The organism is Variovorax sp. PBL-H6 (assembly GCF_901827155.1).
Taxonomy (GTDB): Bacteria; Pseudomonadota; Gammaproteobacteria; order Burkholderiales; family Burkholderiaceae_C; genus Variovorax.
Genome location: NZ_LR594660.1, coordinates 273282 through 327227, shown reverse-complemented (window position 1 = coordinate 327227; position 53946 = coordinate 273282). Strand labels below are relative to the sequence as shown.

General features: G+C 62.8%; 64 protein-coding genes (2 of these 64 running past the window's edge). 23 read left to right on the top strand and 41 right to left on the bottom strand.

All coding sequences use genetic code 11. The annotated features are described in order from the left end of the window. From G3W89_RS29975 to G3W89_RS29970, 3 genes are all read left to right on the top strand, one after another. A protein-coding gene (locus G3W89_RS29975; protein ID WP_068674058.1) for a replication-associated recombination protein A crosses the window boundary here: on the top strand, window positions 1–64 show its 3' end. The gene continues 1256 nt to the left of window position 1, outside the view; 64 of the gene's 1320 nt are visible here — the last part of the coding sequence; the start codon falls outside the window, past its left edge; the stop codon is at window positions 62–64. Window positions 65–415: 351 nt separating this feature from the next. Beyond that, complete coding sequence (locus G3W89_RS33540) at window positions 416–547, top strand: hypothetical protein (RefSeq protein ID WP_269475015.1); 132 nt, start codon at window positions 416–418, stop codon at window positions 545–547. A gap of 63 nt (window positions 548–610) precedes the next feature. Continuing rightward, window positions 611–1096: a hypothetical protein gene (locus tag G3W89_RS29970; protein WP_068674055.1), complete on the top strand. Its 486-nt coding sequence runs from the start codon at window positions 611–613 to the stop codon at window positions 1094–1096. A gap of 1188 nt (window positions 1097–2284) precedes the next feature. On the opposite strand, the gene G3W89_RS29965 is transcribed toward G3W89_RS29970, so the two are convergent. Beyond that, on the bottom strand, window positions 2285–3043 hold the full coding sequence (locus G3W89_RS29965) for a Crp/Fnr family transcriptional regulator (protein WP_068674523.1): 759 nt from the start codon (window positions 3041–3043) through the stop codon (window positions 2285–2287). Window positions 3044–4412: 1369 nt separating this feature from the next. Between G3W89_RS29965 and G3W89_RS29960 the strand changes: the two genes are divergently transcribed. Together G3W89_RS29960 and G3W89_RS29955 are read left to right on the top strand one after the other, a co-directional pair. Beyond that, window positions 4413–5006, top strand: a complete 594-nt coding sequence (locus G3W89_RS29960) for a hypothetical protein (RefSeq protein ID WP_162577720.1) — start codon at window positions 4413–4415, stop codon at window positions 5004–5006. 109 nt (window positions 5007–5115) lie between these two features. Further along, on the top strand, window positions 5116–5523 hold the full coding sequence (locus G3W89_RS29955) for a hypothetical protein (RefSeq protein ID WP_068674047.1): 408 nt from the start codon (window positions 5116–5118) through the stop codon (window positions 5521–5523). A gap of 97 nt (window positions 5524–5620) precedes the next feature. On the opposite strand, the gene G3W89_RS33440 is transcribed toward G3W89_RS29955, so the two are convergent. Together G3W89_RS33440 and G3W89_RS29945 are read right to left on the bottom strand one after the other, a co-directional pair. Next, window positions 5621–5836 carry a hypothetical protein gene (locus tag G3W89_RS33440; protein ID WP_162570918.1) on the bottom strand — a complete coding sequence of 72 codons (216 nt, stop codon included), beginning with the start codon at window positions 5834–5836 and terminating at the stop codon, window positions 5621–5623. 88 nt (window positions 5837–5924) lie between these two features. Beyond that, window positions 5925–6599, bottom strand: a complete 675-nt coding sequence (locus G3W89_RS29945) for a YkgJ family cysteine cluster protein (RefSeq protein WP_162487216.1) — start codon at window positions 6597–6599, stop codon at window positions 5925–5927. An 86-nt stretch (window positions 6600–6685) separates the two neighbouring features. Here G3W89_RS29945 and G3W89_RS29940 point away from each other — a divergent pair, with 86 nt between their 5' ends. Continuing rightward, window positions 6686–7240, top strand: a complete 555-nt coding sequence (locus tag G3W89_RS29940; protein ID WP_068674044.1) for a hypothetical protein — start codon at window positions 6686–6688, stop codon at window positions 7238–7240. 39 nt (window positions 7241–7279) lie between these two features. Here G3W89_RS29940 and G3W89_RS29935 read toward each other — a convergent pair whose 3' ends face one another. Continuing rightward, window positions 7280–8083 (bottom strand): TatD family hydrolase, encoded by an 804-nt coding sequence (locus G3W89_RS29935; protein ID WP_068674041.1) that lies wholly within the window; start codon window positions 8081–8083, stop codon window positions 7280–7282. Between the two features lie 210 nt (window positions 8084–8293). On the opposite strand from G3W89_RS29935, the gene G3W89_RS29930 reads away from it, so the two are divergent. Continuing rightward, window positions 8294–8932, top strand: coding sequence for a hypothetical protein (locus G3W89_RS29930; RefSeq protein WP_162570919.1), 639 nt, complete (start codon window positions 8294–8296; stop codon window positions 8930–8932). A gap of 75 nt (window positions 8933–9007) precedes the next feature. Here the strand turns inward: G3W89_RS29930 and G3W89_RS29925 are convergent, their stop codons facing one another. From G3W89_RS29925 to G3W89_RS29900, 6 genes are all read right to left on the bottom strand, one after another. Continuing rightward, entirely contained in the window at window positions 9008–9442 is a 435-nt protein-coding gene (locus tag G3W89_RS29925; RefSeq protein WP_162577719.1) for a hypothetical protein, read from the bottom strand. Between the two features lie 762 nt (window positions 9443–10204). Then, window positions 10205–10531, bottom strand: a complete 327-nt coding sequence (locus G3W89_RS29920; RefSeq protein WP_146039562.1) for a hypothetical protein — start codon at window positions 10529–10531, stop codon at window positions 10205–10207. An 86-nt stretch (window positions 10532–10617) separates the two neighbouring features. After that, the gene (locus G3W89_RS29915) at window positions 10618–11418 is read right to left on the bottom strand and encodes a hypothetical protein (protein ID WP_162570920.1); all 801 of its coding nucleotides are present in this window, start codon (window positions 11416–11418) and stop codon (window positions 10618–10620) included. 145 nt (window positions 11419–11563) lie between these two features. After that, window positions 11564–13666 carry a hypothetical protein gene (locus tag G3W89_RS29910; protein ID WP_162570921.1) on the bottom strand — a complete coding sequence of 701 codons (2103 nt, stop codon included), beginning with the start codon at window positions 13664–13666 and terminating at the stop codon, window positions 11564–11566. Window positions 13667–13854: 188 nt separating this feature from the next. Then, window positions 13855–14760, bottom strand: a complete 906-nt coding sequence (locus G3W89_RS29905; protein ID WP_146039564.1) for a hypothetical protein — start codon at window positions 14758–14760, stop codon at window positions 13855–13857. Between the two features lie 1424 nt (window positions 14761–16184). Continuing rightward, on the bottom strand, window positions 16185–16385 hold the full coding sequence (locus tag G3W89_RS29900) for a hypothetical protein (RefSeq protein ID WP_162570922.1): 201 nt from the start codon (window positions 16383–16385) through the stop codon (window positions 16185–16187). Window positions 16386–16586: 201 nt separating this feature from the next. On the opposite strand from G3W89_RS29900, the gene G3W89_RS29895 reads away from it, so the two are divergent. Both G3W89_RS29895 and G3W89_RS29890 read left to right on the top strand, forming a co-directional pair. Beyond that, window positions 16587–16976 (top strand): hypothetical protein, encoded by a 390-nt coding sequence (locus G3W89_RS29895; protein ID WP_197893622.1) that lies wholly within the window; start codon window positions 16587–16589, stop codon window positions 16974–16976. Window positions 16977–17151: 175 nt separating this feature from the next. Further along, a complete protein-coding gene (locus G3W89_RS29890; RefSeq protein ID WP_162570923.1) occupies window positions 17152–17646 on the top strand; it encodes a hypothetical protein in 495 nt (164 codons plus the stop codon). Between the two features lie 110 nt (window positions 17647–17756). Here G3W89_RS29890 and G3W89_RS29885 read toward each other — a convergent pair whose 3' ends face one another. From G3W89_RS29885 to G3W89_RS29870, 4 genes are all read right to left on the bottom strand, one after another. Further along, window positions 17757–18410, bottom strand: coding sequence for a hypothetical protein (locus G3W89_RS29885; RefSeq protein WP_068674016.1), 654 nt, complete (start codon window positions 18408–18410; stop codon window positions 17757–17759). A 120-nt stretch (window positions 18411–18530) separates the two neighbouring features. Next, the gene (locus tag G3W89_RS29880; protein ID WP_068674014.1) at window positions 18531–18839 is read right to left on the bottom strand and encodes a hypothetical protein; all 309 of its coding nucleotides are present in this window, start codon (window positions 18837–18839) and stop codon (window positions 18531–18533) included. Between the two features lie 94 nt (window positions 18840–18933). Beyond that, complete coding sequence (locus G3W89_RS29875; protein WP_068674012.1) at window positions 18934–19365, bottom strand: hypothetical protein; 432 nt, start codon at window positions 19363–19365, stop codon at window positions 18934–18936. Further along, window positions 19362–19853, bottom strand: coding sequence for a hypothetical protein (locus tag G3W89_RS29870; protein ID WP_162577718.1), 492 nt, complete (start codon window positions 19851–19853; stop codon window positions 19362–19364). The genes G3W89_RS29875 and G3W89_RS29870 overlap by 4 nt, the downstream gene beginning before the upstream one ends. A gap of 267 nt (window positions 19854–20120) precedes the next feature. Here G3W89_RS29870 and G3W89_RS29865 point away from each other — a divergent pair, with 267 nt between their 5' ends. The 3 genes from G3W89_RS29865 to G3W89_RS29855 all read left to right on the top strand — a co-directional run bounded on the left by G3W89_RS29865 (window position 20121) and on the right by G3W89_RS29855 (window position 21505). Then, a complete protein-coding gene (locus tag G3W89_RS29865; RefSeq protein ID WP_162487217.1) occupies window positions 20121–20510 on the top strand; it encodes a GIY-YIG nuclease family protein in 390 nt (129 codons plus the stop codon). 262 nt (window positions 20511–20772) lie between these two features. Then, window positions 20773–21132 carry a hypothetical protein gene (locus tag G3W89_RS29860; protein WP_068674006.1) on the top strand — a complete coding sequence of 120 codons (360 nt, stop codon included), beginning with the start codon at window positions 20773–20775 and terminating at the stop codon, window positions 21130–21132. Window positions 21133–21145: 13 nt separating this feature from the next. Next, entirely contained in the window at window positions 21146–21505 is a 360-nt protein-coding gene (locus G3W89_RS29855) for a helix-turn-helix domain-containing protein (protein WP_162487218.1), read from the top strand. A gap of 309 nt (window positions 21506–21814) precedes the next feature. On the opposite strand, the gene G3W89_RS29850 is transcribed toward G3W89_RS29855, so the two are convergent. The 5 genes from G3W89_RS29850 to G3W89_RS29830 are packed head-to-tail and all read right to left on the bottom strand — an operon-like array spanning window position 21815 to window position 24586. After that, window positions 21815–22546 carry a hypothetical protein gene (locus tag G3W89_RS29850; RefSeq protein WP_162570926.1) on the bottom strand — a complete coding sequence of 244 codons (732 nt, stop codon included), beginning with the start codon at window positions 22544–22546 and terminating at the stop codon, window positions 21815–21817. Then, window positions 22543–22947 carry a hypothetical protein gene (locus G3W89_RS29845; protein WP_162570927.1) on the bottom strand — a complete coding sequence of 135 codons (405 nt, stop codon included), beginning with the start codon at window positions 22945–22947 and terminating at the stop codon, window positions 22543–22545. The genes G3W89_RS29850 and G3W89_RS29845 overlap by 4 nt, the downstream gene beginning before the upstream one ends. A gap of 15 nt (window positions 22948–22962) precedes the next feature. Then, entirely contained in the window at window positions 22963–23217 is a 255-nt protein-coding gene (locus G3W89_RS29840) for a hypothetical protein (RefSeq protein WP_162570928.1), read from the bottom strand. Between the two features lie 58 nt (window positions 23218–23275). Beyond that, window positions 23276–23776, bottom strand: a complete 501-nt coding sequence (locus G3W89_RS29835) for a hypothetical protein (protein ID WP_068673996.1) — start codon at window positions 23774–23776, stop codon at window positions 23276–23278. A gap of 3 nt (window positions 23777–23779) precedes the next feature. Then, window positions 23780–24586 (bottom strand): hypothetical protein, encoded by an 807-nt coding sequence (locus G3W89_RS29830; RefSeq protein WP_162570929.1) that lies wholly within the window; start codon window positions 24584–24586, stop codon window positions 23780–23782. Window positions 24587–24763: 177 nt separating this feature from the next. Between G3W89_RS29830 and G3W89_RS29825 the strand changes: the two genes are divergently transcribed. Together G3W89_RS29825 and G3W89_RS29820 are read left to right on the top strand one after the other, a co-directional pair. Next, a complete protein-coding gene (locus tag G3W89_RS29825; RefSeq protein WP_068673992.1) occupies window positions 24764–25030 on the top strand; it encodes a hypothetical protein in 267 nt (88 codons plus the stop codon). Window positions 25031–25115: 85 nt separating this feature from the next. Next, the gene (locus G3W89_RS29820) at window positions 25116–25703 is read left to right on the top strand and encodes a hypothetical protein (RefSeq protein ID WP_162570930.1); all 588 of its coding nucleotides are present in this window, start codon (window positions 25116–25118) and stop codon (window positions 25701–25703) included. Between the two features lie 143 nt (window positions 25704–25846). Here G3W89_RS29820 and G3W89_RS29815 read toward each other — a convergent pair whose 3' ends face one another. From G3W89_RS29815 to G3W89_RS29795, 5 genes are all read right to left on the bottom strand, one after another. Beyond that, entirely contained in the window at window positions 25847–26437 is a 591-nt protein-coding gene (locus G3W89_RS29815) for a hypothetical protein (protein ID WP_162570931.1), read from the bottom strand. Between the two features lie 44 nt (window positions 26438–26481). Then, the gene (locus G3W89_RS29810) at window positions 26482–27666 is read right to left on the bottom strand and encodes a hypothetical protein (RefSeq protein WP_162577717.1); all 1185 of its coding nucleotides are present in this window, start codon (window positions 27664–27666) and stop codon (window positions 26482–26484) included. An 80-nt stretch (window positions 27667–27746) separates the two neighbouring features. Next, window positions 27747–28091: a hypothetical protein gene (locus G3W89_RS29805; RefSeq protein WP_068673983.1), complete on the bottom strand. Its 345-nt coding sequence runs from the start codon at window positions 28089–28091 to the stop codon at window positions 27747–27749. Window positions 28092–28144: 53 nt separating this feature from the next. Then, window positions 28145–28645, bottom strand: a complete 501-nt coding sequence (locus G3W89_RS29800) for a hypothetical protein (protein ID WP_068673981.1) — start codon at window positions 28643–28645, stop codon at window positions 28145–28147. Window positions 28646–28677: 32 nt separating this feature from the next. Further along, the gene (locus G3W89_RS29795) at window positions 28678–29706 is read right to left on the bottom strand and encodes a hypothetical protein (RefSeq protein WP_162577716.1); all 1029 of its coding nucleotides are present in this window, start codon (window positions 29704–29706) and stop codon (window positions 28678–28680) included. A gap of 144 nt (window positions 29707–29850) precedes the next feature. On the opposite strand from G3W89_RS29795, the gene G3W89_RS29790 reads away from it, so the two are divergent. Then, on the top strand, window positions 29851–30135 hold the full coding sequence (locus G3W89_RS29790; RefSeq protein ID WP_068673977.1) for a DUF1653 domain-containing protein: 285 nt from the start codon (window positions 29851–29853) through the stop codon (window positions 30133–30135). 144 nt (window positions 30136–30279) lie between these two features. Here the strand turns inward: G3W89_RS29790 and G3W89_RS29785 are convergent, their stop codons facing one another. Then, window positions 30280–31209 carry a hypothetical protein gene (locus tag G3W89_RS29785; protein WP_162570934.1) on the bottom strand — a complete coding sequence of 310 codons (930 nt, stop codon included), beginning with the start codon at window positions 31207–31209 and terminating at the stop codon, window positions 30280–30282. A gap of 138 nt (window positions 31210–31347) precedes the next feature. On the opposite strand from G3W89_RS29785, the gene G3W89_RS29780 reads away from it, so the two are divergent. The 3 genes from G3W89_RS29780 to G3W89_RS29765 all read left to right on the top strand — a co-directional run bounded on the left by G3W89_RS29780 (window position 31348) and on the right by G3W89_RS29765 (window position 34303). Further along, window positions 31348–31782: a hypothetical protein gene (locus tag G3W89_RS29780; RefSeq protein ID WP_162570935.1), complete on the top strand. Its 435-nt coding sequence runs from the start codon at window positions 31348–31350 to the stop codon at window positions 31780–31782. Next, a complete protein-coding gene (locus G3W89_RS29775) occupies window positions 31782–32372 on the top strand; it encodes a helix-turn-helix domain-containing protein (RefSeq protein ID WP_102905960.1) in 591 nt (196 codons plus the stop codon). Before G3W89_RS29780 ends, G3W89_RS29775 begins: the two co-directional genes overlap by 1 nt. Before the next feature lie 1085 nt (window positions 32373–33457). After that, entirely contained in the window at window positions 33458–34303 is an 846-nt protein-coding gene (locus G3W89_RS29765; RefSeq protein ID WP_068673971.1) for an AAA family ATPase, read from the top strand. Between the two features lie 98 nt (window positions 34304–34401). Here the strand turns inward: G3W89_RS29765 and G3W89_RS29760 are convergent, their stop codons facing one another. From G3W89_RS29760 to G3W89_RS29690, 15 genes are all read right to left on the bottom strand, one after another. Next, window positions 34402–35040 carry a DUF262 domain-containing protein gene (locus G3W89_RS29760; protein ID WP_083944139.1) on the bottom strand — a complete coding sequence of 213 codons (639 nt, stop codon included), beginning with the start codon at window positions 35038–35040 and terminating at the stop codon, window positions 34402–34404. Between the two features lie 127 nt (window positions 35041–35167). Further along, window positions 35168–35494, bottom strand: coding sequence for a GNAT family N-acetyltransferase (locus tag G3W89_RS29755; protein ID WP_068673969.1), 327 nt, complete (start codon window positions 35492–35494; stop codon window positions 35168–35170). 531 nt (window positions 35495–36025) lie between these two features. Continuing rightward, complete coding sequence (locus tag G3W89_RS33060) at window positions 36026–37183, bottom strand: Wadjet anti-phage system protein JetD domain-containing protein (RefSeq protein ID WP_232076898.1); 1158 nt, start codon at window positions 37181–37183, stop codon at window positions 36026–36028. Next, complete coding sequence (locus G3W89_RS29745) at window positions 37180–40866, bottom strand: SbcC/MukB-like Walker B domain-containing protein (RefSeq protein WP_162570936.1); 3687 nt, start codon at window positions 40864–40866, stop codon at window positions 37180–37182. Before G3W89_RS29745 ends, G3W89_RS33060 begins: the two co-directional genes overlap by 4 nt. Continuing rightward, a complete protein-coding gene (locus G3W89_RS29740; RefSeq protein ID WP_162570937.1) occupies window positions 40863–41537 on the bottom strand; it encodes a DUF4194 domain-containing protein in 675 nt (224 codons plus the stop codon). The genes G3W89_RS29745 and G3W89_RS29740 overlap by 4 nt, the downstream gene beginning before the upstream one ends. Then, window positions 41534–42820: a Wadjet anti-phage system protein JetA family protein gene (locus G3W89_RS29735; RefSeq protein ID WP_232076897.1), complete on the bottom strand. Its 1287-nt coding sequence runs from the start codon at window positions 42818–42820 to the stop codon at window positions 41534–41536. Before G3W89_RS29735 ends, G3W89_RS29740 begins: the two co-directional genes overlap by 4 nt. A gap of 415 nt (window positions 42821–43235) precedes the next feature. Next, on the bottom strand, window positions 43236–43616 hold the full coding sequence (locus tag G3W89_RS29730; RefSeq protein ID WP_162570939.1) for a hypothetical protein: 381 nt from the start codon (window positions 43614–43616) through the stop codon (window positions 43236–43238). Between the two features lie 521 nt (window positions 43617–44137). Beyond that, complete coding sequence (locus tag G3W89_RS29725) at window positions 44138–44392, bottom strand: hypothetical protein (RefSeq protein ID WP_162570940.1); 255 nt, start codon at window positions 44390–44392, stop codon at window positions 44138–44140. A 127-nt stretch (window positions 44393–44519) separates the two neighbouring features. After that, a complete protein-coding gene (locus G3W89_RS29720; protein WP_162570941.1) occupies window positions 44520–44858 on the bottom strand; it encodes a hypothetical protein in 339 nt (112 codons plus the stop codon). Between the two features lie 77 nt (window positions 44859–44935). Then, complete coding sequence (locus tag G3W89_RS29715) at window positions 44936–45328, bottom strand: ASCH domain-containing protein (protein ID WP_162570942.1); 393 nt, start codon at window positions 45326–45328, stop codon at window positions 44936–44938. Further along, on the bottom strand, window positions 45325–45951 hold the full coding sequence (locus tag G3W89_RS29710) for a hypothetical protein (protein ID WP_162570943.1): 627 nt from the start codon (window positions 45949–45951) through the stop codon (window positions 45325–45327). The genes G3W89_RS29715 and G3W89_RS29710 overlap by 4 nt, the downstream gene beginning before the upstream one ends. 41 nt (window positions 45952–45992) lie before the next feature. Next, complete coding sequence (locus G3W89_RS29705) at window positions 45993–47552, bottom strand: substrate-binding and vWA domain-containing protein (protein WP_162570944.1); 1560 nt, start codon at window positions 47550–47552, stop codon at window positions 45993–45995. Window positions 47553–47678: 126 nt separating this feature from the next. Beyond that, on the bottom strand, window positions 47679–47819 hold the full coding sequence (locus tag G3W89_RS29700) for a hypothetical protein (RefSeq protein ID WP_162570945.1): 141 nt from the start codon (window positions 47817–47819) through the stop codon (window positions 47679–47681). A 163-nt stretch (window positions 47820–47982) separates the two neighbouring features. Then, window positions 47983–49143: a toxic anion resistance protein gene (locus G3W89_RS29695; RefSeq protein WP_162577714.1), complete on the bottom strand. Its 1161-nt coding sequence runs from the start codon at window positions 49141–49143 to the stop codon at window positions 47983–47985. 92 nt (window positions 49144–49235) lie between these two features. Next, a complete protein-coding gene (locus G3W89_RS29690) occupies window positions 49236–50360 on the bottom strand; it encodes a hypothetical protein (RefSeq protein ID WP_162570947.1) in 1125 nt (374 codons plus the stop codon). Between the two features lie 260 nt (window positions 50361–50620). On the opposite strand from G3W89_RS29690, the gene G3W89_RS29685 reads away from it, so the two are divergent. The 3 genes from G3W89_RS29685 to G3W89_RS29675 all read left to right on the top strand — a co-directional run bounded on the left by G3W89_RS29685 (window position 50621) and on the right by G3W89_RS29675 (window position 51763). Next, window positions 50621–50824: a hypothetical protein gene (locus tag G3W89_RS29685; protein ID WP_162570948.1), complete on the top strand. Its 204-nt coding sequence runs from the start codon at window positions 50621–50623 to the stop codon at window positions 50822–50824. Then, window positions 50821–51264 carry a hypothetical protein gene (locus G3W89_RS29680; RefSeq protein ID WP_162570949.1) on the top strand — a complete coding sequence of 148 codons (444 nt, stop codon included), beginning with the start codon at window positions 50821–50823 and terminating at the stop codon, window positions 51262–51264. The genes G3W89_RS29685 and G3W89_RS29680 overlap by 4 nt, the downstream gene beginning before the upstream one ends. Window positions 51265–51334: 70 nt before the next feature. Beyond that, window positions 51335–51763 carry an A1S_2505 family phage non-structural protein gene (locus G3W89_RS29675; RefSeq protein ID WP_197893621.1) on the top strand — a complete coding sequence of 143 codons (429 nt, stop codon included), beginning with the start codon at window positions 51335–51337 and terminating at the stop codon, window positions 51761–51763. An 87-nt stretch (window positions 51764–51850) separates the two neighbouring features. Here the strand turns inward: G3W89_RS29675 and G3W89_RS29670 are convergent, their stop codons facing one another. Further along, complete coding sequence (locus tag G3W89_RS29670) at window positions 51851–52126, bottom strand: hypothetical protein (RefSeq protein ID WP_162570950.1); 276 nt, start codon at window positions 52124–52126, stop codon at window positions 51851–51853. Between the two features lie 180 nt (window positions 52127–52306). Here G3W89_RS29670 and G3W89_RS29665 point away from each other — a divergent pair, with 180 nt between their 5' ends. Then, window positions 52307–52912 carry an OB-fold-containig protein gene (locus G3W89_RS29665; RefSeq protein WP_269475014.1) on the top strand — a complete coding sequence of 202 codons (606 nt, stop codon included), beginning with the start codon at window positions 52307–52309 and terminating at the stop codon, window positions 52910–52912. Window positions 52913–52959: 47 nt separating this feature from the next. Beyond that, window positions 52960–53946, top strand: the 5' portion of a protein-coding gene (locus G3W89_RS29660; RefSeq protein WP_162570952.1) for a flotillin family protein. It continues 756 nt past the right edge of the window; 987 of the gene's 1743 nt are visible here — the first part of the coding sequence; its start codon is at window positions 52960–52962; its stop codon lies beyond the right edge, outside the window.

Genomic DNA, 53946 nt, shown 5'->3' with positions numbered 1-53946 from the left:
GAAGCTCCAGCACCTCCGCGGGCTCGATGCCGCTGTCCGAACCACACCTCGCGACCCGAAATAGAAACATGATGCTGATATTTCTATCACTATCCTGATAGCCTCACTGCATGAGCAATCCGGTTCCAACCGACCTGAATCGCGAGATTTCCCATCGGCTCCTGGCAGCGATGACGGCGCATCCTTGTCTGAAGACCCAGTTAGCGCTGTTGGAGCACTCAGGCGTCCCCCAGGCGACCATCAGCAAGATTTCGCGAGGCAAGCTCAAGGTCCCCGTCGGCACCTTGCTGACCCTTGCCGAATCGCTCGGCGTTCCTATGCCAGCCCTACAGCCCTTGGACGCTGGGTCGGTAAGCGCGGGGGCGACATCCTCGGTGGAGCAGTCAAGCCTCAGGACCTCGAACGACTTTCGCCCGTGCACAGGGCCTTCATCGACACGGCGCTCCACGTCGCCCTTCGTGGCGGCGTTTCCGAGGTGGAATGCCTGGACCACATGCGCGAATGGGCCGGGCGGCTCGAGCAGGCAGCAACGCACTACGAGGGGTAGGCCGCCTACAGCTTGAACGCTCGAAGTTCCCGTACGATGCCCCGTTCCAAAGGAGTTTCCGAGATGGAGAACGAAGACGACGACCCGGTGGGCGCAGGCATCGATGACCCCGCGTGCCTTGAGGGGCTCACCGAAATGGCGGTGGATTCAGGCTTGGCCCGCGCTGGTGACAAGCTCGACAAGAACTTCCTCGAGTTTGCGATGGACGTGGCAGGCCTTTGCGCAGCCATTGGGGACGCCTACGCGGACGACAAGTCAGGCCTGAGTGCGGGCGACCGCATCCGCGAGCAGTTGTGCTGCGGCGTGCCACGCAGTGCGTACCCGTCCTTCCGCACAGACGGTTCACAGGCGCGCGGACCTGTCTCGCGCTTTACCGAGTTCGCAACACAGCGCGGGCTCATCCGGCCTGGCGACAAGCTCGACCAGAACGTGGTCGACTTCGCGACCCGCGTGGTGGACGCTGCCGCCTCCCTAGGCGACCCGTTTGGCGACAGCGAGGCTGGCGGCAATGCTGGCGAGCACATCCGGGCGGAGTTGTACGAGGGCTAGGTACCCCCCCCTCGGAGCTCGCGCCGTCTTAGCCCGCTTCGAAGAAGAAGGGGCCACGGCAAGCCCGCTGCCCAACTCCAGCCGACGGGGGCAGCCCCTCATTGATGATTTCGGAGGACGCGTGGCCAGGGCTCCGAGGCAGCCTGGTCCAAGGCTCAGTGGTGCTCCGGCGAATAGCTCGGACTTCTTACGTTCGGAGGCACCGACCAACTTCCATGGGGCCTGTCGGCAGCTCCGTGTTTCCAGCCGCCTGCTCTGCGAAGAGCCTTGTGCAAGGCAGCGGTCTCGCCTTCTGCGAACAGCACGAGCACCGTAAACGGTGCGCTGCGACCGTAGCACTGCAGGGGCATGGCTGGTTGCGCAGCTTTATAGATGCCGTCATCGCCTCGAGCCTGGAGGTTGAGCGCCCGGCAGAGGTCGATTGGTGCACCGGTCCGAACCCAGGCCGCCGGGAACCCGGGCCTGACCGTGCGCCACTCCGCCTGGCGACCGAACGCTCTCGGGGGGCTTGGCACCGCGGTGAGAAAGCTCGGCGAGAGGTGGGTGAGAGCGTATGGCCAGCGGCCTTCCTTCAGCGCATAGAGCACCGACGCGCGGGTGAGATGGTTCGCTTGGCTCATCAGCCCGGCGGCCTCAGCGTTGACGCCGTTCGCAGGCTCGGCGGCCTGGGCGATGAGTGCGGCGCCCAGCAAGACCGTGGCTGCGAGCGAGCGGAGGCGGGGGTGCGGCGACATTGGGGCAGCCAAGCGGGTTTGGATGCTCCGTGTAGCGAGAGCGCAGCTCCCCCTGGGCAGAACTGCAGGAGGTGCCGCGGTATGGCAGGAGCCAGGCGGGCGCCCCGGGGCTTCCGAGCGGCTTTCAGACTAGAGCGCGCGTTTGCCAGTCCAGAGTCGTCTCGTGGTCGAGGAGGCCTCGCCGCTGTACGAAGGAACGGTGCAAACGCGCTGGCTTTGGACAGGGGAGTGCTTCCGCCGTCGAAAAGCTGACGGAGCTCCCGCAGCGCGCCGACACAGGCGAGCTACGGTTCGTCGCAATGCGCCTGCTGCGGCCGTTGAACGACGTTGCGGCCGGCGGGACAACTGCGCAGCGGCACGAGGCTCTCAGGACCCTGCGTGAGAACTCAGCCGGCGTGCGGGGTCACTGAAATTTGCCTTCTGGCATGCCGCAGGACGCCGCGGCGAACGCCGCCTATCTCTTTTTCCGCGCGATGGCGAACGTCTCTTCGTCGAAAAGGTCGGGGAAGAAGGTCGTCACGGTGGGCTCCACCTTCGGAAGCGATTCCTGAATGGGCAGCGTTCGAAAGTCGGTCGCAGCGAAGTCCGGCGGCACGTGGACACCCTCGGCGTCCTTGGTGACAAGGCCCCGCCCCTCCAGGTCCCGGATGGTCTTGTTCACCTGCTCGCGGGACAGTCCGGAGTACGAAGCAATCACCGACTGCGTAATGCGTTTGTCGTAGCCGCCTGATGCCGTTGGCGCGAGCTGCGTCAGCTCGTGAAGGATGCGACTTACCAACTTCTCCGACGACTGAGATGCGATGCGGCGCAGTTGCGCACGCAGAACGACCAACCGCTTGCGGGCAAGCTCGAACAGACCCAGCGATATCTCCGGGTACTTCAGACACAGCTCCTTCATGGCCACTATCGGGACCACGTATGCCGTTGTCGGCAAGGCAGCTACCAACGAGGCGTCTGCATGGTACGAGGGCTCCATGAGCGTTGGGCCCATGAAAAAGTCGTCCTGACGAACGAACTCCGTGGTCACCCCCTCCTCGCCGCCCGACGGCACCACCACCCTGGCCAGCCCCGAGGCAATGCAATAGATGTAGCTGGTCTTCTCATCGAAGGCAACGATGACTTCGTTGCGCTTGAACGTACGAAGCTCAGACTTCTTCACGAGAGCGGCCCGTTCGCTCTGCGGAATGCCTGCGATGAGCGGGTGGAGATACATCAACGCCTTTCGGTGGGGAAAATCGAACGCAACGGACCTTAAATCGTTCACTAGCCGTGAATGCTCGAGGGGACTTCTCCTTGTCTGAATCGGCAAAAGCAATGCCCTGGTTCCGCACTGAGGCGAAAACACATGGCGGGCCAGGGGCGGGCCACAGTCTACCAACGATGATTTTCCGCTGCATGACAGGGATTTCCCGTCAGCGAACCTCCACAAGACTTGGCGCAGGCCCTGCGCCTTCTCTCAGCCTATGGTCGGCTTGATGAGCCAACCACCGCCGGACGCGCGCTCATCGGTGAGCCTCGCGTGACGGGGAGGCCCTTCGCACCGCTTTCATTCGGCGCGCGCCAGGCAGTCCCGCATTTTCTCATCAGAAGCAAGGCGGAGGCAGGCTGCCACCGACTGCTTCGTGACGGAACCACGGTTCTGCGGCAGATTTTTGGGCCGCGAAGCGACCGTTCGCGGCGGCTGAACACGCTGAGATGGAGCTACTGGCGGGAGGCCGACCGGCTGCGACGAAGCAGCGGGGGTCGCGGCCGCCGTCGGCGCAACGGGGGCGCTTCGGTCCAGAAGACCCAAACTGAGGACGAGGTAGCCGATGTAGCCGAGCACACCCAGCGCGCCTAGGACAAGCCCGGGGAGCCCCTTGCCACGGCCGCCGCTGGCGGCGGAAGGGGCTGGCGGAGGCGGTGCCGCTGGAGGAAGTGCCGAGGCACGCGCTGCTTTCACCTCGCGCTTCGTTTTGAGAAGCGTCCGCATCGACAGCCAGTACAGCACGGCGACCGCGAGGACATCCAGCACCATGTACGCAGGGTGCCCCATCACAACGCCGACACCCGCCGCCAAGACCGCCGCGACGGTAGTCCACCAGACGCTTCGGGTCGTGCTCGCTACCACGAAGACTGCGACGGCTGGGACGAGCGCGATGAGAAGGACTAGAGCAGACATAGGCAGTTGGTCCGAAAAAGTCCAAAGTCGGCCATTCTGCCCACATCCTGGCCTTCGTGCGCTCCGCTTCAAAGCGCCTGCGGCGCAAATTCGGAAGTGCGTCACACCGCAGATAGCCGCCTTCACGCTTCTCGGCCACACGACACGCCCCTCGTGCCATGAGACGTGGTCATGCGCGACCAAGGCAGAGGGGCGCTCCCTCATCCCGCGTCCGTCCTCTCGCGTAGTCACGCGCCGAACGCGATTTCGGATTACGCCTCGCTCGCTATACCGCTCAGGACAACTACTTTTTAGGAGGGCAGCCGTGCCTATCGTTCGTGAGTTCATCTATAAGGAATGGGATGAGGTTGGAATCATGGGTCTCGAGCCGACCTGGTTTGAGAACGCCAATCCGGCCAGCGGCCTGGCGTGCGCGCACGACATGCTGGAGCACTTCGCGACCCAGACCTCCCCGGTCGAAGGGGAGTGCGAGGCACTCGGCTCCGTTCTGCTGCTGCGCCTGGAGAACGGCTGGGCCATGCGGCACTCTTACGGCCGAGACAACGCTGCGGACCTGGCGCTGAACATCGAGGGGATGCTGCGCGATTGCGTCAACGACGACCTCGAGCTTCCGAAGCTCATCCCCAGCAGAAAGCTGGACTTCTACACCGAGGACTCCATCGTCCGCGGCGTGGCGACCGCCTTTGGCAACTTGGATGAAATCCTTGCCGACACTTCGCTCAGCGAGGAGGAGGTTGCCGAGTACAAGTCACCGACGGTGCAGGCCGCATTCGTCGCCTGGATTCGTCGCGGCTATCGCCGCGCCATGAAACGCTTCTCTGAGTGCGACGGCTACACCGTCGGCATGGTCCTCTTCGAGAAAATCGCGAAGGCTGCTGACAGCCTCATCCGTTCAGAAAGTCTCTGGGAAGGCGCCCGGGTGCGGATTTCCGCTCATCTGCGTCGCTGCGAGGCTGTCATCAAGGTCTTCGACCCCGACACGCGCCGCTGGGTCGACGCAGAACTCTACTGCTAAAAACTGCTTCTTTCGAGCCGCTGGCCTCACAGGTCGGCGGCTTTCCCATTTTAAAGCCCGCCATCGTGCGGCCTGGCTATACACACGTAGAACCCAACCAAAGGACAACATGACAGTTACGAACGTGCAGGAAGTACAAGCCAAGTTCCTGGCCGATGTGGCCAAGAACGGTATCGTCCACACGCTGCAATGGATTGGCACCTGGTACGACCAGGTTGCGGAAGCCGCGGCAGCCGACGAGTTGAAGAACGCGCTTGGCGAATTTGCCGACGATGCAGAAGCTCGCGAGTTGGCGCTGCTCGACCGCCTCCTGCCAGAAGCAGAAGGCATCTCGAACTACAACTCATCCGCCGGACACAACCTGCTCCGCGAAGCGAACATCGCGGCCCGTGCCCGGCTGGTGAACCGACACATGTTCGGCAACACCGGGCCCTCGGGCCGCCGGATGCGATGGGACCAGGTGCGTGAGCGCCTGCAAGCGGAGAAATTCGCCGCTCAAGCGCAGGCAGGCAAGTGATGCCAGAGCAGTCGCAAACTTCGACCCAGCCGCTTTTCGAATATTCGAAGACCTACCCGCCGCGCAACCGAAACCTGCCGGCCCCGGGGCCAGCGGACTACCCGCGCCTTCCTCCGAACAGCGCCTTGAGGACCCCCCAAAGGCTGAAAGTCGTTCGCGAGTAGATTCGGTTGTAGGCGGCCTTCTTTGGGTTGATGAGCCAGCCCCATCCTCGGGGAGCCTTCAGGCCCAGGCTGTGCCGCACGAAGCGTTTGGGCGACGTACGCGCGCCAATCATCTTGCGTACCGAGGGCTTTCGCATCCCAAACTTCACTGGCGGCTCCTTAAGTCATATCTGGGCGAGGTGGCCGTCCGCTCGGTCAGCCGTGCTCATTGCGTATCGACCGAGGCCTTGCGTAGGACTACGAAGCAGGAAAGAAGTCCCGGAGGTCTGCAATCGTCTCGCCGCCGCTTGCTTGCGCGTACACCAACTGAAACTCGCGCGTGTCCACCAAGGGAACTGGAACGGTCACTCCTGGAATCAGGACGCAGAGCCTATCGGATTCATCCAACGAGAGGTGCATCCGGCAGGCAAAAGGGCGGTTGGCGTAGATGCTGCAGCGGTTGTTCCTGAGGAACGTACACGGACGGTGATAGCCATACTCTGTCGACATCTCCTTGCTGGCAGATACGCGCTTCGGCTTGCGACCAATCGCCTCCCCAATGAGGGAGGCCTCTGTTTCGGACACCGACACCGGGATGTGGCAACAATGCGCGCAGCTACCGGCGGCGCAAGCGGTGATTGGCATCAAGGCCTGCCCGAACTTTGTTGCCAAGTCGCGCAGCTTCGTCATGCGAGCTTTTCGCGAAAGGGACGGCCGCAGCACCTCATTCAGCACGCGCTGAATCTCGGCCTCGAAAGCCTTCAGGCGGGCGCGCATCTCAGCCACCTTGCCCTCGGCAACGGCCTGTGCATGCGGCAGGATTCGAATGATGTGTTCGGGAACATCGGCTGCGACGTGCTCGACCATCTCGCGACTGTCGGACGTGAGCATCGCGCGGACTTCGGCAAAGTCGTCGTCGGAGAACTGGGGCACGTGAGGCATTCCGTATTATCCCTCGTTGGACGACGGCCGCATCGCGATGGCTACACGGCGTAGGTCATCAACACGAAGGAATGCCAATGGCACATGGAATTGCAGTATCCCTGGGCACCCCGCCGCTTAACCGCTTTCGCGAAGGTTCACAGCTGTTCCGGCTGCACCCGTCGCTGGGAGAATACGAAGACATCAAGAATATCGTAACCGTCGCGGTGACGGGAGCAGCTGTCGACCACGGCCATCCCGAAACGACCGTCTTCTTCACCGACGAGCAAGGCGATGCTGGCCACTACCTCGGCCTCGGCTTTGCAGAAGCGCTACCGCGCGAACACCGCATTGTGGGCAAGCACGACGTCTACGCCGCCCTGCGCAACCTGCGCTACCTCCCCGTCGGCGCTGACCGCCTCCCAGAGCTGCGCACAAAGGGGCACGAGCTTGCGCTCGCCTTTGCGACCAGCAGCAGCTACCTCGACCCCGAGGACTACGCTGCCAACAACTGGGGCATGTTTGCCGCCAAGTACCTCGTCGAGAACGAGGGCTTGGAGGACCTTCCGCCGGTTGCGAACAAGGTCGACTGGGCTGCAATCGACACCCGTGAGGCGCAAGAGCGCCAAGCGCGTGACGTCCTTTACATCTGAGTAAAAAACTCATTTCTTGACCCCGGCAGCAAGCTGGGGTCATCTCATTTCTGGACGAGTCGTCTTGAGGGAGAACAGGCGCCCCGAGTTCTCGGTGCAGCGTCGCGCCACCTCCTCGAGGGGCAGGCCCTTGAGCAACGCGACCTCGTGCGCCACCCACCGGAGGTTGGCGGGCTCGTTGTACGTGCGTCGGCGTTTGAGGTTCTTCGGGCTGAGGTAGGGCGCATCCGTTTCCAGGTGAAGGCGCTCCAGCGGGATGCCCTTCACCGCCTCGCGCAGGGCGCCACCACGGTTAAGGTCAGTCACCCAGCCTGTGATGCCGATGTCGAGCCCCATGGCGAGAAAGGCCAGCGCTTCGTCATATGTCCCCGTGAAGCAGTGCACGACCCCGCGCACGGCACCCACGCCTGGCTCGGTGACCAGGGCGTGGAACTCCTCGAACGCGTCCCTGCAGTGCAAGAAGAGCGGCTTCTTGAACGCAGCCGCGGCGCGCAGCTGCGCTGAGAAGGCCTTGCGCTGGTTCTCCCGGGAGGAGAAGTTCCGGTTGTAGTCAAGGCCACACTCTCCTATGGCGACGACCTCTGGGCTTTCCCACAAGAGTGCAAAACGCTCGAGGTCCGAAGGGCTCCAGTTGTCTGCAGAATGAGGGTGCACGCCGGCGGTTGCAAACACGAAGCCGCGCTCCGCACGTGCGAGGTGCAGCGCTTGCACGCTGGACTTATGGGAAGTGCCTGTAGCCATCACTGAGACCAAGCCCGCCTCCCTGGCCCGAGCGAGGATGTCCGAGGTGTGGCCGGCGAGCTGGCTGGTGTGGAAGTTGACTCCGATGTCGATGAGGTCCATGGTGTCGATTTCTGAGCGGATGTGAGCTGTGTAGCGTCGTGGATTTGCTTCCGGATAGCCGGCTGATGCTTATGGGGTGTTAACTAAAACGGATGTAGCCCATAGTACCTAAAGCTGACCTTGATAAGATTCATTCTCTCGTCCCCCTCGCTGAGGGGAACCCAAAGCCCGCGCAGCTCGTGCCGCGACGCGCACCGCGCGACCCAACACATGTCCGCAACACCTGCAACCCTCGTCATCGACAAGGCCTTTTCGGCCTATCTCGCATACAGCACCGCTCCGACGGAGGCGGCGCTGTTGGAACTGCTGGCCGAGCTGAAGATGCTCGACGAGACCCTGGCTCTCACCGCGAATCGCAATACCTTTCTGGCGTTCCCAGAGTATCAAGCCCTAAACGCGCTTCTGGACCACGCCAGGTATGTCGGGGATGCGCGCAACGTCATCAGACTGCGCTCGCTGCTCGGCACGCCGCTTGAGTCAGAGATTGGCCAAGCTTGCCTGGTATCGAGGACCGATTGCCACGCGGCGCTGCTGAATGTCGGGGCGGCGCACCGGATATGCGCGAAGCGGGCGGTGTTTAAGGCATTTCGTCAGTGGGGGCCCGTCCTGGACATCCATCCCGCGGTCCTGAACTGCATGGTGAAGGCCTTTGAGCTCCTACGTGCCACGGGGCTGAAGGGGGAGGGCACTGCCTTTCAGGTCTTCGAGGAAACCTACGACTACCAGGCCGAACACGATTTGCCGCACCTTGTACCTGGTGTCGTCGCCTGCAAGGAGTCGGAAGAGCAGAAGCTGCTCGGGCTGATGACGAACCTTTATCTGGCGGAGACGTCGCTCGCAGGCGCCTGACGCGGCCTAAAGCGTTTCTCATTTCATGCAATGTTTCTCGTTCTGGACAAACCGAACGAGAGCCGAAAGACGGGCTTAAGCGCCTTCGAAATCAACCAGTAGACGGGCGGCAAGGGCGCGCAGAACTCCGATATCTTGCGCCGCTTCCATTGCGGCTGTCGAACCATCCGCCGGAATGTCCATCCATTGCGCAGCGCGAATCAATGCGGCACGCTCCGATGTGGCCAGGGTCACCCGGCTGAGCTGGACGCGGTCCACCGCGTCCTCGACGATGGCACGCGCGTAGTCGCGCATCCAGCCCTTGGAGACAGCCAAAGCGTCGACCAGGCCATCAACAGCGGCAGATACGCTCCCCTGCACCGGCCTGTTTGGCGGCGTCTGGCGGCCGGCAGCGAGGTCGCCCAGGTCGAGAATCGCGCGGCCAACCGACACCAGGTAGTCGGCCTTGTTTTCACCCACTGCGCGAGCGAAGCACACGAGGATGTCCAGGTCACTGACGGCCGGCGTCACAGCCGGTGCAGAACGCAGTTCGACCCCGGAGGCCCTGCCTCCGGCGCCGGTGTTCTCTCCTTGCGCCGTCATCGCTGGTTGGCCAGGCCAAGGGCTGGCGCGTCCGTGGTTTGGGGGTTTCCGGACCGCGCCGCGACGCGCTCGGCCTTGCGTTCAGCGAAGGGTCTGCGCGTGCGACTTGGCAGCGGTGGCCAGGCAAGGACCCGCATTTCGACTCCGGCGAACTTGTTGCCAGGGGAGGACTCGAAAATGTCGGGCTGCGATTGGTGGTTCATGAGGGCGGTTCCTGAGGTGATTGGGGCTTGGGCTAGCCCCCGCTATGCAGTTCCGCACAGGCTCGCCGCTGCAGGGAGGCCGCTTCCACGACTTCCTCGTGCCGGGAGGCCTCCTTCATGAGCAGGTAGTCCCGTACGTATAGCTGCCGATGCGACGCAATCACCGAATCGCGTATCTGGCGCGCCCAGCTGCTCCGCTGCACGAGGTCGAGGGCGTCAGTGCAGTACTTCGATTCCGCCAAGGGCGAACAGGCCGAAAGCGCTTCCCCGAAAACGGCTCCTACCCCGACGGACAAGAGCACTCCCACCGGGAGGAAAACCAGGGCCGACGGCGGCGCTTCGTAGCCGTTCCAAGGAATTGCCAGCAGCCCAGCCGCAAACACGAGCCCCAGTGCGTGGCTCGCGAACATAAGTAGCGAGAATAGCTTCTCCCGACTAGCTGCCACCTTGTCCGAGGGCAGTTGGTGTACTGCCATAAGCAGTCGTGTCAGTTCGCACGGCATTCGCGGTCCTCTCGTTTGGTTTTGTTCGCTGCAACCGCGGCCGCTGCAATGGTTCCCGCAACGTCCGCCCACACTTCACGGGTGCGGTCGCTGATGTCGTTCCAGGTCAACGGTTTCCCGAAGGGCGGGGAGACTTCCTGCATGCGCTCGAACGCCAGCCTACCGAAGCAGGCCAGCTCGCCTTGCCTGCCCGTTGAAGCTCGAATCGGCGCGAGTGCATGCCTCGGTTGCACAGCCGCATCCGGGCGGCCCTCCGCGGCTTTCTCTCGCAGGCGGCGCTCATGGAACGGGTCGGTGCCCTGCAGCTGCATAGACGCCAACTTCTCGGGCGACCAGGTTGCGACGGTCGCTTGAGCGCGAGCGACCTGCTCGGCAAGCGAGGAGGGCCGGGCTCCCATCAGCTTTCCTCCTGGCGCAGCTGAAGTTGCTCCCAGACTAGGTCGACGAGGGCATCGTTTAGCTTGTACCGGCCGGTGCCCCGCCACTCCAGGCCGCGCTGCCCGGTCGCGAACTCTCCCATGACCTGCTCGCCAAGGTAGAGCTTTGCGGGGTCCCCGTCACCCGTATGCAAGCGCAGCGTCACAACGCCGTAGTCGTTTGGCTCGTTGTAGTAGACGCCATCGCTGTTGCCCTCCACCTCGAACAGGTCGAGCACAGCACGGATGGTGGGCCTGTCGAATTCTCGAGCTGCGACAGCATCTCCACTGGGCTCTCCAACAGCGGTCGATTCCGCTTCCTCGCCCTCGTGTTGGCCACGCGAAGGCGGGGTTCTGTTCCTAAAGGCGTCAACTGCCGCGTCGAGCTCGTCGCTTGCGATGCAAGTACCAGCGCCGGCGGCCGGTTGCAGGCCTTCAAACTTGAACGCAGGGCCAGCGGCCGTCTCTTCGACCCTCACCCGCTTGCGCAGCTGGACGTAGCGCAGCGCATTATCCTGAAGGCCTCGGGACGGGTACGGTGCGGCTCGCGCCAAGTCACCGCAAACGTCGCACTGCATCCGTTGCCAGCCTAGAGCATCGAGGGCATCCCAGTCGACAGGCTCCTCCTGCGGCGCCTTCGTCTTCGCGGCCAGGGCCTTGAAAAGGGCGTCCGCGAAGGCGAGGGTGTCCGACCAGGGTTCGGTGGACCCTGAAGTCGTCTTTCGCCGTAGCGCGATGACTTCTTCGGGCGTGAGGATGGGATAGGCAGGGGATTGGCTCATAGGCGCCTGGGGAGAGGAGAAAGGCGGGAGCTGTCCCGCGGGCTTCGGCGTTCATTATAGAGCCTTTTAGATGCACTATCAACACCGTCACTGCACATCTAAAGCACAAAAAGCGCCCAAGGGCGCCTTTTTGGAATGTCGCTGTTTAGGCGGCGACGGCGGCCTCCGAACGCTTCCGCGGCCTTCCCACATGCGGGCGGTTCACGAAGTGTCGCTGGATGTGCAGCCCGTCGGCGGCGCCGAACACCTTGACCTTCTCGCTGTCGAAATCGGCAACAGCCGCTGCCGGGACGTAGAGCTTCGGGGTGTTGCCAGTGTGGGTTGTCACCATGTGGGGCCCGCACGCATTCAGCCTGGCCAATCGACGGCTGGGCATCAGAGGATGCGGGACCAGCTCGAATCGCGCCCCTGGCACGAAGCCGTAGTCTGCGAGCCATGCGCCCTGAACCTGAATGCGGCTTTCACCTGGCGGGAGGTCGTACAGCGACGTGTTCTTGCCAGAAGGTGCGTGGAGGGGCACCGTCAGACCGCCTATGGAAGCCGTGGGGGCCTTGGAGCCTTGGACGGCGGCGCCCTCGTGCCTGGAAACAAAGCGCTGAATTCTCAGGGAACCGAGCGGGATGCGTTGTGCCTTCTTGCACTGCCGGCCCAACTCGCTGTCAGGGGTGGTGAGCAAGATTCCGTCGCGCGTCACAATCGCCCGGACAACTTCCGTACTCGCCACGTCGAACAGCGTGGTGCCCACGAATTGACGGGGCATGTCGGACCTTGTTTGGTCGTAGGGGCGCAGCGTCTTCGACGACGTCTCATTCCCGCGCCGAATCATCGTGACGTTGGTGTATCGCGTGAAGGCCAGCGGGTCATTGAGCTCGATGCCTGCGAGCTTCCAGATGAGGCCGGCGAGGATGGCTAGGCGGTTGCCTGTGGCATCCGTTACCTTGCAGTCCTTCCACGCAAGAACAACAGCGTCAGCGGTCGGATACGGCGCGCTGACGAGGTCAACGACGTCATCATCTACGCGAGGGTTGCGCTCGAGCCGGGTAGGCTCGAGACCTCGGGCGAGCTTACGCGCGTCTTCTTCGGTCGTGAGGATGACGTAGCCTGGGCCTTGAACCAGCGCGTGCTTCGCCGGCGTGACTTCAGGGCTCAGTCCAACGTGGTTGACCACAAAGCCTCCTTCCGAGGTGACGGAAAACATGCCGCCGCGGTTGCCGGCCCAGATGAGTGCTCTGCCTTCAAAGGTAGCGATATTGAGGCCTTGGCGGGGTTCGAGCCCGGCCGCACGGAGCGTCCGCATTGGCACTCGCAGGGACGTGCACCCCTGCGAATCGGCCCGCAGGACCACTGCCTCGGGCTTGGCAAGCCTTGGCCAGCTGGCGAGGGCCGGGTACATCAGGCGCACACCGCCGACCGCAACGCTGCCCCGCGACCAACCGTGAGGCGGTTCCTCGCTATCCTCAGCTGGCGTAAACGGTCCAGCGTCGGCAGCCGCCTTCGTTGCCACTGGCACGTTGTCTGCGGCCTCGCGCGCCTCTAGCCCGAAGTCGGAGAGCGGCCGTGACATGCCTACCAAGGCAACGGCACCGTCCATTGCAATCATCCGCACGGCGTCGCCCTCGACGGACGCGGCCCCGATGGGTCCAATTCGGAAGTAGGGATAGGCCTTGCCGCCCGCGGAAGGCCGGTAGGTCAACCGACCGTTGGCGCGCTGCTCCTCCACGCGTTCGATGAGGAGGCCGTCGGCATGGCGGGTGATGCGCGTCGGCGACTGGGGTCCGAACCCGGCGACTTCCCACAGCTTGCCGGAGACCGTCAGGTGCTTGCGCTCTCCGTGCGTCTTGAGCAGGATGTGCCAGGCAAGCCCGCGGCGAGAAGGCACAGGTGCCTTGCTCGTCGCCAGTTCCTGCTTGTTCGGTAGGGGGAGGGTCGGAACGGACTTGAAGTCGGCGACGCCCCGCCGGCTTGGCATCAACAGGAGGTACCCCTTACCAATCAGCAGCAGCGACTGCTCTTGCAGTCCGGCAGGCAGGCGAGAACTGGTCAGACGCACACCAAGCCTGGGCGAGACGGCTACGGAATCGCCGCAAAGAGCCTCCGGGCCGCCGGCCGTGACAAGCGCGATGTCCTGGAACGAGGTGACAAACACCTCGCGCACGTGGGCCATGCTGGCGGCTGCCAGCGCCGCGTTGGGAATGAGCAATTGTCTGTAGCCGGCAGGCTGCACGACCTTGGGCACGTGCTGCAGCAAGGGCGCGGTGAGCTCGGGGCAGGTCGGAGAGGCGGGATAGGGGACAGCGCGCACAGGCTTGCTTTCTGGATTGACCGTTGGAAAGCAGGATTGTAGGGTCTTTTAGATGCATTAGCAATACCGCCACTGTTGCCTAAAACGAAAGCGGCGCCTTATAGCACCGCCTTGCTGACCGTCACGTCGCGGTACTAACTCGCGAAGTGCTGCTGGATATGCAGTCCGTCACGGGTACCAATGACCTTGACGGCAGGGCTTCGGAAGTGCGAGACCGTCTCCAGTGGCAAATCGAGCGCCGCGTGCGAGGCGTTGAGAGGAGTCTCCCCGACAAGAAACGCGCCCTCCTTATCCAGGACGGCGAGGACTCGAGAGCGGACAACCGGGTCCTGCTCGAGCGAGTAGCGCTGGCCCGGGTGGAAGCCGTAGTTGGTCAGCCACGCACCCGTGACGATGAGGTTGGGCATCTCCCGGTCAAGGGGCACCACCGTTGTGTTCGCGGGCGAAACCCGCAGCGCCTCTTCCGCGGTCGCCGGAGTGTCATAGTCGCGGCGGTCGTCGGCGATAAGGGCAAAGTCGCGCAGCGACCTGGCCACGCCAACCAATGCGATTGCGCCGTCCATGGCGACAACCCGTACCGTGTCACCTTCGATGGTCGACAAGACCGCCCGGCCGAAGCGTTTGCCGCCGTAGGCACGCTTGCCCCGAGCCATCTTCGAACGCAGCTGGCTATTGGCTTCCTCTGCGGCGACCTGCTCGATGAGGACGCCGTCCATGTAGCGGGTCACCCGCAGCGGCGAGTCAAGCTCGAAGCCTGCGACGCTCCACACATTGCCGGTGACGTCCAGGCACCGCTGTGCGCGACCATAGGCCGCCGTGGTGAGCTCGCGCCACAGCAGGCCCTTGCGCGCGGGCAGGGGCGCGTCGACGTGGGCCACGGTCTCCTCTTTGAGCAAGCCCTCGTTTTTCTCGAACTCCGGCAGGTGCTGGTAGCGGGCGGCTTCCGAGCCAGAAACGACGGCAACGAAGCCTGGGCCTGCTAGCAGGATGGAGTCTCGGTGAAGCACGGAAGGCAGGCGCGACATCGTCAACTGCAGCACGGCGCCGCGCTCCGAGCTTCCGGCAAGCGCACGGCGCTGGCCACCGTGGCGGGAGCTCGCGGTCACAAGGGCGCCGTCCCCGAAGGTGGAGACGAAAACAGCGGCGCGGCCTGAAAGGCCAGCAGCGGCAAGCATGCGGGCAGGGATGACGAGGAAGCGCCGCCCAGCGTTCGGCGCACCGTATTGAAAGGCATCGCATCGGGCGACGGGGTCGGCCAGCTTTGGCCAAGCAGCGAGAGAGGGGTACATGGTTGACAGGAACGAGGGTCAAAATCGAAAAAACGACATCTGCTCGTCCCGGCATTGGGCGCAAAACTAGAGCGCCGCCCGGAACCAAGAAACCACGTATTGAGAGACACGCTTCGGTAGAGGCAGAAAGGAAAAGAGACCGCGCTGCGCCGACTATCGTGAGCCTTAAAAGGTCTCACGTCGCTGGTACAGGCGGTCGTCGGTTTTGCGCAAGGGTCATCGTCGTAAGCTAGACGGCCGCCCTAAGGCAACCGTCGCACTGCGTATAGGCACCCCGGAAAATGATGGGTTAACCCTTAGCATATAGAGGGGCACGTCCATACGCGCGCAGTTCCATTGCCGGGCGGCCGCCCGCCGGCCGCCGCGGAGAACACCAAACGAGAGCCGCCTGGTGCGCAGTGCCGTGACTTGAGTGCCGAGCGGTTCCCGCCCGCGTCCCGCCCTGTAAATGCCCCAGGCGAGAAAGACCGCCCCAAGTGGGCGGGTTCGCGGGCGGGCAAATTGCTTTCCAAAGGTCCGGGAGCTCTGCACGTTCGTACCCGTGCCACGCCCGCCCCAACGACCAGCTACTCGCCAAGGCCGGTGAGCCAACGAGTAATGGGAGCCGCTGGCGAAGCGCAGGGCGCACGCGCTTTCCCTGCCTTGCGCCATTGGCCTGAACGGGTGGGTCCTACATAATCGCCCGTACGCCTCAGCCAGGGGCAGGAGTGGCCCATGACCTCCATTTTCCCGACGGCTTCCGAGTCTAACGGCCACCTGCCGCCGCCATTGCTGCACATTGCCCAGCCCCGTCCAAGGTGCGCGGCGCGGATGCCATGACGACCCGTTTCCAGTCAACTCTCCTTTCCAATTGGGGAGCTCGCGCTTCGGCACTAAAGGTGGAGCACCGGTCTCTGGCCGAGACTCCAGCGACGACATATGTGGCTTGGCATCGTCGCGGTAGCTGCCGCCACCATTGCTGGCAGCTCATTGGTTGCTCAGGTCTCGAAGGACCCAATGGTCTTGCTCGGTCTAGGATGGCTCAGCCTCCTTGGAGCCTTGTGCACTGCCGTGAGCTCCTTCCTGAACTACGGCAAGACAGCTGAAGCGCACCGCTTGGCCGCGGACAGCTAAGAGAGCATCCGGCGCAGCGTCGAAGTTATCGCTGCGGGACCCAAAGTCCAAAAATCCGCGCTTCAGCAGGAGAGCTGATGGAACTGGAAAGGCGCTTCCAGGCTGCCGACAAAATTGCGCCACTCCGGGTTCGAGGGGTGGTCGGCGGCGGCGGGGATGACGACGACGATGACGACGATGACGACGGCGATGATGATGACGACATCGACGAGGTCGATGACAACGACTTCGAACGAGTTCTTGCACGCCGAAATCGTGGACAAAGGGAAGTACGCACGCCGCTACGCTAGCAGCGACCCCAATGCTAGGCAATGGTGGCGCCAGCGGCATTGCACGCCCCCGGTGGCTCACTGAATCTGGTCTTCCCGTTGTTCCCTCCGCGGGGCGGCAAGCAATGGTTTTCAAAGTAACCAAGCGCCTTTGGTCGTTCGCTACAGGTCACAGGAAACAACCTAGGACGACCTGTGCCTTTCGACAAAGAAACCTGCCCCTACTGCGCCGACCCTCACTGCGAAGCTGATTTCACAGACGTAGGGGTGGGATACGTTCAGACAGGTCCGTACCACTGCTACGCCTGCGGCGCAACTGAAGTTGGCGGCTTCGACACCTCGACACCGTCGGCCGACGAGCTGCGAATCGGCTGGTACGCGCCCAATAGCCCGAACCTGCCCGACACAATCTCCAGCCTGAACGGTCAGTTTGTAGACGCGGAGACAGCGCTGGCGATTTACCGCCGCGGCGTCGTGGACCGCGTTCCTTTCAAGCTCTCCGTCGAGCCTGCCGAGTTTGCGCGGCTGATGGGCTTCCGTATTCAGCATTCCCGCGGCCATCCATTACTAAACGACAGCCAGTGAACAACGCTTCGCGGGTCTCAGGCAAGCCATTGCTAACTGGTGGCAACGGGTCGCCTGCCCCTGCAGCAAAACCGTGCTGCTCCATGAAGATAACGCCTGCAGCATGCGCGAATGCACGGCTTGCGGTTCCATCCAGACCTACGGACGGCCGTGAGCCGTCCTCAAAAGGACATCCATGAAAATTGCAATTCCCCGCCTTTACGTAGGCTACGGACCGGTGGGCCACCCAAAGGCTCGAACCTTCGACTTCGGCTTCGACAAGGAAGACTTGGGAAGCGCGCTCTACCGCTACCTGACCCACAACGCCGGCCAAGGCCTCGTGCCTACCGTCTTCTTTGACGAGTGGCTGGGCCTGGAAAAGCAGGGCTACTACATTCTCGAGGTCGTGAACGGAGAAATTCCCGACGCTGTGCTCGAAGGCTTGGAAGCGCCTGCGTGGTTTGCCCCTCGTCCCTTGGGTGAGCCCGGGCGAAAGCTACGGGAGTTCGAAAAGCTGCTTCCAAGCTACGTCCGCCCTGCTGACGTAGAGACATGGGTCGAAGGCGACCCCGCTTGCGACCACGACTTCGGGCTGGAGAGCTACGAGACCGTGGAGCGAGGAGACCAGTTCTTTGACCGAATGAGCTGCACCCGCTGTGGCGCTGTCCACGCGATGCCCCAGGTCGACTGATTCACAACCGACCCGCCAGGTTCTCCTGCGCGGGTCGTTTTCTTGCGATTCTCGGGCCCTTGCAGGCCGGCAGCAGCGCGTCCGACGTTGCGCCGAGCGCCATTGGTGCACTACTGGTCTAGCTGGTACACCTGACTGCCGAGGTGGTACCGGATGGTCGTGTCGCACATGTTGGCCAGGCGGTGGGCCTCCTCTGGCACGTCCAGCTCGTCGTTGTGCCTGGTGTACTGCGCTCGAGCAACCTCCAGTGCCCGCTCCAGCTCTCGACGCAGCCAGGGTCGAAGTTGGCTTTCAGGGGGCAGCCCGTCGATGTACTCCGTCCCGAAAGCTGCAGGCGCTCGCTTGAGACTCGCGCGCAGGGCCAACGCCGCCTGGTCAAGGGCGCGCTGGCCAATCTGCACGTGGAGCAGTTCATGGTCATACACCGCGCGGAATCGGCATCCCTTCACGTCCAGCTCGCGCGCGATGTAGACCACCGCGGTATCAGCCACCAATCGGGCATTGATGTTTGTGGTCGGGCAGCCGTCGCGGTTAGGGCCAGCCTCAAACTTGACGCGGAATCCGAACTGGACATCTGTAAGGCCGTCGGCCGGGCCAGGGCGCTGAGCCTGCGCCACCCGGGTCAGCTCGTCGCGGGCGACCGTGTTGTTGAGCTCAGGCGCGACCTGGGCGGAGGTTACCTCATAGGTCCCGATAACTTCGGGGCAGGCGGCGAGAGCAGCAAGTGGGGAGAGCAGCGCCAGCGCGATAACGCACCGGCCCATGCGTAGTCGGAGAGAATTCACGGCAACGTGGCAGCAGTAGGTCTGCGCACGTGTAGGTCCGGCGTTTAGCCGGCGTCTAGCTGTGAAAGCGAAGAGGCCACCTTTAGGTGGCCTCGGAATTCATGCAGCGCAAAGGTTTACCTTGGGAAGCTCAGGAGCTTCTCCCGGACGGGTGGTCTCGAAGTAGGTGCCGCCCATCAAGCCGGCGATGTCGTCCGACAGGTCCGCGTATGCGGGCTCAATACAAACCAGCTCGAGCTTGGGGTTCAGGAGGCCAATTTCGCGCCAGAGGTCCTGGTACGGGGCAGCCAGGTCGCGCGGTGCCTGGTTGGGCCGCATGCCGTGGGGAATCGCATAGACGCGGCATTGAGCTCGGCCTGGTGCGACGTAGATGGTCTCGGTATGGGTTTGGGGGGAAGCGGTCGTCATTGCGAATCTCGGTGGTTGTCCTGGCTGGTGTAGCAAGCAGGAGTGGGGTATGCACCAAAGATAAAGCCGCTGACACAGGGTCAGCGGCTGGAAATCAGGTTGATGCCCCTGGCGGCTTCCAGGCGGCGACTTCCTTGGGGGCAAGGTTGGCTTGAATGGGAACGAACAGAACCTCGACTTGGTCCTTGCACTGCGCCTCGTACGCGACGCCTTGCACGAGCTCACCTTCGGCTTCACCTTCCGCAATCAGCACCACTTCGGCGCCAACCCGGTAGTCCCCCTCGTCATCGCGCAGGATGGCGGCAAGTTCGGCTCGGTCGTCCGTGAGAGGGTGTATCGCGACGACCCGATGCTTGGGCATCTGCGCGTCTTGCACAATCTGCGCATACAACGACCAGCCCCCCGACACCTGGTAAGGGGCGCCCCGGTCCTTCGTGTTGACCAACAGATGCAGGAAGCCCTGCGCCGTCAGTTCCACATAGACGCTCGACACGAGCGAAATGTCACCGAGAACTTGTACTTTCATGCGCCGAGCACCTCGGCCATCTTGTCAAAGAGGCTGGGGGACTCGACGTGCAGCTGAGTGCCACCGGCGATGTCGTATTCCCGAAGGTTTGCGACCAGGCCATCAATGGCGGCCTTGCGACCGCGCAGGCGTTCACCGTCGTAGGCCCTCAGGCAGCTGACGATTTCATCTTCCGTCGAACCGACCTCCACGAGGCGGTCCCTGACCTTTTCCTTCGTCAAGGACGCCATCTTGTATTCGCCGCAGTTGGTACTGCCGGCAACAAGCTTTTCGCGCATCTCTTCCGTCAGCGTGCAACCCGCGCCCATCAGCAAGACGCCGAGGACCTGGTAGCCGATGGAGCGGTTGTAGCGCTCGCGTTCTTCGTCCCGCTCGCCGAGGCGACCGTCCAGCTTTGCGAACAATTCCGGAATGGCTGCCTCGAGCCGGGCGCGCGTGAGCGGTGTGTTCGCTTCGTCGTTCTCCAGGTCAATCTTGGCGAGTTCCAAGAGGTCGCACTCCCAGTCGAGCGCGTCGTCCGAGCCGATGATGGCGTAGCTCCAGCATCCCATGTCTTTTCCTTTGTGTGATGAATAGGTCCTGAGACCTGTAGCGACCGAGCGGCGCCGCGGCTAAACGGACCGCCTACACGGGCGATGCCTCAGCTTCCTCACCTGGTCTCAATCGCCGCCCTCGAGCGCGCCTTCGACGCCAATGACGCGCCCCGTACCGCAGAACTCGTTCTTTCGGCCCTACGGCAGGGAAAGGGCGATGTGATGCGCTCGTTCACCGCGCACCCGTTCGAGGACGACTGGCGCGACTTCGCGACGAAAGCGGTGCGGGACTACCTCCAAGCGGCGCAAGGGCACGTCTACGTCGTCGGGAATCCCCTTCAGCGGGACTTCCTGAAGGTGGGGAAGACGGGGCGCACGCCCGAGAAGCGCCTGGCCGAACTGAACAACGAAGCCGTGGTCGGCGCATTCATGTTGGTTGCCAGCTGGGAGGTGCTCGACCGCCACTATGTCGAGAAGGCGGCTCACCGCGCCCTGTCCTGCTTCGCCCGGGTCAAAGAGTTCTTCCAGGGCCACTACGAGCCAGTTTGCGCTGCGGTAGCGAAGGCTGTAGAGGAAGACCGAGCCGTTTTGGCCCGGGCAGGCTTCCGCTAATACAGCTCGACCGTCTCGAGCGTGAAATCGCTCGGGTAGCGCTCCCCGAGGAACTGGAAGATGGATTCCGCCTTGGTGTTCGAATCCGGTCTGACCAGCGCAACTCGTCGGGATGCTCGTCCGGGGGCGTGAAACCGAGCCTTGTGAAGCAGCAGCCCTCCGGCGTCCGGGGGAGCGCGGCTAGGAGCGCAGCCGGCACAAAAAAGCAGGTCAGGATTGCTTTGGCGGGCAGACTTGCATTCCATGTGGAAAAGCCCATAATTTGAACGTGCTGCCCATCTACCACCCGGACGCCCGGCTCGAGTTGCTCGACGTCCTCAAGGCGCCCGGCCGGGCGGTGAAACAATGTACTGGGATGATGATTGCTCGCCACCATGCCATGGACCTCGGCCTCGAGCCCCTGGCCCCCAGCGAATACCTGACCTCCGGTGCCGGGGGCTACGCTACGCTGTACGGGGTGGAGTATTCATACAACCTGTTCGGCCGAGTCGAGTGCGTCTATCAGGTCGAGGCTGGCGTAGTGACCCTTCTTGCCATCGACGCCTGGCAGGCTACCGCACGAGTCGGTCTTCCAAAGTCCGCGCCGGATGCGCGTGCACGCGCGTGGGGGCGGTCAACCTGAAGGAGAGAAGACCATGGGACGAATGAACGTAAACGATGCCGCTGCCCAAGCGCGCGAGTCTGAGGAGTTTGAAGCAAGCCTGCTTCAAGACCCAGAAGTCCGGTTCGGGTTCGACAACTACGAAATGCTGAAGCAAATTGGGGCATTCCTCCGGGAGATGCGAAAGGAAGGTGCGCTGTCGCAGGAGGGGCTAGAGGCAGCCAGCGGGATTGGCCAGGCCGAAATCAGCCGCCTAGAGACAGGAGAGATGGAGCGCGGTCCTTCATTGCTGACGCTCGTCCGATTGGCACACGCAGCCGGAAAGCGATTGGTCCTTGGCCTGGAAGACCTGGAAGGCCAAACCAGCGAGCCGCGTCGGGTGATATCTCTTTGAGCGTGCCACGTGTCCCTAGAAACATGGTCTGACGTGTGCGGCCTCGTCAGCGGCATCCTGCTCGTGGTGACGGCTTGGCGCAACGACGGGCTCTATGGATTCGTCGACAACCTTCGAAAGGTTGTCTCAGACGCGAAGGCCAAGTCACGCCCCGAGGACCCGATGGCGCCCGTTGTAATAGCTGTACTCGAAGCCGAACTGTCACGATGGTCCTGGGTAGACCGCTGGAGCTTGCGCGGCGGGGCTGTCTTCCTGGTCGCCGCTTTCCTGTTGAAGCTCTTGGCGCCAGCGAAATAGCAGGTTGAGCTGCTAGCTCGCCACGAACTCGGCGACCGTTTCGAGAACGGCTTTCGCCTTACTGATGTCGAACTCGTTTTCCGTGCGCACACCGGACTCCATGTCCAGCCAGTAAGCTACGCTCAGTTCATCGACTGCTCGCGCCACGGTCGCGACGTTGCCTGGCGAAATGCCCCCCGCGAAACCGAGAAACGCGCTCCCAAGCCCCTTCGGAATGGTCCAGGCATCGGGCTTCACGCCACGGCCCTTTGACTCGTCGAGCAGCACGTGGACGCGCGACCGGTCATCGCCGGCGAGGTGACCGAGGAATAGCTCGATTGCCGCGGTAGTGCCGCCATGGCGCTGGAGGATGAGGTCAGGCCCGAGGTCCAGCGCGCGCCGGTAGAGGTCGAGCGTCTCGCTCACGCTGAATACCACCCCGCGCGCATTGATGTTCAATTGCAGCCGACCAGCCTGCAGGATGTCCGTTGGCAGGGCGCCGGCCTTCAGCTCCGCAAAAGCCTGAAGCCCGCACAGGTGAACGGCCGAACCGCCGGCGGCCCCCGCATCGAAAAAGCGCTCTCGCCAAGCCCTCGTCGGGTTGCGTGCCAGCCGCTCCTTCTCGGGTAGGTAAAGTAGCGCCCATTCGACAAACGGGTAGCGGCGTCCGAGCTCGGCCAACGCATCGACGGAGGTGTTGTCATCCGGGCCTGTCAGCGAGACTCTCTCGAGGCCGCCACGGACAGCCCTTGCGCCGGCGCTCATGCTGCACGCCCCATTTCGAGCCGACCCATGAGGAGAGCTAGCAACTCGTAATCGAAGTCGTGGAAGCTCGCCGAGACCCCCGTTGCCACCAAGATGTGCGTGAGGTAGGGGGCGTACAGGTCGACGTTGTCCGGGGTGATTCCGCTGGCGATAGCGAGCGGGGCCTCACCCAGCGCCGCGCGCATGAGCTTCAGCTTTTCGACGTCTGCCGCCTTGCCGGTCGCCTCCCCGCTCGTGGTTGGAATCATGCCGAACTCAACCGCGCGCTGCGCAGCCAGGCCCGGGTTGGGCTCCGCCGCCTGGTACTTGAACGCCACCCCTCCAAAAAACGCGTGCCCAGGATACTTGCGTAGCTCGGCGGCAATCGGAAGGCCCAGCGCGTCGTCCTCCGTCGTATTCACGCGCGCATTGTCAGCCTAGGTCATGTCCAGCCCGGCTGCGACATTGCGCCTAATGGCCTCTACGGCCGGCAGGGTCAGATAATTGATGCCGACCTGCTTGGTCGGCCAGGCAGCCTTGATTTCAAGCGCAGCGGGCTCGAGCAACGAATCTCGCCCGTCCATCGAGATGAGCCACACCCCGTCGCACCCGGCGTCAAAGGCAACCGCGGCGTTGTGGAAGGCACGGGCCTTTTCAGCAAAGTGGATGACTGGCAGGACAATTGGGCGCATGGTGCTCCTGGGGGCTATGACTCGGAAATCGAAGTTTGAAGGCGGGCTGGCCCGGGGCCTAGTCCTCGTTGGAGGCACGTAGGCGGTCGACGAAGCTCGGTTGCGTGTCCCGCGGCCGCAGCTGCTCATGGTCTTCGCAGTACCAATGGGAAACCTTGTTGGCATCGACGCCGTAGCTGTAATCAGTTGGCGTTGAGCATACGGTGCACGAGGTCGCCGGAAGGAACGCCTTGCCCTTGAACATCCCGCAGTGCTTGCAGAACCCTGCACCGTTCGTGTACCCCCGGCGCTCGAACTCGTGGCCCGGACAAGCTTGATAGCGCTCGAACTTGGCAAATGCGTTTCGCTCCGCGTCCTCTACGTTGGAGCCTTCTCCTCGGATGAACGTCTCGGGGAACGCTTCGAAGTAGGCTGTGATGTATGGCTCGCCGCCGTCTCGGCGCAAGACCAGTCCCTTTGTCCCCCATTGGACGTAGCAATCTGCGGGCCAGGCACAGACCGGCGTATGGCCCGCATGAGCGTGGTGGCCCGGGCGGCAGTGGGCCGCGACGTTGGCCATGGCTCACGCCTCCCACGGTGGCGGAAAGTCGCACAAGGTGCCGTCGACCTGCGTGTACGAGTAGGCCCAATGCCCGGCTCCAGACCGGTCGTCGAACTGATATTGGTAGACAAGGTGATGCTCCGGCGAGCCCACCCCTATGCGGATGCCCCGGTCGACACTGGGCCGCTCGGGCAATGCACCCTTGAAATCGGGCGTCCGCCCCGCAACCGAGCGGGGACGGATGACCTCGTAGCCCTGCCGGCCGGCCGCCGAGGACACGAACCACCGGCTGGCAAGCCGAGCTGCCATCAGCTGGCGCTCCGCCGCGAGTTGGAGGAGGATGGACTTGGCAACAGGGCGCTCGCTCTCGCCGAGGAGAGCGACCTTGCCGCCCCCTTCAGCGGCTACCGCGAAATCCTCAGCTGACTCTAGAAGGCTCTCGTAGGCGGCGCGGTCGAACTCGAACGACACTTCCCGCGGCTCCCCCTCGACGAAGCCCCTGCTGCGCAGGTAGTCGAAGTAAGCCTGCGAGAACGTCCAGGAGACCGCGCCCGTCCTTCTACGGACATGAACCGGCTCGAAGACGCCGGCGCACTCAGGCACACCGCACTCACAGTTCAGGAGGAAGAGTTGCGCCCCGCGCAGTCGACCTGCCAGTAGGATGTTTCCGTCAAGGCGGGGACCGTCGGTGGTCTCATCCTTCGTGGAGGCGAAGGGCTTGCCGTCGACGATGAGCGTGAGGTGCACCAGCTGGTTGGGTTGGACCGGCTCGCAGACGAAGGGGCGGCTCAGCTCGCCGAGTTCGCAATGGATTTCGAGGGTGTTCATAGTTTGAGGCCAACACGCTTCTCAGCGGAAGCTTTGTATATGGACTGCGCTTATCGCGGCGCCGGACTCGAAGCACGAAGCCGCCGCCTAAAGCGCATTGTCGTATGATACATTTTAGCATCTCAAAAGTGCGCCGATGCGTTTTAGTTTTAGCTGATTTGGCGAAAGGAGCGGGGGATGACTGGAGCGGTCAAGAAATACGAGTTCGCAGACCTTGCGGGGTGCGTCTTGCAGCGCGAAAGCCGAAAAACCGGACACCTTGTGGGTCTGTACTCCGCCGCCCAGGCCGACCTGGATGAAAGCGGAGGTCCCTGGGCAACGATTTGCGAAGCACATGGCCACGTCGTCAACCATCCGACACTCGCCCTGGCCAAGGCACATCTTGGCGACCCCACGGGCTGGTGCGAGACCTGCATGGAGGAAGAGGAGGCGCGCGGCAGGTAGGGGGCGCTCGCGGGCATTGCCCTCGTCGCTAGACGTCGTTAGGACCACTTGAGCACACGACATGGCAGACATTTTTGGACTGGGGATGAAGACCATCCCCCAATCGCGCATCCCGCGGCTGCGTCGCGTATTTGACGAGCGCCTCGCGCGCATTCCGCTGATGCGGCACCCAGGGTTTCACTTCGACCTAGAACAAGAGGGCTACAAGGAATACGTGTTTGGTGGGCGCTACGCCTACTCGTCAGAATTCGGAGCGATTTGCCACGACCTGGCCCACGCAGTCGAGTTCGGCCCGGACAGGTTCGATGAACGCTGCAACCCCTGGGGCGGCTTCACCTTCAACCTGGGCAAAATCGAAATTGCGGGACGCGAGTACGAACACCCTGTCACCGGCCAGGCTACGGAGCGCGAGTGCCGCACCTATGGCATCCAAGCGCGCCTAGCCGACGCCTTCGGCATGAAGCTCAACTTCGAGGCCCATGCAGCTTACTGCGCTCACCTCTGCCGGCATATGCCCGACTGGGTCGCGTACAGCGGCAAAGAGGCTCAGCTGTTGCAGCTCATTGGTGAAAGCCGCGACATGTTCTCCCAAGCTGAAATCTTTCAGCGCCTGGAGGGCTGGTTCGACCTCACAGAACGGCGCCTCAAAGCGGAGCATACCGAGGACCTCTAACGGCCACCTTAGCCTAAACAAACCATTCCGCCCCGACCGCCACAGCGCCGTCGGGGCGCCTTTTCTTGGCGGTGGACTGCCTCAGTCCGAGGAGCAAAGAAAAGCGGACCCAGAGAGGGTCCGCTCGAAATCAAGCCAGAGGCTTATTGCTGGGAAGCGCGCAGTCGAATCGGTGCCGATTCCTTGCCGCTCTTGAAGGTTGCTTCGACACCTTCGGTGATGACAACCTTGTAGTCGTCGAGGTTGATTTTCGGGTAGCCGGCAATGCGCATCCACATACCGCGCCAAAAGGAGCCGAGCTCCTGCTGGTAAACGCGCTTCTTGTCGATGAGCGTAGTCTGGTTGACCTTGAATTCGTCGCGACCGGACTCTACAATTTGCTGAAGCTTCAGGTAGAGCTTTTCCGACACTTGCGGGTTGGTTTCGGTTATTGCCTGGAACACCGCCTTGGAGCCATCAGCGCCATAGCGGCCCTCGATGGCTGCCTTCGTCACCCGCACCAGGTCGTCGCGCATCATGTCTGTGACCTGTGCGGCCTCCAGGACCTTCTGCGAGTACGTCGCCAGGATGTTTTGGTTGTTCTGGTGCGTGGCCTTGATGCCTTGCTCCATGGTGTTGCCGGCGTTGTAGGCCGAGATGTAGCTGACACCGAAGACCGCGCCAATCAGCACGAACAGGGCGACGATTGCGATGAGGATGCCGACAGCGGCCGAGCCGTGTTGATTTTTCTTCATGGGGTGATTTCCTTGGTGATTGATGAACTGGGAGGCAGGGGCGTTTAGCGCCGGCTTTTAGCGTTTCGTGCGAACCGGCGCGGCATGTAGCCGCCCGACGATTCGGAGTTGTTAGCAAGCTTGATTGACGTGACGACGCTGGCGACCAGCGAGAGCACGAACAGCAGGGCAAGCAGCCACGTAGGCGGGGCGATTTCCCATTTCAGGTACTCGAAGTCGGACATTTTCTTGCGCTCGAAGCCCTTCATCGTTTGCTCTGTGAGCAAGGCGATGACGGAATCGGGCGTCACGGTCTTCAGGTCCTGGATGGCATCCTGGAGCTGCACTTTGAAGAGCTGGCTGTCGGACCAGGTCACGACGCGGGCCCATTCGACCTCAGGGTAGCTGGGCGCGCCGATGACCACAATAATGTCGTTCTTCTTTCCGCCCAGCCATTTCTGGTGCAGGGCCTGCGCGTAGTTCGGGTCCGTGTCGGCGGTGAACACCAGGACGGCGTTCGCGTGCTTGGCCGGGCCGAGCTTCTTCAAGGCGCCTGCGAGCTTTGCATTCCATTCGGCTGCGTCCGGCACCTTTGCGCCGACGACCAGAACACGATTCGCGTAGTGGTAGTCATGGATTTCGTCCGGATAGGGAGGCAGGTGGCCGTCGAATTTCGCGTACGCGGCCTTCTCGGCGAGCGTGTTGAACAGCGACTCGGGCGCAGCCTTCACGTAGTTCACGAAGTTGTGGCTTTTCGCCACCGGGTCCCCAACGGCGGCCTTGGTGAAGCGCGGAGGGACTGTGAGCCCTTGACGGTCAACGCGGTCGATGTCGATGTCCCCCACGTTGGTGTACAGCGTGTGGTCGACGTCATGAGTGTGCTCGTAGCAAGTGGAGCAGCTCTTCGTTGTGGTGGTCCGGCCCTGGGAATCGGTGCTGGTTGAGGACGTGCAGTTGCACTCGTAACTGTGCTCGCAGGAGACACGATGGGACTCCTTGCGGAGCACTTCACCGTTGAGCAACTCGACATCGTGCGTCTGGGCATAGCGTCCGCCGGCCCATCCGAGGATGACGATGGCGGCGCCGACGGCCAGATTGATGGCAATTTCCCGCACGGTCAGCTCATGCTTCCAAATTGCCTTCGCGATGAAGGGCCAGAGGAGCGGCACGACCAGCAGGAGGGCTAGTGTTTCCAAAATTGGTTCCTTGTGAGTTGTCCTAGGCCGTATAGCGAGCAGGCCTCGGGTCATCTAGAGAGTCGGGCGCGCCACTGCGCAAGCGCCCATAAGGAAGCCCGCGGTGAGCGGGCTTCGAAGGGAATGAGGGGAGCTCAGTCGGCCTGCTGTTTGGCCGCGGCCTCGACAGCGGTCACGAGGGCCTTGGCGGCCGAGACGGAGTTGAGGTTGATGCCTTCACAGGCCAGCGCCAGGAGGAGGGCCTCCATGCCGGCGACGATGCCACTGGCCACCCGGTCTTCAGCATGCGCGGCGAAGGGGTGCTTCGCGCCCTGGCTCAACACCTTGTGTTGCTCCAGGGTGGAGAGCTTCACCCACGCTTCCACAGGCATTGCGCCGTGGTTGCCAACAAGCTCCTTGCTGAGGCCGGAGCGCACGATGCGGCCGGCGCCGTCGAGGGTAGTTTCGATTTCGATGTCGAAGGGGAGGGCGTATTTCATGATGTCCTAGGTGGTTTTGTCCTTCGTCTAGCAAACGCCGGGTGACGCAGGGTTTAGAACGAATGGCCGACGAAGTCGGCAACTTCGAGCAGGCAGCTTTGCTCCCAGTCGTCGAAAAGGCCGTCCAGTTCGAGGACGTCAAGGTCGGTGTTCAGGTGCCAAAGGTCGCCGAGCAGCACCTCGCGGGACCAAAATCGAGCTGGTGGCTGAGGGAAAGCGCCAGACCTGTCAGCTAGGCAGGCAGTCACCTCCCAGTCTGAGGCGAGTTGTGTCCGAAACCTCAGGTCAAGGCGAAACTCCGGGGCGGGAAGGGGAGCGGCCCTGTTGTACACGGGCTTCTTGCCGAGGAGGGCAATGGAGCAGCAGGCGTCACAGCCGTCGGCACGCTGAGCTACGGTATGGCCCGTCTCGAGCGCCTGCCAGCGCACGCCCGCGGCATCAAGGCTGTGGCACAGCAGGTTGCCAAGTCGCTCGAGCGTCTCGCGAACAGCCGCGGTTCGACATAGGCGCGCGAGCTCCTTCAGAGGGTCGAGGTCAGCAGGGGCCGTCGCCATCCCCAGGCGATTTTCGTTCCTTCCGCGCATCACTACTTGGTGAAACTCACCTCGATGTCCGCGTTGAGGCTGTAGTTGTTTGCAGCCGGGTCGGCGCCGCCAACACGTAGCGTCGAGCGGTAGGTTCCAGCCGGCTGCCACTGGCTCACCTCCACGGTGAAGGACAGTTCGCAGGTTTGGCCACCGGCAACGCCGATTTGGCAGGTCGAGCTGAGGTTTTTGATTTGCCCCTGTGAGCCGTCCTGGAAGAAGCCAACGCTGTAGACCTGGTAGTTGTTCGTACCGCTGTTGTGGAGCTTCACCTTCCTCGTTAGAACGGTTCCTGCGGGCAAGTAACCCAGGGCGCCACCTTGGTCGAAAGCCAACATGACCGGGCGCGCCGGCGCAGTCACCTGCCCGGTCAGCATCGCCAACGTCTTGTGGCCTGCTGCAGCGGGGTCACCGCAAGCTCCAGCCGCGCAGGCCTCGAACTGCCATTGAAAGAAGAAGCTTTCTGCGTCCTGGTAGGTCCCTGCCGCACCGGCTCCGGGCGCGAACTGGAGGAGCAGCTTGCAGGTGGCGCCGACGGCGAGCGTCCCGCCGACAGCGGGACACCCGGACTCGACCTGTGACGAGAAGGGATAGGCAAGCACGCCGACCGGCAGGTAATTCAGCTGTAGCGTCTTCCCGGTCGTGTTCTGGAACGTCGCGACCAGCGAATCCGTTCGATGAAGCTCGGCTTGTAGGGCACGCGCCACGGTCAGCGTCGGGGTGTCGCTCCAAGGACCCGCTGCGTCTGGCGCAGGGGCAGCTTCCGTCGGGCTGCCGGGAGCGGGGGAGGGATTGGACGTTTGGGGCTGCGCCGGTCGCGCGCCGGGCGGGAGCATTGAGCCAGGGAAGGCGGCGCTGCCGAGAACGGTCAGGTCCCTCATCGGCATGACACCGCCGGCGGCTGCGCTGTGGGTGGCCATCAACAGGCTGGCGGCGGTGGCCAGGGCCTGGGGGAGTCGTTTGAGCATATGGTTCTCTGGGTCGGCAAAGTCGTGGCTTCTGCCCTGAACGCCAGGTGCCTGCCAGCTCAACGGTGCTGGGCCACGTGACACATGTAGCCCCGTGTTTTGTATGCCGACCGGGCTAAGCCGCGCTTCGGATGGCGCCGCGGGGCGCGGGGCGGCCGCCGACCTGGTCGCTATATGGCACATTCGATATCTGCATGGAGCCCCTACGTGCTTACAGCCGTTCCCACCTACTTTCGCCATACCGATGGCGGCATCTACGCTCTCACGTGCTTCGGCAAGCACACCGAGGATGCAAGCAACGTCGTGGTCTACCGCCACGTCTGGCCTTTCGAGCCCGACACCTGGGTTCGTCCGGCGTCGGAATGGCTGTCGCGCTTCAAGCACATCCCGGAAGCCGAGGTCATCAAGGCGCTAAAAGGCGACCGCGAAGCTGCGCAGGCCGCCATCACCGCAGCCAAGGCCAAGCGCAGGGCCGCTGCCGCATCCCAATAGACAAGAGCCAGTGCGTCATTCACCCCCGCCTAGAGCGGGGGTTTTCGTTTCTCCGGCACCGCTCCGGGCTCGAGCACGGGAGCCAAAGAAAAGCACCCCGGCAAAGCAGGGTGCTAGAAGCAGCGAGCGTGCGCTCGTGAGGGCTTATTTCCGGTAAGCCCGCGACTGAGCCGGGCTCAGGACGTAGGCCTTTCGGTCGCCGAGGTCATCCATGTAGGCGCGGATGTAACGGTGGTTGCCGTCACACAGCAGGTAGTCGGCCGTGTCACCTTCGGTCTTGAGAACGCCTTTTCCTTTGCCGACATAGATGAGGATTGCCGGTTGGTCCAGCACCTCTTGTGGCAACTCAAGCGCGTGTTTCGAGCTCACCGCGATGAAGAGCGAACCAATCTGGTCGACATCGCGTTTGGCCTTGTCGATGCCCAGGAAAGTTCGGGCGTAGGTCGCCACGAACTCCGCATCCATGGTCACTTCCTTCGGGCGTAGCTTCTTGCTGGCAATGTCCGCAAGGATGGCGCTAACGTCGATGCGCTTGTTCATCCACACAAAAACCTCTTTCGGTGGTGCCTTGCCCTCCAGCTCCATCTGGGGGAGCCCGTCGGCAGTGAACGTCGAAAAGGCGCCGCCCGCCTGCTTGTGCGAGCGCAGGGCAGAAGCCCATGCCTTGCCTTTCTTGGACAGGTGCAGCACCTCTCCAGGCTCGATGTCCTGCTCGTTGCTCGTGAACAGGCCTTCGGCCGCCAGGTCCTGCAGGCAGGCCCAGTCGTCGTGGCCGTCGACTTCAGAGCCGTCGCGAAGGCGCGTTCCGTGGTGGGAATCGACTGCGTGCGGCCAGGAGCGAGCGCCAGCACGCTTCGGCCGGGGGCATTCGCTCTGCATCACCCGGAGGTTGCGCCGCGTGCTGCGCATGCGCGCGTCCGCGCCAACCTGAAAGCCGGCACAGTCCGTCGCAACTGCTTCCACGTAGGAGAGGGTGGACCAGTGGTCTTTGCCCCAGGCGGACGAAGGGATGATGTCGTCCTTGCTGTAGGTCTTGTCTGCAGTGGGTCGTTCGAGGAGAGCAGCTTCACTCATGTTCATATCCTTGGTAGTAGTTGGCCTTCACGGTGTAGCAACCGCGATGCGCTTTAGGCCACTGCACACAACCGTATCCCTTGACCTACCTGGCTACATCGGTGTAGCATGAGACTGCACGCTTATAACGGATAACACATGGCCACCAAATACCTGCAGCAGCAATTCCTCAACTTCTGGTTTGTTCTGAACGAGTTGCCCGCGTCAGAGGACAGCGAGGGAGGCAGTACCATCTTCGGTACGGCCTACAAGACCGTCGAGACTGGAATCGGCAAGCTGCCGGTTGCCATCCAGGCCGTCAACGACGGCGGCATCCAGTACGAGGTTCCCGCGTACGACCTGTGCGCCGCTGAGGGCGCTGAGGAGCTTGAGGGAAAGCTCGCGTGGGTCGTTTCACTTCATTCGGAAAACTGTTTCGAAACTCCCACGGCCGCTGCCGTGAAGGCGTTTTTGGTTTGCTGCTTCGCGGAAGCCGCCCGGATGCATGGAGGAACGGCACGGCTCGCTAAGGTCACGTTGCAATCGCACACCATGGTCGTCGAGGAAGAGACTTTGCCGATGGAGGCTCTCTGATGGCAACGAAGGAAGACCTGACCCACGTGGCGCCGCTCGTCAAGAACACGCTCCTGTCACAGCTGGCTAATGCACGTACCGCCATGGGCCTCACCCAGGCCGAACTGGCCAGTCGCGCCGGCGTGAGCCGCATGACCATCCAACGAACTGAGGCGGAGGACGCCGACACCAGCCTGAGCACCTTCGTTCTGCTCGCACTCGCCCTGAATCACACTCCGCGCCTGGTGGCAAAGAGCGACGACGACGATAAAGACCAGTACACGCCCCTGCCGGCCGGCATCGTGCACCGCGGCTACGCATTCAACCGGACGAAGAGCGACCTCGAGTACCGTGACCGCCAGCGCGAGGCGGCGCTTGCCCAGGAATGGGAGGCCGCGAACCAGGACCGGCTCGGGCTGCCCCCTCTCATGCAGACCCTAGTCCCGAACCACACCCAGGAGCAGGCCTCGGCGGCGGCGACGGCCATCCAGTGGCTGGGCTCCGAGCAGGGCTTCGAGTTCTTGGTGAGGGTACTGGGCCGTGCCGGCTACGACGTCCTCGTGTCCAGGAAACAGCCGCCCAAGAGCGCCTTCAAAGCTCGAGGCCGCTAAGGGATAGCTGGCGACTATTCTTGCAGCGAGCTGAAAGGCATGGGCGAGGGTGCACGTCATGAACGTGCAGCGGTGGTTGGACAGGTTGGGCAGCCGGACCTCATCCAGGCATCTTCAGCGCGTAATTCACCAGGCCGCCAGCGTTGCTGACGGTCTTTGTCATCCCATCAAGGCTCGTGGGTGCGGAGGAGGGTCTCCCCGGGCACCGCATGCTCCTGCAATCGCAAGTTGCTCGCCTGACTCACAGCCCGGCAGGCCCCCTCGAAGGAGAACGCAGTGCACCCGTGGATAGCTCTTGCCACGGCATCCATTTGAGGGGTTCGCGGGCGCAAATGCGGCGCCGAGCTACGAGGGCGCGGGGGGCTGAGGCGCGAACGGCCGGGCAGGGAGTTTTGGGTCAAGGTGCACCGTATAGCCGTCAGCCCGAAAACCGAAGCCCAGCCAGGAGCCCTCTGCGTTGCAAGCAACGACGTGCCTATCCTAGGCATGAGCTCCTGCGATACCCCTGCCCACACCGGCTTGACGCCGGCCAATTTCGGCCTCTTCGGCACGTGCGGCCCCAGCAGTTGGAGGCGGGCCTTCCGCACTGCGCTCGAGGCTCGAGGAGTCACCTATTTCGACCCGCAAGTGGAGAGCTGGACGCCCGAGCTCGCGCCCTTGGAAGCATTGCACCTTGCGAACGACCAGTTGGTGGTGTTCGCGGTGACCGAGGAGACGTTTGGGTTCGGCTCCCTGGCAGAAACTGGTTTTCCACTTCACGCGGTGCGCGCGACCAGCGCGCAGCACTTCGTACTTCTGTATATCGCGGAGGACGTCAGCGAGGAGCTGTGGCAGGCATCCCGGCCCAGGCCGAAGCTTCGCGCAGGGCGCGAATACTTGCTCGTGCGCACCTGGACAGGGTCAGCAAGCCGAACGTATTCGTTGCGAAGTCGCTCGAGGACCTTCTGCGCAAGGCCTTGATGCTGGTGGACGCGTTGGAAATCCTAGAGCGGGTGCGCGACTGAAGCGCGGACCCCCGTTTTCCGCCGCCGGAACGTCCCTATACCGAGGCAGGACACCCATCGCTTCGGAAAAGGAATACTCTCTTGATAACCCAACTCACAGCCAGCGGCTTCACCGCTGTCCCGTACTTTGAGACTTCGCTCCTCATGCAGGAGCATCCCAAGGGAATCACGTTTTCGACCAAACGGCCTAATGTCATCGTTGGTCCGAACGGCGCCGGAAAGTCCGCGCTGCTCAAGACTCTGGCGCTCCAGACGCTCTCGTACCAAACAGGTGAGAGCGCTTTCGACGACAACTACACCAGGGGCCTCGACTCGGACGACTACTGGCACCAGGCAGGCTACCGGTGGTCGAGAGACTTCCGTTACCTGAACGGGCTCGAGGTCGCAACCGACGGAGCGCCAGCGCTGTACTACCAGCCAGGCCACATCCCGGGCCACGACAACAGCATCGCCGCATCAATGATGTGCGGGTACTTCGACGAAGCTCGAGCCTACGGCACGCTCATCAAGGACAAATCGTCCGGGCAGCGAAGCCAAGCGTTGCTGGAAAAGCTCAAGGCACTGCTCTCCGGAGACAAACCAACCCTGAGCTACCAGTACGTGAACTGGCATGGCGGCACGCAGCCCCTCGCTGTAGACCGACTCCGCGACGCGTCCGACTGCACGCTCAGAGCCGAGGTGCTCAAGAAGCGATACGGCAACGTCGCCGCCGGCGCGGTGCCCGTCGTCCTGATGGACGAACCGGAGCAGTCGCTCGACGCGAAGGCGGAAGCGCTGCTTTGGCGGCAAATAGCAGATGCCGACATGTCGCGGCTGCAGGTCATCGTTGCGACCCACAGCCTTTACCCAATGATGCACCCAGAGCACTTCCATCTCATCGAGGCGGTGCCTGGCTATGTCGCAGAGGTGCAAAGCCTCCTCTCCTGATTGCAGGCGCCCTGGTCTCATGACCAGGGCGCTTCTCCTTGCAGGTGCTGAGCCAAGAGAAACGCCGAGCACAAGGCCCGGCGTCGAAGAAGGTGTTTTCAGACCTCGTGTTCAGGCGAAGCCGAGGCACGCTCGCTCTCGAGGTGCGGCGTTCCACCGAACGAGCGCAGGTCGTAGATTTGGCGCAGCGTTGCTTCATCCCATGAACGCACGAAGGAGCAGCCAAAGGTCTTGTTGCAGAAAAGCCGGCGCTCGACCTTGCCCAGCTCCTCCCACCGGCAGGGCTGGCCGTTGACGTCAGGGACCGCCAGCTTGTTCAGCAGGTAGTCCTCCAGAGCCGACAGGCGTTGCTGGCCGTCCAGCAGGACATCCGTGAACTTCCTGGCAAACAAAGGCTTCCCGGGTTCCTCGATATAGTCGGCCATGTCGTTGACCAGGTAGGTGCCAACGTCGATGTCCAGCCACAGCGAGGTGATGAACCTGGCCTTCTGCTCCCCGCTCCAGACGAGAGCCCTTTGCCAGTCGGGCAGAGGGTAGCCAAGCACGAACCGGCTGGCCCAGGGGTACAGCTGGCGTTGCTCAGCCTCCTTTGAAGTGAACAGTTCTAGTCGGCCCACGAGCTCGCCGATGGAGCGCGGTGACGTGGATGCGTTGATGGTCGCCCGCGGCATCTTCCGTGCGGGGTCGACGCCTGGCAGGTCGTGTCCGTCGTAGCGATGGAATGGCTTGGCGCTCATGCGGAGGCCCCATTCAAAAGTAGTTTCGTCATGTTTTTCCCTGAGGGCAGTGCCCAGTGGTCCTGCTCCGTGTAGCCAGGTCCAGCGTAGCGCTCAGTGGGCCCGGTGCGGCGCCAGAGCAAACCGCTTAGTTAAAGGCGTACTCGAGCCGGCCAGGTCGATAGCGGCCATTTTCGACGGCGCTGAGGGCGAAGCCGTAGCGGTTCACGAATGCGCGGCTATAGATGTGCAGCATTTCTTCCGCCACAGTGCAATGCGGCCTTTCACATTCGAGCTCGTGAAGCATTCGGTCGATGAGCCTGATACCAACCCCAGACTGGTGGTAGGCGGGCAGCACCCGAACACACCGAAGCTTGGTCTCCTCCTCGCCACGCTTTCCCAATGCCACGCCGACGACGTGGTCCGCTTCCTTTGCGAGCAGGAGGATGTCACTGCCGGCGGCCAGGCCGGGCACGACCTTACCGGCGTACCACCGCTCGAACCCGGGTACAGGGCATCGAGGTCTTTAAGGAAGGGCAGCGCCGCGGCTGCAACGCAGAGGGACTTGGAGCGCTCGAAACGCATGGGCAGGGAGCACGGACAGGTGGACGATGGCCGCTTACGTACGATGCGGCATGTCCCTATCGAAGACATCGTTCGAGGCGTTCGCCTCCGTTCTTTCTCGCCCGGACCGTGTACCGGGTACGCGAGCGCGCGAACGCTCTTGGACTGCTCGAAGCCCACGGGTGGCAATGGCCGCCCTGGGAAAGAGCACCCGCCGCAACCTAAGCTCCGTGCGAAGCCGTGTAGGAAGGCGGCTTAAACGCTCACGGCGCGCGCCACTTTTCCTACCAACCGGCCAGATTGCGATGTGCCGAGGCCGAATTGCCTAGGAAATTGCCGAGCTGTTGAAAGCTCGCTAGGCTGGGCGCAGGGGTACCGCATGTCGGCTACGGCCTGCCCAATTTGGGCATGACCGTGCCCAGTCTGGGCACGGAGGCACTCCCTACGGCCGGAAAGCTTCCTGGTCGACGAACTGGCCCGTGCGGGACATGGCGGGGATGAGTTCGGCGTCTGCGAACAGGCAACCGGTTCGCTGCAGCTCACGCTGGCCCTGCTTGTCGGCAGCCTCCGGGGCGTGGCCGCCCCCTGACTTCAGCGCCTGAAGCATTTGCAGGTAGCCTGGCCGCCACGCCTCAGTCTCTGGAAAGGAGGCACGAAGAGCTGCAAGAATCCGCATCCCCGCAAAATCCAGGTCGCCCCAGAAGTAGCTTGGCAATCTCAAGGTCGAACCCGCCGTCTGGTACAGCCAACCCTCGAACCGCGCACGGCCCTCGGCGGATGCGTCACCTTTGGCCGAGTAGTAGAGGGAGCTGCCCGCGGCGGTCCTCAAGCGCTGTGCGCTGCCCCGGAAGCCTGAGGCGAATGCCAGGATGAGTCCCTCAAGCATTGCCGTGGGCGCGCCGACAGCCTGCTCGAACGTCATTGCGTTCTCGATGAACAGCACCCCGCTGGGCGGACTTGGCGGCAGGAACACCTGAAGCTGCACAGGCGATTCGGGGAAGGGGCATTCCTGGACGCCGAGGACCGCACAAACCAGCGCTTGCCGCTTGTCCAGCACCTTGGACATGCCCCAGAACAGCCGGCTCGAGGCCTCTCGAAGGAGTACGGACTCTGGCACCAGGTTGGGCAGGGCGTTGAGGCGCTTCACTACCTCTGCCATGTCGCGATTCGGGATATCGATGCAGAAGTCGGCCACCGCGGCTTTTTGCTCGGGTGTCCCGATGAGGTGCTCGTTGACCGCTGCACGCCAGCGCTCCAGGCTGGAGCGGGGCCGCTCTAGCCGGCTGACTGCACGTCGCACGTCAGCTTCCGCCTGTACCGTCAGCCGGGGCGCCATCGCATAGCCCGAGCGAGAACGCAGCGCGGCCTCAGGTTTGACAGCGACCCATCCCCAGCGCGCCATGTCGCAGAGGTGGGCCCAGAGCTCTTCCTTGTCCGACTCCCGTCCGGCGCCGTAAAGCGCAGGCCAGGTGCGCTCGCTGAGCGCAAGTGAGGCCGTGCGAGCACTGCCCCGTACCTGCGAAGCGTCCAGCCTGTCCACCAGCAGGTTGAGCAGGGAGGCCACGCCCGGCGAGCCGACCCAAAGGGGGCACACGTTCACGCGGCAACCTCCGGCGCCAACGTGTCAGGGGACTTTTCGCTCGCCGTCGAGCCGGTTTGCGGCCGTGGCTCGGCAGCTTCGAAGTCGAGCGCCGCCTGCTCACGGGCCTGTGCACGCTGCGCTTCCCAGAGCGCGCGCATGCGGTCGGTCTTGAGGATGCGCTCGTCGTGGTCGGTCACGAAGTCGAGTTCACCGTTCGCTTCGACCTTCGCCCGAGAAACGCTGTACTCCCGGTTGAATTCATCCCGCAAGGGCCCGGCATTGCGTGTTGGCATGGAGCTCACGACCTGGAGCCGCAGCCCGTCGCTTAAGAATCGCAGAACCGCTCGGGCGCGTTGCTCGTCCATCTTGGAAAATGATTCGTCGTTGACCAGGAGCTTGAGGCTCGGGCCTTTTTCGAACACCTTGAGTCGGTTGGTCACCACCGCCGCACGCACGATGTACGCCGGCGTTTCAAGTTGGCCACCAGAGCCCGTGCCCCAGGTCGAGAGCCCGATGCGGCTCCCGTCGGACGAATGGCTCCAGATTTCGTACTGACGATAGTTCCGATAATCGGCGATGCGCATGAGCTCCCGGCTCGCCCGGTCCTGGTCCTGGTCAAGCAAGAGCGCACGTAGGCGGTCTCTCACCAGAAGATGTTTTTCGGAGAGTTCGGACTTTCCGAACAGGTCCACCGAATCCTCGCCATCCCCGGATTCAGAAAGCTCGGCGACTGCCTTGAAGAAGCTGTAGTACTCCTCATACTCCGGCACCCATCGCGTCCAGTCGATGCTAAATTTTTCACCGCCGAACTTGAGGTTTTCCAGCTCGATGTTGAGCTGGCGCAGCGTCCGGATGCCATCGTCGACCTTGGTCTTGATTTCAACGCAGAACTGCTTGGTGAACACGTCGTGGAACGACCGCTCAGCCCCTTCGATTTCTTCCCGGTTGTTGTAGAGCCCAACGCTCTTCATCGACTGATGCAGCTCGCCGGCCGCGGCGCCGAGCTTCAGCAGGGCCGAATAGTAGGGTTCGAAGCTTGCCGGCTCGAAAAGCATGGGAATCGCTTCGAATCGCTCCTCCTGCCGTGCCGTTGCGTTGTAGTCCGCCAGCAGACCTCGGACATCCCCCAACAGTTGGTCAGGAAGCACCAGTAGACTCGTGGTGAGCAGTTGCTGGACTTCAGCGACGTCGAGACGCCTGTCCTCGAGCATCACGTCCACCCTCTGTGCCATCAACGGGTAGGTGCGCTGCACGTTGAGCTCACAAAGCCTGGCCAGTCTGCTGGTCTGCAACTGGACGTCTCGCAGCCGTGAGTCGTAGCGGCCGCGGACGGTCTTGATGATTTCCTCTGCCGCCTCGACTTCCTGGTCGGCCAAGACCACGGCTCTTTGGGCGGCCTGAATGGAGGTGTCCAGCTCGGCTAGCTCCCCCTTCAACTGCTTTAGTTCGTCCGCAAGCTCGGACGCCTCGGAGAGGTCCAATTGTGAGAGGGAGCGCTGTACGTGCTCGATATCCGCAGCCAACGCCCCCAGCGGAGCGGCGTTAAAGGCGGGCTCCTTGAGGCCGTTGAGGCTGCGACGGACCTCCTTGAGGCCTTCGTTCAACGCCTCCAGCTCCCGGGCCTGTTGAGCGGCTGCATCGAGCTTCTGCCCGTACTCTGCCAACGCGGCCTCCCGCGCGGCCTTACCGAACACCAGGCTCTTGCTCCCAGAGGTGAACATCGTCCGCGAGCCACTCCCTTTTCCGTCCCGGGTCACCCCGCGCGAAGTGAATCGGAGCTCCTCGGTCGACCGGACCTTGACCACGGCGCCGAACTGGTCAATCAAGTACGCCTTGGCAATGGGGTTGTCGGTGTGCAGCTCGTGGATGATGGAGTCTGCCGGCACACGTGCCGCATTGGCGCTCTTGAGGCAATGTGCGCCCTGGATGACCCGGCAGCGGGACCGCACACCCTGCAGCAGCTCGATGGCTTGCGCCTCGAACTCCTGCCGCACTATGAGGTTGAACCGCGCTCCGTCCATGTAGCCTTCGATGGCTGGCTGCCACTCGAGGGAAAGCGGCTCCACCAGGTCACAAAGGACCTGAACTTCGGCGCCCGGCAGCCGTGTCCGAATCAATTCGAGAGCTGGAACCGTCTCTCGAGGGTAGTCGCCGCCGCCTGTCGAAAGGCGCTGTTTGGTCGCATCGAGTTCCCGAATCGTGGCCTCGACGCTGTCCCTGCGCGACTCGAGGCTACGCTCCTCCGCCGCCAGTGCCATGGCCACGCTCTGTTCAGTGCCAACCAAGCGGTGGTACACCTCGCTCAAGCCATCGTTGGAGTTCCGAAACCCCTCCGCGAGCTGTTCGAGGCGGCTCGGATTCAGCGGTCGCTCGCTCGACGCCTCGACCAGGACATCCCGAAGGCCGGTGAGCCGGTCAAGTGACGTCGCCCCCAAGGAGCGGGCCACGGCTTCCACGGCGGTGCGTAACTGTGGGAATTGGTCAGGAATTGGTTTCCCCAGGAGGTGCCGCGCCACGTTGTCCAACCGCGCCGCAGCCGTGACGGAGGCCCCTAGGGCAGAAAGAGTCGCGCTTGCCGACTCGGTCAGCCGCCCCAGGTCAGCTTCAAGCTTCATCTTGTCGCTGTATGCCCGAATGCCGGAGAGCTGTGCGCTGAGCGCAATGCGGCGTTCGTCGAGCTGCTCACGCTCCTTTTTGCGTTCACGCTCGAGGTCCTCGTAGCGCGTCGCGCGTGCGTTGGCTTCTGCCTTGCGCCCCAGTTCCTTCTCGATTCGCTCATTGTCGTTGCGCTGGTGCAGCCGCGCCTGTAGCAGTTCATGCAGTACTAGTTCTTCGTAGGCGGCGGTCGCCTTCGAAGTCACAGCCGTCAGTACATCAAGCTGTTGAACCGCGTCTTCGAGGCGCTTGCCCTCCCGCTTCAGGTTCGTCACCTGCTGCATCAGCTCGCTGATTCGCGAGATGCTCTCTTGGAGGTTCTTCGCGTTGAACTCCAGGATGTCGTCGCGCACAAGGTCGTTGACCGAGCCGATGGGGCGGTATGCGATGGACTGGCACCAGGCCTTTGCGGCATTCTGGGCTTCATCCCACGGGGCGGACCCGCGTCCCCGAAACCGCCCGTAGAGCGCGCACATGTAGTCCCTTTTGTGGGCCTCGAAGGAGTTGACCCTTGGGTAGCGCGCCTTGAGCCGGCGCACGATGTCCTCCACCGCGACGTACTCACCGCGTTCGGCGTCGACCATAAAGTCGTCGAGCGCGAGGGCGGCGTCGTCCACAATGATGAGTTCCAGCCGCTCCAGCTTTGCGTCACGTCGGTCACCGGTCCCGTCGACACGCGCAGAAACGCCCACGATGGCAGTGAAGGTCTTCGCGGAATCTTCGTTCACGTCGGGCCTGAATACCGCGGCGACATAACCGTGCGCGCCATCGACCCGGGAGAAGCTGTTTCGGTCCGCGCCCACGATGAACGACTCTAGCGTGCGCTTGGTCTTCCCCCCGCGGCGTTGCCCCTGGGTCACCTCGTCCTGGCCCGGGTTGTAGCTGTAGACGCCCGGATAAGCTGCCGTCATCACCGTTTGGATGGCGTCCAGCATCGTGGACTTGCCTGACCCGCTCTCGCCGGTCAGAAGGGTCTTCTCTCCGAATTCGTAGCTTCCAGGGTACATCTGCCCCCAGTTGGCCAGGACCATGCAATCGAGCTTCATTCTTCGACCTCCTCTTGGGCCGAGGCTTCGACCTGAATCACACCGTCGGAATCCATTGCTGCAGCCAGCGCGTCATTGCTGACGATGCCCAAAATCGTCGGCCGAATGGCGATGAGCGCGTCCTCGTCCGCAATAGAAAAGTTCGGGGCCACCCGTACCAGGCGGTGGCGGCGCAGCTCTGCGAGCAATGCCATCTTCTCGCCCATGCCCGCCGGCAACGGTCGCTTGAGCTGGGTCTGCAGGGTCGCCGCGACCTCCTCGAAGCCGACCAACACCTCGCCCTGCGGCTGGATGTCGCCGCTATTGAACTTGTTCTGGTAGATGAACCGCAGCGCCAAGGCTGCAGCCACGAAGTCGGCCGATACCCGAGCTCGCAACGACGGCACGGGAGGGTGCGTGTCGGGCGGTACGCCGTCGACCAGCGCGCCGGGCGCGTAGAGTCGAAAGTACTGGTTAGTCGCGTCGTGGTGAAGCATCAGGCCCGCGACCTCGAAATACTCCGTTACCAGCGATTCGATACGTCGGACGTCGTCGTAGAGCAGCTGCTCTGTTCGGTCTTCGTCGCGCAGGAGGACGCCGTAGGAGAGCAGTCGGGCGATGATTTCGCGGAAGCGCTCAGGACGCAGGTTGGCCTCAGCCAGTTGCTCGCGGATAAGGGAAGATAGGTTCATTCTTTGAAGGAGATTTCGTAGTCGTTGCCGCTGTAGAACTCGTTTTCGAGGCGGTAGGGAAGCTTGCGAGCAACAAGGTCCTTGTCCGCCGCGCTTCGCGCAGCCTCGACCGTTTGCATGATGCTGATGACCTCGCGCGCCGTGGACGCGGGTAGGGCGGAAAGTCGGATGGGATGCCGGAACAGCCGCAGGTCCGCACGCAGCCGTGCGGCAAGGTCGACATTCGACACGGAAAACACCTCTGATTCGGCCCGGCGAACCGCCGCATCGCGCCTGGACTCCCAGGTAGGTCGCGGGCGGAGAGTGACCGTCACCGCCTTCCGGCGCTGTGTGGCCGTGCGGAGCTTGAAGCTGGCAGGGTCAAGCAGTCGAACCTCCGCGCCAGCGATTTGCTGGCCGATGCGTTCGAGTAGCTCATCCTGACCGGCTTCTGTTGATTCCGCAATGCGCTGAATGGCTGCGAGGTAAGCGTGGCGGGTCTGGCCCGAGCGCAGCATCATCGACTGCAGAGCCAGGCCGTTTACCCGCTTGAGGTAGGTTTCCATCGCCTTCAGAAAGCCTGGCTGCTTGGAGTCGCACGCCGCGTCCACGATGTCCTCAATCCGCGTGAGCACCCAGTCGTACGCTGAGGCACCCGAATGGTCCTTAACGAGCCAGTGGGCCATGTCGTTCAGGTGCGCGTTCATCCGCTCGAACCGGGCCTCCGGAACATGCCGGAGCTTCTCGATGTTCTGGCGAATGGCCTGCCGGTTGAGTGTGACGTTGTCCGCCGTGAGCTGCTTTGCGAAATCGCGCTGAAACCGACGCAGGAACTCGACGAACTCCTCCCACTGCTGGCTTGCGGTGGCCGTCTGCATCACGTGCCGCAGCAGTTCCTGGAAGTAGTCGATGCCCTCGTTGAGGTCTTCAATGACCTTTTCCGCATATTCATAGGCGTCGACCAGGTCGTAGGCATCCCCGCGAGCGAGTGCGGACTCAAGAGCATTTCGGCAGCTGCGCATGTTGCGCTGTCGGCTACGGCTGGGCCGGTCTAAGGATGCGAAAGCATGCGCAAACAGCTTCCCGGGGCGGGAGAACCGAAACGCGGTGACCAGGCCTTGCCTGTCCGCAAAACTCTCGAGCCAGCCATCTGCCAACAGTGAGCGGACAACAAGGGCTGTCAGCTGCGAGGGGTCTTCGGCCTCAGGCGCATTGAAGTCGTCAGGAGGCGCGTCGTCGGAAACTTGGCTCTGGTGCTCCCGCACGACAGGCAGTAGCAACTCCCGCAGGGAATCACGGGTCATGTTGTGGGCGTAGTCCGCCTGCGGGCCGTGAAGGCGTTCATACAGTGTCCGGAGGCAAGCCACGACCAACTCCCGTCGGGAGCTGTTGACGGGCCTGAAGAACCGCTGCCTCTCCGCCTCAAAAAACATTGCTTGACCTCAATTCAGAATTCTGTCGGAAATTTAGGAACCGCCCTGCGCGGCCTAAAACGTAGGGGTGACTCTAAAGCATGTGCACTTGTGCGCCAAGCCGGGGTCGGGCTACCTCAGCAACTGGTCCCTCTCGTAGCAAATCCGCTGGAGCTCGTAGTCTGCGACCTTGCGCTCGCCTGAGCACGCACCAGAACTTGGCCGAACCCATGCCGACGGTTGATTGTGCGAACGTGGCTGAAAGGGTTGCTTGCATAGGGTCGGAGCCGGGCGCGGCCGCGCGCCGCTAGGTCAGATTGTTGTGTGCCGCGGCCTCTGCTTCGCCATCTTCACGGCCCTGAGCCTCGAGGTCGGCAACTCGGGCACGTCGCCATTCGTCAGACGACATCTGCCACAGCATGTGGCCCTGCATGTCGCCGCCGTCTGGGTCGGTCCCGCGTTCGTCGTCGGCCGTATCCTCGAAACCCAGGACAAAGCCGCGCAGCCAGGCTTTTGGCGGCACGAAGGGATTGGCGACAGGTGCGAGGGCGGAGGCGCCCGCCTTGAGGTCGGGGTCCTCGACATCGGCTGCGAAGCGTTGAATCGCCAGCAAGAGCCGGGCCCGGGTGGCGTCGCCGGTAGCGCGTTCGAATCCGAGGTTACGGAGGGCTGCGTCGAGGTCTGCCATGCTGGTCTGCCGTGGGTGCGCCGGCGGGCTGCGCGACGCTTCATGGATTATCGCCGCGCTCTCACGGCAGTCACGTCTCGCAATGGAGGCCGAAGCTCCCATCGATTCGGCCAACGTCGGACCTAGCGTTTCTCTGCTCACGCAGCAGCTCCGCATCTCCCTTGCTGGGGAGGAGGAGTCTCAAAAGCCCGACTCATCGGGGACCTCGTTGGACCGGATAACGGTCCGAATTGGTCGTGGGCGGTCGGGCAGTATCCGACTGGTGCGGGGCCTGTGTTTCCCCGCGACTATGGGCGGTCCTGAAAGCCTAAGCTTCGCCGATTCCATGTCTGCCAGCGCACGTCGTCTGCTCGGGCTGCTATCCCGAGCGGCACCCACGAGGCTGCACCCTTTAGGAAAGGCGCAATCTGCTGGAAGCAGTGACTGGCATTATAGCACAAGCGGTTTAGCTCTTGGCCTAAAACGTATTGAATGCAACTGCCGCACAGAAAAACTCCAGCACGAAGCTGGAGTTGGAATGGTCAGCGACCGCGAAGGCGTTCCGGGCCGTAGAAATGCACCGTGCCATCACGCGGAACCCGCTGTCGAGGCGGTTGCAGGTAGTGAACGTCAGGACGGCGCTCAACGAACACGACTGGAACGGGCTCACGGTAGCCATAGGGAGTGAACACCTGGGGTTCCGCCGGCTCGAAGGCTGGCTCGTAGACCACGGGAGTAATGGTGCACGCGCTCAGAACGAACGGCGCTGCGAGCAGCAGCAACTTTGCGAGTTTCATGAGATTTCCTTGTGTCGATAGTCCTCTTTCGTATAGGGAACGCGCAGGAAGCCCTCTGCTCCTGGCCGTTCCAAATGAAAAGCCCCGCAGCCGAAGGGCGTGCGGGGCTCGAAGAGCGGCAGTCCGCCTACGCTGAGAACGCGGGAGCGAATGCTGCGAGGCGGGCCTTGAGCGACTCAAGGGCGCTCAGGTACGCCTCGACATCCTCTTGGTACGACGCATCGAGGTCGTAGTAGTCGAACGACAGGCCAAGCTTCGCCCGCAGGTCCGCGATGCGAAGACTTCCGTTGGAGCTGAAGACGAGAGAGAAGGCATCCTCCCACGCGCTCTCGGTGCCAGCATTCCGGGCGACAGCGCCGACGGAAAGCAGCCAGTCGATGACTTTCAGCAGTTCGTTGTAACGTGCGCGAGGAACGGCCGGAGCTGGCTCGTCCATCGCAGGGGCGGCCGGGTTGGCCGGATTCATGGTATCTGTCATGTCGATAGGAGGCGACGCCTCGTTGTTGTCCTGGGCTGTGTAGCCAACGAGGCCACGCCGGCGCCTCAGGCCGCCAATGGCACAGACTCGACGTTGAAAAAGTTGAGATTTCCCTTGAGCGCAACGAACGGGAGAGGGACGGCCTCATCGAGGACGAAGCCGAACTCGTTGAAATACCACTTCGAGCTGTACGCCCCGTTCGCTCTGCTACCCGGCTCCACGCAGTCGACCACCGATGCCTGGCCCACGATGCCCCCGAGCTCGAACTCCCCGGGCGCCGGCATCGCTATCTCAGGGAACGTCTCGCGAACCCAGTCGTAGCCTACGCGGTCGAACTTCTTGCCGGCATGTACGAGGAAGGCGCCGCGGTGCTTGGTGCGCCAGGTGCGGTTCTCGACCGGCTTGTGCCCATGCACGATGAGCCAAGCCCAGGGCTGCTGGATGCTCAGGGCCTTCATTTCGCAGATTCCAGGACGCTCACGGGCTGGGCGAGTCGTTGGTTGAGAAAACGGCTTTGCGCCAGGAGGGTGTCCACCTCGGCGGACAGGATGCCCGCCTGCAGCGTCTCGACGTGCGCCTGCAAGGTGCGCAACTGGCCGAGCAGCAGGTCCTCCGCCGTTTGGCCGTCTGCAACACGGGCGGTGCGGGCGTAGAGCGGCGGCAGGCGAAGATAAGCCTCGACCGCCTGTGGCAAGAAGATTTTGACGGTCTGCTTAAGCTCTGCACGGTTGGTCGCCTGCACCAGGCCCGCGCCCTCCATCTCCTTCAGGCGAGGCATGAGGTCGTGTGCACGCTCGATGAGGTCGCTAAGGATGTCTCTCGCGGACGCGGGAAGTTTCGGCATGGCGTTGTCCCGTAGCCACTGGAGGCTGGCTTCGGTCGACAGGTCGATGGGCTTGCTTTCAACCTTTGTCTCTGGACCGATAGGAAGCAGCCAGACGGCGGCGTATGCCGCAGCCGCAATAAGCCACCACCAGGCGTCAATGATGCCGAGCAGGTACAGAACCGTCACTGCGCACGAGGCGCCGACTGCGTAAAGGTTGCGGTCGCAAAGGAGGAACTTGAGCAGTTTGGCGGGCATGGCGCGAAAGGTGTCGAGGATGGAAGCAGGCCCAGCGAGGTCTACTGGTATGCCCGGATGGTCTTCAGGACGCGAGCGAGGCTTGTCGAACGAGCATCGAACACCTTGCCGCCGGTGGCGGCCGAGAGTCCTTGGAGCTCGTCAAAGTTCGCGTCACCGTATGCCACGGCGAAGACGGGGATGCGCGGCTCGCCGGCGTCCTTCACAAAGGCCTTGAATGTGTCAGCGTTGATGCCCGTAGCGTTCTCGCCGTCGGTCAACAGCACGATGCTCACGCTGCGTTCGCCGCTTCGGGCGCGCGCCTGGGCTGCCTGGTAGGTCACCCGGGCTGCGTTGTAGATGGCGGTGCCGCCGTTGGCAACCAGTGATTCGACGTACTGGCCGGCGGAGCGCAATGCGACCTTGTTCGCAACGGGGTCGTCCGTCAGAGCAACGTAGCGGCTTTCGTAGACCTCGTGGTTGAACGGAGAGATGGTCAGCTCCTCCCGTGCGCGGAAGGTCGAGAAGCGGGACCCGGAGCCGACGTCTGCATTCGTCAGCGCCGTCATGCCCTGCTTGAGGGCAGCCAGGCGGGCGCCACTCATCGAACCGGAGATGTCCAGGACGAAGAACGAGGAAGCCGGCCGCGAATAGACGTCGCCGAATCCTTGCAGGATGGCATCCACCACGGCAAGGGAGCCGGGAAAGGGGAGCTCGTTGACGACCTCGTCCGACGCAACGCCGGCCAACGGACGGCGGAACGTAGTCGACGCGATGCGCTGCTGGGTGTCATCATTGCGCAGGTGTTCAACCAACTGGCCGTAGAACTCGGCCGACTTGCTGCCTGACATCAGCATCAGAGGGTAGTCCGCCGTGATGACCCCTTCCTTGGGGATGAGCACGTCGAGCTTGGCGGCCCCCTTGGCGTTGATGCCAAGGATGACCGACTCGTAGTTGATTAGGCCGTCAGCCTTGGAGGGGTCCGCGACGAATTTGTCTGCCAGGTCCCCAGATGAGCCCGAGGTGATGCTCTGCCTGGAGAAGAAGTTCTTGAGCGCGTCGACCGGGATGTCCTTGGCCTCCAGCGCATCTCCCTTGCCCGAGAGCTCGGCGGCCAGGCCTACGAGCGCCACGAAACCCGTGTTCGAGGCTGCCGGATTGGCCATGCCGAAACGGAACTTGCCGTCCTTGGAGGCCTTGACGACATCCGACCAGCTCGTCTTGCCAGAAACCCAGCCGAGTTCCTTGGCCTTCTCGCTGCGAACGCCGAGCACGACGCGCGAATAGAACGTCTTTTCCGATGCCTTGACCTGCCCTTTCAGGCCAGGAATCAGCTGCAGGTACTTGCCATTTGAGAGCCAGAGTGCGTCGTACGTGTGAGCCTCAGAGACGCGGTCAATTGCGTCGAGCGACCCCGTGTACTCGAACGTGACCTGCACTCCATGCTGAGCGCCATAGGCCGTCACAAGAGGAGCGACATCCTTGAGCTCGGAGCCGGCCAGGATTTTGAAAGCAGCACCGGGCGCCGAAGGGGCGCCGACCGCTGAATCGACCTTCCCGCACGCTGCGAGGGTGATAGCAACGGCAACGGCCGACGCCAGCGAGAGAATGCGTTTGAACATGGTGCGCTTGGGGCAGTTCGATGTTGAAAATTGGGCAGGGCCCTACTTGGCGGTGCAAAACGTCCGGACGGCGGGTGCTTGGAGCTTGATGTCGAAGGTGGTCACCAGGACGGACATGGCCAGTTGTCAGTTCGTGGTGGTACTGGCGGCCGGTGCAGAGACCACGTCGCCAGACCAGGACGAGAACGGATTGCCGACGGCGTCAACGGCGAACGGGTTGGGCGACGCCGCAAAGATGAAGATGGCGACTGCGATGGATGCGAGCATTCTTTGTGTTTTCCTTGGGATTCGACAGAAGCGCTTTACAGCGGCATTGCGGCAGCAAGCACGGCCACGGGGAAGGCGGCGCCGGTGGTGAAGGACGTGACGGCGACGACAGCGATGATTGCGAGCAGCATGTGGATTTCCTTGAGTGAAGTGGCTTTTGGGTTCAGAGTGCGATGCCGCCGGCGGCAACCGGGGCGGGAAGATTGCCGGCCGTGGCCGACTGGTCGTTGCGAATGCGCTGCATGTGCTCGTCTAGCATTCCGCGCACCACAGCGTTATTGCTCTCCATGGTCAGGAGGGACTGGCTACGGAAGTTGTCCATGATTTCCATCGCCTCGTACGTCTTGTCGAACATCGCCTGCAGCTTCTGCACGGCGAAAAGCGGGTCGCTGGCGAATTCGGTCGTGGCCTTGGCGTGGTCGCTCAGAGCGGTACCGGTGGCCTCGACCAAGCCTTCGACGCTTGCATTGGCGCCCTTGAGCATGGCCATCGTTTTCATCTGGACGCCCAACGAGCGGGCCATCGTCACACCGAGGGACATTGCTGCCATGCCGAGGGTGGACACGCGGTCGCAGCCGTTCATGGCTTCGCGGCCGGTGCGGCGAATCTGGCCCAGCGCATGGTGTGCGTTCACAGTCAAGGCTTGAGTAGCCAGCAGGTCACCCTGGTTCTGGCGAATGTAATAGAGCACTTCCTGCTCCAGCGCACGAGCACGGTCCGGTTCCGCTGTGCGAATGCTTTCGATGCTCGTGCTCAGGCGCTGGTCCAGGCCGTGGATGAAGTAGACAGCCGCCTCGAGCTTCTCGAGCGCCGCCCAGAGCTTCGTCTGCGAGGTCCCCAGGTCGCTCACACCTCGGCCGACCTCGTCCTTTGCGGCGACGACGTTCTCCTGGATTGCCGACATATGTGAGTCGGCGGACTCATAGCGGCGCAGGTAGCGCGTCAGGCGGTCACCCCATGGGAGCTCCAGCCCGAATACCTTCGAGGGCACTGGGACGCCCAACACCTTGGTAGGGGCGAAGAGATTGCCCTGCTTGGAGGGGTTGAACTGGTCGAAGAGCTCGCGCATCTCCTGAATCGCCAGGTATGCCGGCGACTCCGCATCTTTCGCGAAATTGGCGCTGGTGAAGGAGTTCGTGAGCGTCGTCGCGTCAGCGATTTCCTTGCGGCCAACCTGGAAAGCCTGCTGCAGCTTCGCTTGGAACTCGTCCGAGGCGACGTCGGCGTTTTGCAGCGAGGCCACGAACGCCTCCAGCTGGGCATCCACCGCCTGTCGGGTCGCCTCCGGCAGCTTCACGCGCCCTTTGGCGTCAGCCGGCACCATGGGGGTCAATGCCTCCGGGGGTGTGAGTACCAGGGGAGCCACGGTAACGGCGGTTGCAACGGCTACTTCGGTTTGCTGAGAGAGAGGTTGGGTCATTGCAGGGCTTTGCCTTCGAGCTTGTTGACGAGCACTTGATTCATCGCGTCCAGGACCGGTGTCGAGGGCGCATCTGCGAGATTGAGAAGTTCAGGAGCATCCAGCTCGATTTCCTTGGCCGCAGCCTCGAAAATTGCCGGGTCGGTGGTTCGGAACCCGTATTGCGCGGCGATGACCTGCGCTTCACGGTTGTTGGAAAGGATTTCGCCGAGTTTCTTGCCATTCGCGCTGCGGCCGACCAAGATGTGCTTCAGGACCAGGCCGGGCTGCGGATAGAGCAGGGTGTGCGCATCGTTGAGCTTGCCCTGACGCTTCGCCTCGACGAATTGACTTTCGTAAACGAGCACCAGCGGGGCCTTTCCCATGCCCTGACCGATGTAGTCCTCGAAGGGGCCGGAGAGAGTGCTCTCTTGGAAGCCCTGCCGACTGATGAGCGGCGAAAGCTCGTCCGCAAGGGCCCCGGCTTTGGCGAGGTCAGTCGGGACCTCGTTGCCATTGCGGATGTAGGCGAGCGTAGCGATGAACAGGGCACCCGTGTTGGACTTGCGGACATCGGGCGTGTTCACTAAAAACCCGCGGTTCACGCTGAAGACGTCGTTGCCCGACAGTTGGTTCCAGCGTTTGGCTGACACCATGAGGGGCAGCGCCTTCTCCAGGTTCAGGTCGCCGTGCTTGCCAACAACCTTCACGAGCCCGTTTGCCGACAGAACCGGCACCAGCTTCTTCCAGCTTGCGACGGCCAGCGGAGTCGAGAAGACGGGGTAGGCGCTCGAGCCGGGCAGGACGGCGCTGAAATCGCTGGCCGTATTGGCGCCAGCGGGCCACACGGCATCGAACGTGCCAGCTCGAGCCACATCGGCGCTCGTGCTGCCCGACTTCTCCAGCTCGAGCTTGAGCCCCTCAGCAGCCAGGATTGCGGTCAGCTGCTCGTCCTTGAGAAAGGCAAACTTCGCGCTCCCGGTGAGCACCTTGACGGTCGCGACCTTGGCGGCGGATGCTGGGGCCGGGTCGCCCGCAGCAGCGCCGTCTGCAGCCGGCACGCTGGACATGGATTTCCAAATGCCTCCGCCGATGGCAAGCACGAGCGCGCCAAGGAGAACGTACCGAATTTGCTTGTTCATGAAGTCTAGGGTCCCCGAGTGGGTTTGTGTTTTACGCATCGTACCATGAAAGGCGCCTAAACCGCAATATGGAGGTATTTTAGGTACAGGCAGTGTCAGTTGGCCGCGCCGCGGCGGGGCCGCAAACGTTCGCGCACTGCCGCAGGAGTCCTCCACACTAGCGTTCATGCGTTATAGACGCAGTGCTTTACTTGTCATTTTAGGTACGTTACGCTATAATGCGTGCACTCCAACGAACAAGACATCAAGGTCCTCCCCACATGCTCCGCTCTGGTGACTCAATCCGCCTGACTTCCAATGAACGTGAAGTTTTTGCCTCCATCACCGGCGGCGAGGGCCTTCCGGCTCCCACGACCGTGGCCGAGCACAACAAGGCGCTCCAGGATGCATCGGAGTACCACGCCCAGCGCGATACCGCGGAGGACAAGTTGCTGGCAGCGCTGGCCCTGGACCTGTTGGCATGAGCGGCAAGCCTGTTGGGGCGAAGTGGAGTGGCAGCAAGCTCACCGTCATTACCGAGCGAACTTCCGCGTGGCGCCCCATGGCGAAGGCCCCGAAGGACGGAACCGTCATCCTCGTGTGCGAGACCCCCAATGGGGAGGCGTGGAACGTCATGCCCGCGGCGTTCATGAATCTGTACGGCGGCGGCCGGCTCGCATGGTGGGGCGTTTCGCCCACGTCGCGGTTGCCGACCCATCTGATGACGCCAGAACGGATGGAATCTGCCGACGAGCATTCGCCCTTGGCCGTCGACTGGCGCCCCATCGCGCTCACCCCGATTTGCTGGCAGCCAATGCCTGAGCTGGAAGACGTCTCGACGCTCCGCCGGCGCTTCAGCGCTATCGCTGCTCACAAGTACAAGGACCTGGTGCGGGCGGCGGGAGCGGTGCCGAGCGCGACCTAGTTGCCTTCGAGGACCCAGACCCCGCCCAGCCGAGGCGCTTTCGATTTAGCCCCATGAACTCCAGGTCGCAGTGACAACCATCTACGTCTTTGGCAGCAACAGGGCGGGTCGACACGGAAAGGGCGATGCTCTGACGGCTCGCCTGCGCCATGGCGCCATCTACGGCCAAGGGGAGGGCCTCCAGGGCCGCAGCTACGGCATACCGACCAAGGATGGGTTCCTAAGGCCCCTTTCCTTGCCAGACGTCGCACAAGGCGTTGCGCGCTTCCTCGCTTTCGCACATGCTCACCCGGAGTTGACTTTCGACGTGCAGGGCGTTGGCTGCGGCCTGGCCGGGTTCCTGACTGCTCAGATAGCACCACTGTTCAGTGACGCGCCGCCCAACTGCTACCTTGAGCCGCGGTTTGTGGCGCACCTGCGGGACCTTGGCGTCGAAAAGAAGGCAGGCCCGCCACCCTCCGCCCAGGTTGACGCTGGCCAGGCCACGTTGGACTTCTGAGGCGCGGTAGGCCGTCGAACTCCCCGAGACGAAAAAAGGCTCTCCACAGGGGAGAGCCTTCGGAATTAAAAATTCCAGAACTGCGAATTACGTCGTCAGCAGTGCCGTCACGATGATGAGGCGAGCCTTGGCGTTGAGCGACCGGGAGTCCAGCATCCGATGGATGTGCTCACGCTGGCCAGCAGAGAGCAGCTCGTCGACGATGTAGTCGAAGTCTGCGAGACCGTTCGCCAAGTCGGGTGACTGGGCGAGACGGTTCGCAAGAAGACCGGGATTCTTCTTGGCGACTTCGAGCACGGTGCCTTTGGCTGACTTATGTGCCGCTTGTTCCAGCGCAAGCGCGGTTTTGACATTGGCCTTCACGAAAATTCCTGTAGTTAACCTGAACCGTATAGACACAAGGCTTTAGGTACTTCCAGGGGCGTAAGGATAGGCAGACCGCTTAAACCGTACCCGTATGAAACGCTTCCCTACACAGGGCACAGGACAACCTGTTGCGCGCTTCGGCAGCGCACCCGTCAGTAATCATTTTTTTGAGGCACTATGGATTTCTTTCTGCTACCTCAAGTCGCACCGTTCACAGCTGCCCTTGCGGCAGTGGCAGTCATAGGGATGTTCGAGCTCCTCAGCTTGGTGGTCCTGGGCGTCGCCGCCATCACCCATGTTCTCGACAACCTGCTGGACCTGGATACGCCGGACTTCGCCGGTCTGGACTGGGTCCTCATCAAGGGTGTCCCCCTGATGGTGACCCTCATCACGGCTCTGGGCGGCTTCGGCTGCGCCGGTTTGGCCGTTCAGACGATGCTAGGAACCCCCGGCGAGCCAGTGGCTCTGCTGCCGGCAGCAAGCATCGGCATCGTCGGGGCCCTCGCCAGTGTTCGCGGTATCGGCGCATTCTTCAAACGCTATCAAATCGCCCACCACAGCACCGCTGTGTCCCTGGAATCACTGGTCGGCCGCGAGGCCGTGCTGCAAAGCCAGCTCGCACGCATCGGCTTCCTCGGCGAAGCACTCGTTCGGGACGAGCACGGCAACGTGCACTACGTCTTCGTTCAACCTGAGGAAGGCACCCCCGACCTCGTGCACGGCGCCCGCCTCGAGCTCCTGGCCTTCGATGGCTCGAACTTCCGCGCACGCGCCGTGAAGTAGCCCCTTCTCAAGAACCCGTTTCCCAATCCAACCAAAGGAACCTATCCATGAGCTTTCTCTCATCCCTCGCCGGCATCGGCATCCCCCTCCTCGCCGTCCTCATCGTCATCGTCGTCATCGGCTTTGTACTGTCGAAGCTCTACGTCAAGGTGGACGCCGAACGCACGTTCGTGCGCACTGGCATGGGTGGCCGCAAGGTCGTCCTCAGCGGTGGCGCCCTGGTGCTGCCCATCTTCCACTCCATCACGTGGGTGAACCTGAAGACGCTGCGCCTCGAGGTCACCAAGAAGGACGACCACTCGCTCGTGACCGGAGACCGTCTCCGCGTGGACGTGGGGGTTGACTTTTTCGTGCGCGTTGGCAACAACGCTGAAAGCATCGGCCTGGCTGCGCAAACGCTCGGCGATTTGACGACCAAGCCGGAACTGCTTGCAAGGCAGGTCGAAGCCAAGTTCGTGGACGCTCTGCGTGCCGTGGCCGCAAAGATGGCTCTCAACGAGTTGCATCAGCAGCGCCACGAGTTCTCGCAGGCCGTGCAGAACGCCGTCGCCCCCGACCTGGCAAAGAACGGCCTGGAAATGGAGTCGGTGTCGCTGACCTCGCTGAATCAGACGGACAAGCGCTACTTCAACGTGGACAACGTCCTCGATGCGGAGGGCCTGGCCAAACTGACGGCTGTGACCGAAGCGAACAAGAAGACCATCAACGACGTGGAACAGACGAACCAGGTGGCCATCGAACAGCGAAACCTCGAAGCCGCCCGTCAACGTGCCGAAATCAAGCGCGACACGGCTGAAGTGACCCTGCAGAACGACCTCCAAGTCGCCACGATGACGGCCAACCGCGAAGCGGAAATCGCCGCCACCCAGGCAGACGGTCGTCGTCGTTCGCAGCAGGCGAGCATCGACGCAGAGCGTGAAATCGAACTGGCACGCGTCGCCTCGGCGCAGACGGTGAAGACGGCGGAAACCGCCTCGGAAACTGCCGTTCGCCTCGCCCAGCAAGAGCAGGCCATCACGGTGTCGAACAAGACG

Bases quoted from the DNA above. Each gene is read 5' to 3' on its own strand.
- G3W89_RS29745 (WP_162570936.1), bottom strand. From the start codon at position 40,866: ATGAAGCTCGATTGCATGGTCCTGGCCAACTGGGGGCAGATGTACCCT.
- G3W89_RS29890 (WP_162570923.1), top strand. From the start codon at position 17,152: ATGAAAATTGCAATTCCCCGCCTTTACGTAGGCTACGGACCGGTGGGC.
- G3W89_RS29710 (WP_162570943.1), bottom strand. From the start codon at position 45,951: ATGCCCGCCAAACTGCTCAAGTTCCTCCTTTGCGACCGCAACCTTTAC.
- G3W89_RS29730 (WP_162570939.1), bottom strand. From the start codon at position 43,616: ATGGCAGACCTCGACGCAGCCCTCCGTAACCTCGGATTCGAACGCGCT.
- G3W89_RS29680 (WP_162570949.1), top strand. From the start codon at position 50,821: ATGAGCGGCAAGCCTGTTGGGGCGAAGTGGAGTGGCAGCAAGCTCACC.
- G3W89_RS29800 (WP_068673981.1), bottom strand. From the start codon at position 28,645: ATGGCGACGGCCCCTGCTGACCTCGACCCTCTGAAGGAGCTCGCGCGC.
- G3W89_RS29930 (WP_162570919.1), top strand. From the start codon at position 8,294: ATGTCCGCAACACCTGCAACCCTCGTCATCGACAAGGCCTTTTCGGCC.
- G3W89_RS29915 (WP_162570920.1), bottom strand. From the start codon at position 11,418: ATGAGCCAATCCCCTGCCTATCCCATCCTCACGCCCGAAGAAGTCATC.
- G3W89_RS29865 (WP_162487217.1), top strand. From the start codon at position 20,121: ATGCGCTCGTTCACCGCGCACCCGTTCGAGGACGACTGGCGCGACTTC.
- G3W89_RS29935 (WP_068674041.1), bottom strand. From the start codon at position 8,083: ATGGACCTCATCGACATCGGAGTCAACTTCCACACCAGCCAGCTCGCC.
- G3W89_RS29780 (WP_162570935.1), top strand. From the start codon at position 31,348: ATGGCCACCAAATACCTGCAGCAGCAATTCCTCAACTTCTGGTTTGTT.
- G3W89_RS29955 (WP_068674047.1), top strand. From the start codon at position 5,116: ATGACAGTTACGAACGTGCAGGAAGTACAAGCCAAGTTCCTGGCCGAT.
- G3W89_RS29815 (WP_162570931.1), bottom strand. From the start codon at position 26,437: ATGAAGAAAAATCAACACGGCTCGGCCGCTGTCGGCATCCTCATCGCA.
- G3W89_RS29810 (WP_162577717.1), bottom strand. From the start codon at position 27,666: ATGACCCGAGGCCTGCTCGCTATACGGCCTAGGACAACTCACAAGGAA.
- G3W89_RS29705 (WP_162570944.1), bottom strand. From the start codon at position 47,552: ATGTTCAAACGCATTCTCTCGCTGGCGTCGGCCGTTGCCGTTGCTATC.
- G3W89_RS29835 (WP_068673996.1), bottom strand. From the start codon at position 23,776: ATGGCCAACGTCGCGGCCCACTGCCGCCCGGGCCACCACGCTCATGCG.
- G3W89_RS29700 (WP_162570945.1), bottom strand. From the start codon at position 47,819: ATGCTCGCATCCATCGCAGTCGCCATCTTCATCTTTGCGGCGTCGCCC.
- G3W89_RS29920 (WP_146039562.1), bottom strand. From the start codon at position 10,531: ATGCAGCTGCAGGGCACCGACCCGTTCCATGAGCGCCGCCTGCGAGAG.
- G3W89_RS29695 (WP_162577714.1), bottom strand. From the start codon at position 49,143: ATGGTGCCGGCTGACGCCAAAGGGCGCGTGAAGCTGCCGGAGGCGACC.
- G3W89_RS29775 (WP_102905960.1), top strand. From the start codon at position 31,782: ATGGCAACGAAGGAAGACCTGACCCACGTGGCGCCGCTCGTCAAGAAC.
- G3W89_RS29885 (WP_068674016.1), bottom strand. From the start codon at position 18,410: ATGGGCCGGTGCGTTATCGCGCTGGCGCTGCTCTCCCCACTTGCTGCT.
- G3W89_RS29825 (WP_068673992.1), top strand. From the start codon at position 24,764: ATGACTGGAGCGGTCAAGAAATACGAGTTCGCAGACCTTGCGGGGTGC.
- G3W89_RS29715 (WP_162570942.1), bottom strand. From the start codon at position 45,328: ATGAAGGCCCTGAGCATCCAGCAGCCCTGGGCTTGGCTCATCGTGCAT.
- G3W89_RS29855 (WP_162487218.1), top strand. From the start codon at position 21,146: ATGGGACGAATGAACGTAAACGATGCCGCTGCCCAAGCGCGCGAGTCT.
- G3W89_RS29690 (WP_162570947.1), bottom strand. From the start codon at position 50,360: ATGAACAAGCAAATTCGGTACGTTCTCCTTGGCGCGCTCGTGCTTGCC.
- G3W89_RS29665 (WP_269475014.1), top strand. From the start codon at position 52,307: ATGGATTTCTTTCTGCTACCTCAAGTCGCACCGTTCACAGCTGCCCTT.
- G3W89_RS29760 (WP_083944139.1), bottom strand. From the start codon at position 35,040: ATGAGCGCCAAGCCATTCCATCGCTACGACGGACACGACCTGCCAGGC.
- G3W89_RS29840 (WP_162570928.1), bottom strand. From the start codon at position 23,217: ATGCGCCCAATTGTCCTGCCAGTCATCCACTTTGCTGAAAAGGCCCGT.
- G3W89_RS29725 (WP_162570940.1), bottom strand. From the start codon at position 44,392: ATGAAACTCGCAAAGTTGCTGCTGCTCGCAGCGCCGTTCGTTCTGAGC.
- G3W89_RS29820 (WP_162570930.1), top strand. From the start codon at position 25,116: ATGAAGACCATCCCCCAATCGCGCATCCCGCGGCTGCGTCGCGTATTT.
- G3W89_RS29830 (WP_162570929.1), bottom strand. From the start codon at position 24,586: ATGAACACCCTCGAAATCCATTGCGAACTCGGCGAGCTGAGCCGCCCC.
- G3W89_RS29940 (WP_068674044.1), top strand. From the start codon at position 6,686: ATGGCACATGGAATTGCAGTATCCCTGGGCACCCCGCCGCTTAACCGC.
- G3W89_RS29850 (WP_162570926.1), bottom strand. From the start codon at position 22,546: ATGAGCGCCGGCGCAAGGGCTGTCCGTGGCGGCCTCGAGAGAGTCTCG.
- G3W89_RS29805 (WP_068673983.1), bottom strand. From the start codon at position 28,091: ATGAAATACGCCCTCCCCTTCGACATCGAAATCGAAACTACCCTCGAC.
- G3W89_RS29875 (WP_068674012.1), bottom strand. From the start codon at position 19,365: ATGAAAGTACAAGTTCTCGGTGACATTTCGCTCGTGTCGAGCGTCTAT.
- G3W89_RS29735 (WP_232076897.1), bottom strand. From the start codon at position 42,820: ATGACCCGTGATTCCCTGCGGGAGTTGCTACTGCCTGTCGTGCGGGAG.
- G3W89_RS29880 (WP_068674014.1), bottom strand. From the start codon at position 18,839: ATGACGACCGCTTCCCCCCAAACCCATACCGAGACCATCTACGTCGCA.
- G3W89_RS29965 (WP_068674523.1), bottom strand. From the start codon at position 3,043: ATGTATCTCCACCCGCTCATCGCAGGCATTCCGCAGAGCGAACGGGCC.
- G3W89_RS29970 (WP_068674055.1), top strand. From the start codon at position 611: ATGGAGAACGAAGACGACGACCCGGTGGGCGCAGGCATCGATGACCCC.
- G3W89_RS29740 (WP_162570937.1), bottom strand. From the start codon at position 41,537: ATGAACCTATCTTCCCTTATCCGCGAGCAACTGGCTGAGGCCAACCTG.
- G3W89_RS29785 (WP_162570934.1), bottom strand. From the start codon at position 31,209: ATGAGTGAAGCTGCTCTCCTCGAACGACCCACTGCAGACAAGACCTAC.
- G3W89_RS29685 (WP_162570948.1), top strand. From the start codon at position 50,621: ATGCTCCGCTCTGGTGACTCAATCCGCCTGACTTCCAATGAACGTGAA.
- G3W89_RS29960 (WP_162577720.1), top strand. From the start codon at position 4,413: ATGCTGGAGCACTTCGCGACCCAGACCTCCCCGGTCGAAGGGGAGTGC.
- G3W89_RS29720 (WP_162570941.1), bottom strand. From the start codon at position 44,858: ATGAATCCGGCCAACCCGGCCGCCCCTGCGATGGACGAGCCAGCTCCG.